This window comes from Streptomyces sp. NPDC007991, assembly GCF_042958445.1.
Taxonomy (GTDB): domain Bacteria; phylum Actinomycetota; class Actinomycetes; order Streptomycetales; family Streptomycetaceae; genus Streptomyces.
In genome coordinates, this window is record NZ_JBIBJD010000004.1 from 56907 (window position 1) to 113641 (window position 56735).

Below are 56735 nucleotides of genomic sequence, written 5' to 3' on the forward strand. Positions count from 1 at the left end.
GTGGCCGGCAACAACGGCTCGATGCGTCGCCTGGGCGCGGTCCTGTCGGGTCAGGAGGTCACCGGATGAGCCCGCTCGTCGCGACACCGACGGATCCCGCCGTGCTGCGCCAGGCCTTCGGTTGTTTCCCGTCCGGGGTGACAGCCCTGTGCGCGCTCGACTCCGGTACGCCGGTGGGCATGGCCGCGAGTACGTTCACCCCGGTCTCCCTCGCCCCCCCTCTGGTGTCGGTCTGTGTCCAGGACACCTCGTCGACCTGGCCGAAGTTGCGCAGGCAGAGCCGTCTGGGCCTGAGCGTGCTGGCCGAGGGACAGGACCTGGTCTGCCGCTCACTGGCCGGAAGAGGCGGGGACCGGTTCGCGGAGGTCGACTGGGAGGCCGGCGAGGGCGGCAGCGTGTACATCCGCCGTGCCAACCTCTGGTTGGACTGCTCGCTCCACGCGGAGTTCCCCGGAGGGGACCACACCATCGTCGTGCTGGAGATCCACGGCCTGAAGGCCGAACCCGACCGTGCGCCACTGGTCTTCCACGGCAGCCGCTTCCGGCGCCTGGCCGCTTGACGACCGGTTGACCGGCCCGCGGAAGCTCCCTGGCCTGCTCCGTGCACGCAGGCCGGCACACCCAGATGCCGCAACACTGGAACAGGATGCTCGTCGTCCCGTCGGGCGGAAGGGGTGAGGCGGTGGCCTGTGCGGCCGCTGGCGGAGGCGGGGCGGGGTGCAGGCCGAACAGCGAACCGGCGGCCTTCGCGAGCGCCGCGGCGCATCCCCGTGAACGGAGTACCTGCCGGGGTCCCTCGGCCCCGGCGACGGGCAGGCCGAGGGCTTCGTGGAGCTGATCGCCGACGCTGGCGTGCCACAGTGCCGGCTCACCGGGCCGGCCGGCGTGAAGGCCGGCGAGAGCGACGAGCAGGGCCGCCGCTCCCGTCGCCCAGTCGTCGAACCCACCCGCCCCTGGTGGAGAGCTGGTCCGGGTCGGGTGGGGCCTTGTCGCACAGGCCGGCCGACGGCGCACCACGTCAGCCGGCTGTGCGGCGGGCTGCCACTTCCTGTGTGAGCTGGGGCGCCACCGCGAACAGGTCTCCCACCACGGCGTAGTCGGCGAGGCCGAGAATCGGGGCCTCCGGGTCCTTGTTGACGGCGACGATCGTCTTGGAGGTCTGCATCCCGGCGAGGTGCTGGATGGCGCCGGAGATACCCAGGGCGACGTACAGCTGCGGGGAGACGGACTTGCCGGTCTGCCCGACCTGGAACTGGTGGGGGTAGTACCCGGCGTCGACCGCGGCGCGTGAGGCGCCCACCGCACCGCCCAGGGCGTCGGCCAGTTCCTCCACCACCTTGAAGCCGTCCGCTCCGCCGACACCTCGGCCGCCGGAGACGACGACGCTCGCCTCGGTGAGCTCCGGCCGGTCGCCCGTGGGTGCGGCGCGCCTGGCAGTGACACGGGCGGACGCGGCGGGGTCGGCCGCCGGCAGGGCGAGCGTCCGCCGCACGGCCTGCCCGCCCGGACGCTCTTCCGGTTCAAAGGCCCCCGGGCGTACGGTGATCACCGGTACGCCCCGAGTGACCTGCGAGCGCACGGTGTACGACCCGCCGAAGACGACCTGGGTGGCCACCCCGGAGGAGTCCAGGTCGACCGCGTCGATCAGCAGCCCGGCGTCCAGCCGCGCGGCGAGACGCCCGGCCACCTCGTTGCCGTCCGCCGTCGCGGCGATCAGAACGGCGGCGGGAGAGGCTTCCCGGACCGCGAGCTGAAGGGCATCGACAGCGGGCGTGGCCAGGAACTCGGCCGCGTCGGTGGATTCCGCCGCGTGGACGGTTGTGGCGCCGTACCGGGCCAGGGACTGCGCGAGGCGGGCCGCTGTGCCGGGGGTTCCCACGACGACCGCGGCCGGGTCTCCCAGCCTCCCTGCGGCGGACAGGAGTTCGTACGTGGACTTGTGGACGCGTTCCCCGTCGTGGTCGACGAGGACGAGGACATCGGGCATGGGGTGCCTGCTTCTTGTTGCGGAGCGATTCGATTCAGAGGAGCTTGTTGGCAATCAGGTGTTCGATGAGCTGCCGGCCGGCCGAGCCGTCGTCCGTGACACGGATCCCTGCGGCCCGGGCCGGACGCGGAACGGCCTCGACCACACGGGTGCGGGTCACTCGGAACCCGGCGTCGTCCGCGCCGGGAAACAGGTCGTCGAGATCGACCGTCTCCACCGGTTTCTTCTTGGCGGCCATGATCCCCTTGAACGAGGGGTAGCGCGGTTCGTTGATCTTCTCGGTGACGCTGACCAGCGCGGGCAGCGATGCCTCCAGCGTCGCCTCGCCGCTCTCGGTCGCGCGCTGCACGCGCACCCGCCCCTGTTCCACGTCCAACTCCCGCGCATGCGTCAGCTGCGGCAGACCGAGCAGTTCGGCGACGATGGCGGGGACCGCGCTCGCCCGTCCGTCGGTGGTCGCGTCGCCCGCCAGGACCAGATCGACGTCCTCCACCGTTCGCACGGCGGCCGCCAGCACCTTGGCGGTGGTCACCACGTCGGCGCCGCGGAGCCGGTCGTCGCAGATGTGGATCGCGCGGTCGGCACCCATCGCCAGAACCTTGCGGATGGCGTCGAGTGCGGAGTCGGGACCCATGGACACGACGGTGACCTCGGCGCCCGAGGACTCCTTCAGCCGCAGGGCCTCTTCCGCGGCGCGTTCATTGATTTCGTCGAGCACCAGGTCGGCACCCTCGCGGTCAAGGGTGTGATCGTCGGCGGACAGGGTGCGTTCGGCTCCGGTGTCCGGGACCTGCTTGACGAGTACGACGATGTTCACGGTCGTCTTCCTTCGGCCGGGGCGGTCAGCGGAACGCCGGGTATCCGGTGATCGCCTGACCGACGACCAGCGTGTGCATCTCGTTGGTGCCTTCGTAGGTCATCACCGACTCCAGGTTGTTGGCGTGGCGCAGCGGTGAGTACTCCAGGGAGATGCCGTTGGCCCCCAGCACGGTGCGGCATTCGCGCGCGATGGCGATCGCTTCCCGCACGTTGTTGAGCTTGCCGGCGCTGATCTGCTCGGGCCTGATGCGGTGCTGGTCCTTGAGCCGGCCCAGGTGGACGGCGAGCAGCGCGGCGTTGCCCACGGAGACGCTCATGTCGGCGAGCTTCTTCTGGGTGAGCTGGAAGGCGCTGATCGGCTTGTCGAACTGCACGCGGGAGTCGGCGTACTCGATGGCCGCCTGGAGCGAGTCACGGGCGGCGCCGACCGCGCCGAACAGGATGCCGAAGCGGGCTTCGTTCAGGCAGGACAGCGGTCCGCGCAGGCCCTCCGCCAGGGGCAGCCGCGCCGATTCCGGCAGCCGCACGTTGTCGAAGTACAACTCGGAGGTGATCGAGGCGCGCAGCGACATCTTCTGCTTGATGTCCTGCGTGGTGAAGCCGGGAGTGCCACGCGGCACGAGGAAGCCACGGACGCCGTCCTCGGTCTGCGCCCAGACGGTGGCCACGTCGGCGATGCCGCCGTTGGTGATCCACATCTTGGAGCCGTTGAGGATCCAGTCGCCGCCGTCGCGGACGGCGCGCGTACGCATCCCGGCGGGATTGCTGCCGAAGTCGGGCTCGGTCAGGCCGAAGCAGCCGATCGCCTCACCGGCGGCGAGCCGGGGCAGCCACTGAAGCTTCTGCTCCTGCGAACCCCACTTCCAGATGGAGAACATCGACAGCGAGCCCTGCACGGAGACGAAGCTGCGGAAACCGGAGTCCGCCGCCTCAAGTTCCAGGCAGGCCAGGCCGTAGGAGACGGCGTTGGTGCCGGCGCAGCCGTAGCCCTCCAGATGCATGCCGAGTACGCCCAGCTTGCCGAGCTCAGGGGCGAGTTCGCGGGCGAAGTGCGCGTTCTCGAACCACTCGCCGAGGTGCGGGCGCACCCGGTCGGCGAGGAACTTGGCGACGGTGGCCTGGATCTCGCGTTCCTCGTCGGTGAGGGTGGAGGAGAAGTCGAGCAGGTCGAGCGGGTCCTTCAGCGGCTTGCGGCTCATCGTGGGCTCCTGGCGGTGACGGTGGCGGGTGAGGTCGGGGGTGCTGGTGTCGAGCCGGGGGTCGGTCATGTGACCGGTCCCTCCGGTTCGGTGGCGGAGTCGGAAGGACGGTCGAGGATGTCCGCGGTGTGCTGACCGAGGCGTGGCGGCGGCAGGCGGTACTGCGCGGGTGTGCCGCTCAGCGCGATGGGGCTCGCGATCTGACGGGAGGGCCTGCCCTCCGCCCCGTCGGCGGATGCGGCGGGGATGTCGACGATGCCGGGAAGGCCGAGCTTCGCCGCGAAGGCGAAGGCCTCGTCGAGGGTGTTGACCGGCCCGGCGGGCACGCCCGCGGCCAGCAGGACGGCTGCCCATTGGTCGGCGCCGGCGGCGGCCAGCCGTTCGGTCAGCAGGTCCTTGAGTTCGGCGCGGTGGGCGACGCGGTCGGCGTTGGTGCGGAAGCGGTCGTCCAGCGCGAGACCGGGATCCCCGACGACCTCTGCGAGCGCCGCGAACTGCCGGTCGTTGCCCACCGCGATCGCGAGCGGACGATCGGCGGCCGGGAAGGTCTCGTACGGGGCGATGCTGGGGTGCGCGTTGCCCAGGCGGCCCGGCACCACGCCGGCGACGGCGAACGCCGACGCCTGGTTGACCATGGCCGACAGCAGCGAGCCGAGCAGGTTCACCTCGACCAGCTGGCCCTGCCCGGTGGCGTCCCGGTGCCTGAGGGCCGCCAGGACGCCCAGCGAGGCGTGCAGGCCGGTGATCACGTCGACGAGTGCCACGCCGGCCTTCACCGGCTCCCCGGCCGCGTCTCCGGTCACGCTCATCAGACCGCCGACTGCCTGCACGAGCAGGTCGTATCCGGGGATCGCCGCGCCCGCACCGCTGCCGAAGCCACTGATCGAGCAGTAGACCAACCCCGGGTGCCGGGCGCGCAGTTCGCGAGGACCGAGCCCCAGCCGCTCCATCGTGCCGGGACGGAAGTTCTCCACCAGCACGTCGGACTCGGCGACCAGGGCACGGGCCTGTTCCAGACCGGCCTCGGTCGTGAGGTCCAGGGTGACGGACTTCTTGTTCCGGTTCACGCTCAGGAAGTACGTGGAGGTGCCGTCGTGGTCCGCTGGCGGGTGCCAGGCCCTGGTCTCGTCCCCGGCACCCGGCCTCTCCACCTTCACCACCTCGGCGCCGAGATCGGCGAGGAGCATCGTGGCGTAGGGCCCTGCGAGAACCCGGGAGAAGTCGGCGATGCGCAGCCCCTCCAGCGCACCGCGCCCCGCACCTTCGCGGCCGGTGCCGGCCCGTTCGTCCGGCGCGTCGTACTGGGTGCCCACGCACCCTCCTCTCTCGTCGTACCGGCCTGCGAACACCGCTCCGTCCGAGCCGGCAGCCGTCACCACCAGCGCTCCGAGGACGTCGCCGGGTGGGTGAGCTCGACGACGGGCAGGCCCTGACCGACAGGGGCGGCCGTCCGTACGACCCTCACCCTGGCGCCGATCCCGACCACGACGGGCTCCGTCCCCGTGACCTGGCAGAGCAGGTTGAAGCCTTCGTCCATCGCGACGAACCACGTGTGATGCGGAGTGTGGCCGGTTCGGCGGACGACGGCTCCGGCGCCGGCGCTGCGCTCGCGTCGGAAGGCCGTGGATCCGCAGGCCCGGCAGAACGACCGGCGGTAGGCGGGGGTGCCGCACCACAGGCACCGCTGGAAGAACAGCTCGCTGGTGGCGGCAGCCGCTTCGTGCTCCCCGCGCTCGGTGGTTTCACGGGTGTCCGTGTGGAGCATCACGGCCTCCTGCGCTCAGTTCGATGACCGGAAAGGGGGGACCGGGAAAGTGGTGTCGGGCATCCGGTCCGGCTCCCTCACCCTCGCCCCACCGTGGAGTGGCGGTCAACGACGAGCTGACGCATCTTTGTGCGCGGAAAACGTTTCATTCACGGAGGTCAGAGAGGGTTTCCCGCGCTGCGGAGCTCGGTGAGACCCGCCGCGACGGGGCTCTCCCAGGCTTCGGTCGGCGTGTTCTCGTCACGGGTTCCGAGGCAGATCCGCTTCCTGCGAGTCCGCAGTCACTGGCAATCAGGCCGGATTTGTTCGTGCCGCATCACGGCCGCTCGATGTCCCCCGCCCGCAAGGGGTTTGCCCATCTTTGCCGATCCCGTGTCCCACGGTGAGGACGCGCGCCATGATGGGCCCATGGGGGCAAGCGGCAGCCGGGGACGACGTCCAGCGCGGAGTTCAGGTGACTGCAGGCTGCCCTTGGGTTCCGGGCGGATGTCGGGCGAGGTGCCCGGGGCGTCGGGACCGTCGGCGTGAAGTGGCGTCTGTGGCCGCCTGCATCCTGGCGGACAACGGAGGCTCCACTGAGTCTGCTGGGACAGGATCCCCTCGCGGGCGATCCCATGGCGGCCCTGGTCTCGGCGTCCGGCGAGCGGGCCGCCTCGGCGGGCGGCGGGGTGGGAGCCGCGGCCACCGGGGACGGCGCCACCGCGGTGAACAGCCGGACGGACCTGGCACTGACCGTGCCCTCGGAGGCTTTCGTGTCACCCGCCGACATCCCTGCGGGGCCCGGTCTGCGGAAAGTACCCGACGAGCCGAGGAACTTCGTCGGACGGCGTGACGAGCTCCACGCGATCAGCAAGGGTTTCGACGACGGGGCGATGATGCAGGTGCTGTACGGGCTGGGCGGAACCGGGAAGACCACACTGGCCGCCCAGTGGACTGTGCATCATGCCGACCAGTACCACCCGGTTTGGTGGGTCGACGGCCGTTCGGCCAAGTCCATCGCTGCCGGGCTGGCCAGATTCGGCGGTCGTCTGCAGGACGTGGTGGCCAACATTGTGACACCGGAGGCGCTCAGCGAACGGGCACAGCAGTGGCTGATGTCGCACAGCGGCTGGCTGCTGGTGCTGGACAACGTGAACGACCCGGACGACGTGCGCTTCCTGAAAACGATCGCCAGGGACCACGGGCGTGTCCTGATCACTTCCCGGCTCGCCGCAGCCGTATGGCACGACATCGCCACCGCCGTACCGGTACCGCTGCTGTCCGAAGAAGCGGCCGTGGAACTGTTCACCAGAATCTGCACCAGGCACGAAGGACGTGTCGTCGCCGAGGCACGGCGGCTCTGTGCGGAGCTCGGGTTCCTCGCCCTGGCCGTACAGCAGGCGGCCGCCTACTGCCTGCTGGAGGAAGGCATGACACCTCATCACTATCTGGCCAAGCTCGCGGAGTTTCCGGACGTCATGCACCAGGCCCCCTACGAGGGGTCGCAGCTGGAGCGGACCATGGCCGGGGTCTGGGAGCCCAGTCTCGACCGTCTTGCCGACACCCCGCTCGCCGGCGACGTCCTGCGCACGCTCGCCTGGTTCCCTCCGGCCGAACTCGGGCTTGCGACGACGAACGTGCCGCGCCCCGTGCTCCGTCCTCTTGCTCCGCCTCCTGCCCTGCACAAGGCGCTCCTCAGGCTGGCCGCACACAGCCTCATCGGACTCGATCAGGAGAACGTGCGGGTCCACCGTCTTGTCCAGGCCGTCGCCCGCACTCCCAGCGAGAGCAGCGCGCACCGCATACCGCAGCAGATCGAGGCGGCGCGGGCGCGTGCCGAGGTCGTGTTCGGCACGCGTTGCCGGAACGACTTCCGCAGGGGGACATCGTGATGGCGGGTGCCGAGAGGCGAGGGTGCGCGATGATGACCGGGACGGCGGCGGCGCGGATGAGTGTAAGGGGAGGACCATGCGGGCGCAGGGCCGGGGAGATGACGCGCCGGGCAGCACGCCGTCTGACGAGTAGGGTCACCCCGTGAAGTGGCCACGCCGCCGGGACCGGGCGGGCGCCCCGGCAGCCGACGGCTCGGACGGGACGCCCGCCGGCGACGTCGCCGCGGATCTGGCCATGGCGTTCTCCCATGTCGCGGCCGACAGCTCTCCCGAAGCCCTGCGTGCGGTGAGCCCGTCGGTCGTACTGCCGCCCGAGGCGTTCGCGCCCCTGGAAGACGTGGAGGCGGTTCCCGGACTGACCAACCTCCCCAGCCTGCCGGGGGTCTTCGTCGGGCGGGAGCGGGAGCTGCGGCTCCTGGTCGGTGCGTTGGCCACCGAAGGCCCGGCGCCCTTGCTCGTGGTGCACGGTCTGGGCGGCGTGGGCAAGTCGACGCTCGCCGCGCGTGTCGCCGCGCTCAGCGTGACGCGGGGTGATGTGGTGTGGTGGATCCACGCCGACACGCGCCAGGCGATCGACGCCGGTCTGGCCGACTTCGCCCGGGCCCTGCAGCCGGCTCTCGCCGTGCTGCCCGCGGACACACTGCGCGCCCGCGCGCTGCAATGGCTGGTGTCGCACAGCGGCTGGCTGCTGGTTCTCGACGATGTGACCGAGCCCGATGACGTGCGAGCGCTCTTCGCGCGCCTTGGGACGCGAGGCCGGATGCTGGTGACGACCCGGCGGGCAACGGGCTGGCACGGCACGGCGGCCGTCGATCTGCGGCTCGCTGAACTGGATCAGGCGTCCGCCGTCGAGTTGTTCCTGCGGATCTCCGCCACCGGAGACGACAGCGCCTTCGCATCCGCCGGCGTGAACACCTTGTGCGATGAACTCGGCAGGCTGCCGCTGGCGATCGCCCAGGCTGCCGCCTACTGTCGCGAGGCGTATGTCGGTGCCGCCGACTATCTCCAGATGCTGCACGAATACCCCGCGGACATGTTGCGGTCCTTCGGCGAAGGGTGGGATTCCGAGCGAACCGTCGGACGGGTGTGGCAAATCACGCTCGACCGGCTGGCGCACTTCTCACCGGCCGTTGACGTGCTTCGGGTCCTGGCCTGGTACGCCCCGACGGGCATCCCCCGCGCCCTCACGGACGAGCTGGGGCGCCGACCGGACATCACCCGCGCCCTGACCGGGCTCGCCGCCCACAGTCTGATCATTCTCGAGGACGGCCTCATCCGCATCCATCCCCTGGTCCAGGCGACCGCCCGCACTCCGGACGCGTCCGACCCGCACCGGAACCCGGCCGACATCCGTCGGGCGCACGAGCGTGCGGTCGACCTTCTACTGGCGTCACTCCCGGATGACAAGTCGACGGGCCGGGAGTCGCTGGCCTGGTGGCGCACCCTGGTTCCGCACATCGACCACCTCGACACCCACACCCCCCAGGACCTCGCCACCCTGGCCACGGCCGCCCTGCGGGCCCGCACCGGGGAATTCCACCACGCACAGGGCAACGTACGGCGAGCGGTCGCGCTGCTCGAGCACTCGGTCGAGGACCTGCGCGCGACAGTGGGCAACGATGCCCCGGACACCCTGGCCGTGATGAACAACCTGGCGGGCGCCTACGCCTCGGCAGGCGATCTGAGCACAGCGGTTCGCCTGTACGCGGACGTCCATCGCCGCCAGACGAACATCCTGGGCGATGACCACCCCAGCACGCTCGTCACGGCAGCGAACCTCGCGCTGGCCCATCAATCGCTGGGCGACCTGCACGCCGCGCTGGAGGCGTACCAGGAGATCCTCCGCAAACAGCGCCGGGTGCTCGGAGACGACCATCCGCGCACCCTCGTCACCCGGCACAACCTTGCGGCCGCGTATGCCGCGGTCGGCGACCTGCAGCAGGCCTTCTCGACGTACGAGCAACTGCTCGCCGCCCAGAGGCGCATCCTGGGCCCGCACCACATCCAGACGCTGCACACGGAGAACAATCTCGCCTCCGTCCTCGCCACGGCAGGAGACCTGACGGGTGCCCGGGACCGCTACACCAGGCTCCTCGTCGAGCAGGCCCGGATGCTGGGTGAGGAGCATCCCGACACACTCGCCACCCGCGGCAACCTGGCGTACCTGCACCTGATGACCGGGGACCTGAACGAGGCACGAGAGTCCTACGGGCGGGTGCTCGACGGTCAGACCAGAGTTCTCGGTGACGACGACCCCAGGACTCTGGCGACCCTCCACAACATCGGTGTCGCTCACCTGACGACGGATCCGGCGACAGCAATCACGCTGTTGGAACGGGCGTTGACCGCCCGCAAGCGGGTGCTCGGCCCGGACCATCCGGACACCCTGACCTCACTCAACTCACTGGCGCTGGGCTGCCTGTCCCTGGACGACGCCGAAAGGGCCCTGCCGCTACTGCAAGAGGTGGTCGACACGAGAGTCCGCATCCTGGGCGAGCAGCACACCGAGACCCTCGTCGCGCAGCACGCCCTCGCCGAGGCACTCCGTCGCACCGGGCAGCCCGACCGTGCGGCGGTGGTGTTGGCCCAGTCCCTCCAGGTCGCGGTCCACGTTCTCGGCGGCGAACACTCCGTGACGCGCTCCCTGCGCGCCGCACTGTCCCACGTACGAGGAGAGGGGTGACGGGTATGCTCACCCTGCGGCCTGGCCCGACGAGGAGGTCCGATGGAACCCGAGGTGAGGCTGCTCGCGAGGACGGCCGCCACAGCGCTGGCATCTGCCGCGGGCGAGGCGGACTGGTCCGCGGTGCGCGATGCGTTCGTCGGATGTCTCGACGGGAACCGGGAGGACAGCGCCGAACTGGCGAGGTGGCTGGAAACCCTGGCGGACACGGTCGAGCCTGTCCCTGCTGAGTCACGCGAGGAGATGCGCGGTGAGTTGCTGACCAAGTGGGGCGCGCGGCTACGGCTGCTGCTGGAGGACGATCCCGAAGCCGTCGCCCGGGTAAGGCAGTTCGTCGACCTTATCTCCCACCGGACGCACGTGAACAGCGTCGCAGCGGGCCAGGTGGTGGTCCAGCAGTCGGCGTCCGTCTACAACGTGCTCGGTCGTGACCTTCACGTCTACGGCGAACGCGACGTGCACCGTAACGGCTGATCATCGCGAACCGCCCGCGCGTTCCCCGGCAGCTCGGCTCGCGCGGCATGGGAAGCGTCGTCGGACTGATGGTGGGATCGACGGCAGTGCATCTGGCAGCGCATGGACAGTGCCCCGTCCTCGTCGTCCGCGAGCACGGTCAGAGCAGGGCCGATCGTGGTGGGCGTCGACGGCTCCCGGCCGGTGCCGGAGCGGTTGATTTCGCTTTCACCGAGGCGGAGGCGTATCCGGGCGTGAGCGTGACACACGAGGTTGTCACTGCGGCCACGCAGCGACCACAGCCCCCTGTGCCTGAGCACCCCGCATCAAGTCCGGCATTCGGGTGACCGTGGCCTTCTCCGCGCACAGCTCGCCGGGCATGGGAAAGGGATACCTCGGCGCCCTTGATCGTCCCGGACTCTGACGCGGGCCTACGCTCAAGGCCCGTTCTGCCCACTGTCAGGCGCCCGGACCCGACGGCGTCGTACGCTCCGTCAGACCGGAAGGCAGAGGCAGTGAGACGCGGCAGCCCTCAAGCCGGTGCCGCGCACACGCCGGTGGATCCGGCCGAGCACGCAGGTCTGCCGCAGACCCAGATCCCGCCCTACCGACAGCCCCTTTCGTCACCTCCGTTCCCAGCGTTCGGGCTGGACGGTATGGGCGCCGGTGTACAGCGGGGACGGATATCGGTGCAGGCTGCTGACCAGGAACCTGCGGACCGTCAGCGCCCTGATCGCCGGTGTGACCGCGGGCTCGAAGGGGCGGGCACGGGTCGCCGGTCGGGCGCCTGTCCATGGGTGAGTGGGGCTGCCGCATGGACAGGCGTGACCGTGGGCGTCAAGCCGCTTCGAGGAAGGGGTAGTCGGTGTAGCCCTCGGCGTCCAGCCCGTAGAACAGTTCGGGCCGCGGCTCGTTCTCCGGGTGGCCACCCCGCCAGCGCTCGACCAGGTCGGGGTTGGCGATGAGGGCCCGGCCTACGGCCACCGCGTCGGCGTGGCCGGCCTCGATCTGCTGCAGCGCCCGCTCGCGGGTGGTCTGCCCGCCGCCGAGGGGGCCGTTGTTGACGATCAGCTTGCCGTCGAAGCGCCGCCGCAGCTCCTGTACAAGGTCGCCGCCCGGCTCGGTGTGCAGGACGGAGAGGTAGGCCAGGCCCAGCGGGCGCAGCTGGTCGAGCAGGGTGCCGTAGGTGGCCAGGACGTCGTTCCGGTCGGTCTCGAAGACGTCCCCGAAGTCGACCTCCGGCGAGATCCGCAGCCCGACGCGCTCGGCACCGACGGCCTGGGCGACCGCCGTGACGACCTCGACGACGAAGCGGGCGCGGTTGTGCGGCGAGCCGCCGTATCCATCGGTGCGCTGGTTGGCCGCCGGGGAGAGGAACTGGTGGAGCAGGTAGCCGTTGGCGCCGTGGATTTCCACGCCGTCCGCTCCCGCCCCGATGGCCCGGCGGGCCGCGGTGACGAAGTCCTCCTGGGCTGCCCGGATCTCTGCGGGGGTCATCGCTTCCGGCACCGGGTAGGGCTGCTCACCCTTCTCGGTGAACGTTTCGCCGGTCCTGGCGATCGCGCTGGGGGCGAGGACGCGGCGGCCGCCGTTGATGTCGGCGTGGGTTTGGCGGCCGGCGTGCATGAGCTGCAGGACGATGCGGCCGCCCTCGGCGTGCACCGCCTCGAACACCCGCTGCCAGCCGGCCGCCTGCTCGTCGGTGGCGATGCCCGGCTCACCGACATACCCCTGCGACGCGTGGTCGGGATAGGTGCCCTCGGCAATGATCAGCCCGACGCTCGCCCGCTGCCGGTAGTACTCGACCATCAGATCCCCGGGGATGCCGGTGGAACCGGCCCTGACCCGGGTCATCGGTGCCATGACGATGCGGTTGGCGAGCTCGATCTTCCCGAGGGAGGTGGGGGAGAAAAGCGAAGGAACGGGCGAAACTTCTGAAATGTTGACAGTCATGGGTTTCTTTCTCTCTGCAATACGGAGGAAAACGGGATGAAGGTCTGCGACGCAGAGGGTCCACGCTGTCCCGGCGCATCCCGTCGGCATCGACGCCGGCCGATCGCCCATCGGACAGCCTGCTTCACGAAAGCGCGAGGCTAGCTGAGCGGTACGTCCGCGACCCCCTTGAGGTGGCTGAACGTCTCGAGGGAATACCGGCCGTGGTAGCGGCCCATGCCGCTTTCGCCGACGCCGCCGAACGGCAGGCCGGGCATGAGCAGTTGCATCACCGGCTGGCCCCAGGCGACGCCGCCGGAGGACGTCTCGTTCAGCAGGCGCGACTTGGTGGTCTCGGAGGTGGTGAAGGCGTAGAGGGCGAGGGGCTTGTCGCGTTCGTTGATGAAGGCGATGGCGGCATCGAGGTCTGCGACTTCGACGACGGCGAGGATCGGACCGAAGATCTCCTCCTGCATGATGGGCGATGCGGGGTCGACATCGGTGAGCACGGTCGGTGCGATGAACAGGTCGGCACGGTCGTGCCGGCCTCCCACCGCCGCCCGGCCGGAGTCCAGCAGAGCGGTGAGCCGGTCGAAGTGCCGCTCGTTGATGATCCGGCCGAAGTCGGGTGAGGTCTGCGGGCTGGTGCCGAACTGGGCTTCGACCGCCGCACGCAGGGCGGGAACCAGTGCGGCGGCGGTGGCAGGATCGGCCAGAACGTAGTCGGGGGCTATGCACTGCTGCCCCGCGTTGCCGAACTTGGCGCCGACCAGCCGCTTGGCGGTCTCGTCCACGTCGGCGTCGGGCGCCACGAAGACCGGTGACTTGCCTCCGAGTTCGAGCGTGACCGGGGTGAGGTGCTTGGCTGCTGCTGCCATGACGATCCGGCCGACCGCGCCATTGCCGGTGTAGAAGATGTGGTCGAAACGCTGTTCCAGGAGGGCCGTCGTCTCCTCGGCGCCCCCCTCGACGACGGTGAGCACGTCGGCGTCGAAGTACTCTCGCAGGAGGCGTGAAGCCACTGCCGATGTGTGCACCGAGATCTCGCTCGGCTTGGCCACCACGGTGTTTCCCGCGGCCAGTGCGCCGATGATGGGGTCGATGAGAAGGTGCAGCGGGAAATTCCACGGAGCGATCACCAGCACGACCCCGAGCGGGTCGTACGTGGTGTAGGCCGTTGTCGTGGGGCCGAAGTGGGCAGGAACCTCCACCGGGCGAGGCTGAAGCCAGTTTTCGAGGTTCGCCAGCGTCTCGTCGATGTCGGCGACGGTGAAGTCGATCTCCTGCGTCTTCGCCTCGGTGGCGTTCTTCCTCAGATCCGCCCAGAGCGCTTCGAGCAGCTCCTGCTCGTTCTCGACCAGCAGGGCCCGCAGCCGCCGCAGCTGGTCGATGCGCCAGTCCAGTGGGCGGGTGACGCCGGTGTTGAACGTCGCACGAAGGCGGCCGACCACCTCCGCGGCCGTTTCGCTCTGACGCGTCCTCGACTCGGTCCCCTGTGTTGCGGTCATGGGTGTACTCCGTTCCTGATGCAAGCCACGCCCCGGCTGCCTTCCAGCCGGGCACAGTCGCCAGCGTGCTGGACGATCCGGTATTCACCCAGGTCACGGCTTTGTGTACATCCGCTGTGCCTACCACTGGCTGGGGCAGGCTCGTGTGCGTCCGACCGTGGATACTCGGAGGCATGGACGAATACCCCGAACCGGTGCACGAGCCCGCCGGCGGCGCTCTGGACCCGCGTGCCGAGCTCAGTGAGTTCTTGCGCACCCGGCGGGCCCGGCTGAAGCCGGAGGACGTGGGCCTGCCGGACTTCGGGCGGCACCGGCGGGTGCCGGGGCTGCGCCGCGAGGAGCTGGCGCAGCTGGCCGGGGTGTCGGTGGGGTACTACACGCGCCTGGAGCAGGGCAACGGGCGGCACATGTCGGCGGAGGTCCTCGACGCCATCGCCCGCGCGCTCAGGCTGAGCGACGCCGAGCACGCCCACCTCACGCACCTGGCGAAGCCGAAACAGCAGAAGAAGAAGCCGGCCGGCCGCACTCAGCGGGTGCGGGGCTCCCTGCGGACGCTGCTGGACACCATGGAAGGCGGCCCGGCGACCCTCGTGGGGCGGCGGGGGGACATCCTCGCCTGGAACCGGATGGCCGCGGCGGTCTTCGGCGACTGGGCCGAGCTGCCCGAGCACGAGCGGAACTGGGCGCGGCTGGTGTTCCTCAGGCCCGAGTACCGCGACTTGTTCGTGGACTGGGAGCACAAAGCGAACGACGTCGTCTCTCAGCTGCGCATGGACGCCGGCTCCCACCCCAACGACCCCCGGCTGTCCGCGCTGGTGGGCGAACTCTCCGTGAAGAGCGAGGAGTTCAGGCGGCTTTGGGCCGCCCACGACGTCAAGGACAAGTGCCACGGCATCCAGCGCCTGCACCATCCGCTCGTCGGCGAACTCGACCTGCGCCTCGAGTCGTTCCACCTGGCCGACGACCACGAACAGACACTGGCGACGTACCACGCCGAACCCGGTTCCCCGTCCGCGGAGGCACTACGACTGCTGGCCAGCTGGGGAACCGACTCGACAAGGGCGGGAGCCGGGATGCCACCGGCACGCAGGGCTTGATGAACAGTTGATTATCGGTAGTCCGCTGTGCGCCACGCTCAGCGTCCTTTCGCACGCCAGACGCCTCCGGGGCGGTGTCGGATTCAGGACGGCGCAGGCGTGCTGCGGGTAGCCAACCCGTGGCCGAACAGCAGGCCGGCTTCGTCCGCAAGCTCTCGGCTGGCGCGGCGGAAGTGCCGTCGCCGCCAGGGCATCCCCGGCGACCGGAGCATCCCGGGCCGTGACGGCTGTCTCAACCAATCCAGTCCACCCCGGTCAGCGGCATCTACGGCGACTACCTCGCTGAGAAGAGACACGAACTCATGCGTCTGCCGCCCCTAGGGCCTCGGATTTCGTGTCGGAATCTCACGGCTGGTGCCGGATGGAAGTTCGGATCCGACGTGGAGCTGAGACGAGGCGGCCACGCCGGGAACAACCGGTCCGGCCGGCACGGTTGCATCGACCGAAGGACCGGCGCCGCTCGGGCGGGGAACACGGCACACGGTCGTCGGCCCCACCAGGATCCGGGCCTCAGAGTCGCGGTACGCCCGCCGCGCACTCGGACCAGGACGTATTTCTGCAGGAGGACTGTTTCATGGCTGACCGGCCCTTGACGCTCATGGCAGTACACGCCCACCCCGACGACGAGGCCACCGGAACCGGAGGGGTCCTCGCGCGGTACGCAGCGGAAGGCATCCGCACGGTTCTCGTGACGTGTACCGACGGCGGTTGTGGTGACGGACCGGGAGGTGTCAAGCCGGGTGATCCCGGGCACGACCCGGCGGCGGTCGCTCTGATGCGCCGTCAGGAACTCAAGGCGAGCTGTGATGTCTTGAAGGTCAGCGATCTGGAGATGCTGGACTACGCCGACTCCGGGATGACGGGCTGGCCGAGTAACGACGCCCCCGGATCCTTCTGGCAGACCCCCGTGCAGGAAGGCGCGGCCCGGCTCGCGGAACTCATGCGGCACTACCGACCTGATGTGGTCGTCACCTACGACGAGAACGGCTTCTACGGCCACCCCGACCACATCCAGGCCCACCGCATCACGATGGCGGCGCTGGAGATGACCGCGCTGACACCGAAGGTGTACTGGACCACGGCGCCCCGCTCGATGATGCAGCGGTTCGGCGAGATCATGCGCGAGTTTCATCCGGACATGCCGGAGCCGGATCCTGCCGAGGCTGCCGCGATGGCCGAGATCGGTCTCGCTGACGAGGAGATCACCACGTGGGTGGACACCACCGCGTTCAGCGGTCAGAAGTTCGACGCGCTGGCCGCGCACGCCAGTCAGGGCGAGAACATCTTCTTCCTCAAGATGGGCAAGGAGAGGTTCGGCGAGTTGATGGGCATGGAGACCTTCGTACGCGTCCAGGACGCCACCGGCGCGGCCCTACCCGAGAACGATCTCTTCGCCGGACTGCGCTGATCCGCCCGCCCGACCGGTCGGGGCAGCGCATCGAGCGGGTCACACACCGGGAGGCTTGTCCACGCGAGTTGTCGGGAACTCCCGGGAAAACCAGGGAAGTGGAGGGAGGTATCCGCAATCCCCGGCACCCAGGTCAACAGTGGTGCAGGTCACGCCCAGGGTGCCACCGGCACGAACGAACTGTCCTGGCGGAACAGGTCCGTGCCGTCGGTGCGTTCCACTCGGAGCTGGTAGGCGTAGTGGCGCAGGTAGTGCCCGGGGTAGTTGTACGACTCGAAGCGGACGGCGCCCGATGCCGTGCCCGTCCGGAGGATGAACGTGGCGTCCTTGGCGAACGTGCTCGTGCCGTCGTTCGGGTCGAAGCGGGCGCGGAAGTCCCAGTGGCGCAGGTAGTTGCCGGCCGTGTCGCGGAAGGAGCAGCCGGTCGGGTCGGCCAGGCCGGCGACGACCGTGAAGGTGGCGGCCTGCTTCTCGGCGGTGGTGCTGGTGCCGCTGACCACGGGCAGGTTGAGGAGCGCGGACTGCTGCTGCCAGTAGCGGGTCGGGTAGTTGGCCGACCGGAAGGAGCGGGTGGTGTTCCGGGCGAGGCTCGGGCCGCCGGAGACCGTCTCCTTGATGACCGTGAAGTGCCGGGCCGTGCCGGAAATGCCGGGCAGCGCGGCCGGGGCCGTCCAGGTGGCGAAGGTGTCGTAGCTGTCGGAGTAGTAGTAGGTGCCGTCGCCGTAGCCGTCGAAGAAGATGCGCCAGCCGCCGTTGTCGAGCCGCACCAGCGCCGGGCCCTCGCGGTAGCTGCCCCAGCCGGCCCAGTCGCCCGTCCTGCGGATCGTGTACGGGCCGGTCAGGTTCGAGGCCGTGGCGTACTCGATGTACTTCGTCGTCTCGTTCTTCGGGAAGGCGTGGTAGGTCGAGCCGGTCTTCACGATGAACGTGTCGATGTGGTTGGCGCCGATGCCCGCGAGCGCCACCGGTGAACTCCAGGCCGTCAGGGCGGAGTTCGTGGCCCGCAGCAGATACGGCGTGAAGATCCACTCGTCGTTCGTGGTGGAGCAGGACACGATGACGCTGACGCTGCCGTCAGTGTCGACGAACCACTCGGGCGCCCAGGCTCGGGAGAGGTTCGCGAGAGGGACGGTGTAGTCGTACAGGAACGTCCAGTTGACGCGGTCCAAGCTGCGGGCGAAGCCGATGGTCCTGCTCGTGTCCTGCCAGGTGTGCGTGGTGTAGGTGACGTAGTAGTAGCCGTCGGTGTGTCTGATCACGCTCGCGTCGCGGATCCGGTTCGCGGGTGGCGTGTACGCGGACGAGCGCAGCAGCCGGAAGTCGGTGGCGTCGTCCGACTGGTAGACGTTGACCGTGCCGTCGTTGCTGTTGAGGAACGGCACGATCGTGTAGCGCGTGGCCGAGCCGTTCGGGGGCGCTGCGGCCAGGGCGCTGCCGAGCAGTCCGGGCGCTTCGCCCAGCAGCACCGCCGAGGCGGGCAGGGCGGCCAGGGCGCGCAGCAGCGTACGGCGGGACGGGGCGACGGGGCGTGAGGTCACGGGCGGCTCTCCCTGAGACACAGGGATCGATATACCGAACAGGGTTCGGTGAATCGATCAGACGTGAGGGCTCAGAAGGTAAGGGCGAGGCAGAGAGGCGTCAATGGTTTGAACAGGAGCGGATGAGCCCAGTGGTGTAGATGTGGCCGTGGGTGGATTTCCACTCCTGTCGTCGGCGTTTCGCCACCGGCCATCGGACGTTACCGTTCGGTAGAGAGGTCGCTTCCGGAGGTGTCCGTATGACGTTCGACCGTGCCGCAGGCCTGGCGGAGACCGCCCGTGCGCTGGCCGCCGGGGACGTGACGTCCCGGGCGCTGGTCGAGCGGACGCTGGCGCGGATCGAGGCGACGCAGGGCAGCGTCAACGCCTTCCGGATCATCCGGGCCGAGGCGGCGCTCGCCGAGGCCGAGGCCGCCGACCGGGAGCTCGCCGCGGGTGTGCGCAGGCCGCTGCTCGGCGTTCCCGTCGCCGTGAAGGACGACATGGACGTGGCCGGTGAGCCGACCGCCTTCGGCTGCTGCGGGGAGTTCCCGCCGGTCGCCGAGGACGGCGAGGCGGTGCGACGGCTTCGCTCGGCCGGGGCCGTGATCGTCGGCAAGACCAACACCTGCGAGTTCGGGCAGTGGCCCTTCACTGAGGGGCCGGCCTTCGGCGCGACGCGCAATCCGTGGAGCACGGCCCATACGCCGGGAGGTTCCTCGGGCGGCTCGGCCGCCGCGGTCGCCGCCGGACTGGTGCCCGCCGCGCTCGGCTCGGACGGGGCCGGCTCGGTGCGGATCCCGGCCGCGTGGACCCATCTGGTCGGCATCAAGCCGCAGCGCGGCCGTATCTCCACCTGGCCGCGCGGGGAGTCCTTCCAGGGCATCACCGTCAACGGCACGCTGGCCCGTACTGTCGCCGACGCGGCCCTGCTGCTGGACGCGGCGAGCGGCAACCACCCGCTGGACCCGCACCGGCCCCCGGACGTCGACGCGTCAGCCGCCATCGGCCGCGACCCCGGGCGGCTGCGCATCGCGCTCGCCCTCAAACCGCCGTTCACGGCCGTTCCCGCCCGGCTCCAGCCCCAGGTGCGGACCCGCGTCGTCGAACTCGCCGAGCTGTTGGCGGCGTTGGGGCACACGGTCGAGGAAGCGGACCCGCCGTACGGGCAGATCGGGCTGACCTTCGTGCCGCGCGCGACGGCCGGGATCGCCGAGCGGGTGTCCGAGGCGCCCTTCCCGGCGCTGCTGGACCGGCGCACCCTGGGAGCGGCCCGGCTGGGCCGGCTGCTCGGCGGGGCACCGCTGCGGGTGGCCCGGCGGGCGGAGACCGTCCTGCACCGCCGTATCGGCGGGTTCTTCGCCTCGTACGACGTCGTCCTCGCGCCCACCACCGCCGCTCCCCCGCCCCGCATCGGCGCCCTGCTGGAACTCAGCGGTTTCGCCACCGACCGGGCGATGATCGCCGCCTGTCCGTACGCCTGGCCGTGGAACGTGCTGGGCTGGCCTGGCGTCAACGTGCCCGCCGGTTTCACGGCGGACGGGCTGCCCGTCGGGGCCCAGTTGCTCGGCCCGGCGAACAGCGAACCGCTTCTGGTGCGGGTGGCGGCGCAGTTGGAGGCGGAGCTGCGCTGGCACGAGAAGTGGCCGGCGCCGCCGGTCGCGGAACCTTCCGCTGCCGCCTGAGCGGCCGCGCGCGGTTCCATGTGGCGGACCGGTCGGTGTCCGGGCCCACGGGAGGCCTAGGGTGCCCGCGTGACCGCGTTTACCGATGAGAACGTCCCGGGCCGCTCCGGCCCCTCCGCCACGACTCAGGCCGATCCGCGCGAGGTGGGCCGGGTGCGCACCGAGTACTCGCCCGCGCACGACGGCGATCCCGACCCCGGCGAGATCGTCTGGACGTGGGTGCCCTTCGAGGAGAACGACGGGCGCGGCAAGGACCGCCCGGTGCTCGTGGTCGCCCGCGAGCCGGCGGGGACGTTCCTCGCCGTGCAGTTGTCCAGCAAGCGGCACGACGGGGACCGGGAATGGGTCCCGATCGGCAGCGGACCGTGGGACCGGTCGGGCCGCGAGTCGTGGGTCGATGTGGACCGGGTCCTGCGGCTGCACGAGGACGGCATGCGCCGGGAGGCATGCGCCCTGGACCGGATGCGGTTCAACCTCGTCCGTCACCGGCTGCGGGAGCGCTACGGCTGGAGCTGAAGGCCTGCTCGAAGGCGCCCCGCACCGCGGCGTCCGGCGTCCGGTCCAGCACCCCGAACACCACGCGCCCGAAAGCCCCCGCGAAGCGCCCGCCGGGTTGAGTCACCCGGATGGAGGGCACCCGCACCGTACTTGTGCGTGCCCTCAGGCGCGACCCGCGGCCCTCGCCGATCGACACCTGGCGCGCGCTCACGGCGCCACCCCCGTGTGCGCCGTGAGCGCGTGCGCCGTGACCGCGTGCCGTGCGGCCGGTCTTGTCGTGCTCACGCTGGCATCGTGGGTGAAACCGGACGCGCGGTGCAACACGTTTTCGCCATCGCGGGCCAACGGAATTTTCGCCAACGGAGAACATCACGGAAAGCGCCGGGAAACGCCCGGCCGGCCCGGATGACCGCGCCGGAACGCCCCGGTAGGCCCCCTTGTGCCGAACGAGATGAGGGTCTTGGGTGGGACGGGTGATCCCGGTCCGGGCGCCGAAGTGCCCGAACCGGTGGCATGGTGGAATCTCAGGAGGATCCCGACATGTCCGATGCGCCCACTGCCCCGGCGGGTGGCTGTACCGAGCCGCACCCCGCCCTGTCCGAAGCCGAGGTCGAGGCCCTGGTCCGCGGCATCTGCTTCAAGACCGGCCCGCCGCGCCGCCTCGGCGTCGAGGTGGAATGGCTCGTCCACGAGCTGCGCGCACCGCAGCTCCCCGTCACACCCGAACGACTCGACGCGGCCTACGCCGCACTGCGGCCCTTGCCCCTGAGGTCGGCGCTCACCGTGGAGCCCGGCGGCCAGCTGGAGCTGAGCTCGCTCCCCGCCGACTCGCTGACGGAGGTCATCACCACCGTCTCCGCCGACCTCGACGCCGTCCGCGCGGTCCTGCGCGAGAGTGGCCTCACGCTGGTCGGCCTCGGCCACGATCCCTGGCACGAACCGCGTCGGTTCCTGCGCGAACCGCGCTACGACGCCATGGAGGCCTGCCTCGACCGCACCGGCCCCTCCGGCCGCGCCATGATGTGCGCCTCGGCCTCCGTGCAGGTGTGCGTGGACGCCGGCCATGAGGAGCCGGGGCCCCTCGGCCATGTGCGGCGCTGGTGGCTGGCCCATCACCTGGGCGCGGTCCTGGTGGCCGTGTTCGCCAACTCCCCGCTCGCCGGTCACCGGCCGACCGGCTGGCTGTCCACCCGGCAGCTGACGTGGACCCGGATCGGCGCCGGCCGGGCGGGCGGCCCGCCCCTGGACGCGGCCCCGCGCCGCGCCTGGGCCCGGCACGTGCTGGACTCTCCCGTGATGTGCGTACGGCGCGACGGCGGGCCCTGGGACGTCCCGGAGGGGCTCACCTTCCGCGAGTGGATCCGCACGGGCGTCCCCCGGCCGCCCACGCGGGAGGACCTCGACTACCACGTCACGACGCTGTTCCCGCCGGTGAGGCCGCGCGGCCACCTCGAACTGCGCATGATCGACGCGCAGCCCGGTGACGACGGCTGGATCGTACCGCTGACCGTGACGGCGGCGCTGTTCGACGACCCGGAGGCCGCCGAGACCGCCTACCGGGCCGTGAAGCCGTTGGCCGAGCGCACACTCGGCCTGCCCGCGCCGCACAACCCGCTGTGGGTCGACGCGGCCCGCAGCGGGCTCGCCGACGCCGAACTGCGCGAGGTGGCCGTCACGTGCTTCACGGCCGCGCTGGACGCTCTGCCCCGGCTCGGCGCCGGGCCCGAGGTCGTCGAGGCCGTCACGGCCTATCTGGACCGCTATGTCGTCCTGGGCCGCTGCCCCGCCGACGACCTGCTCGACCGACAGCGCGGCACGGACGGTCGCGCCCACGGGAAGGACCCGCGCTCATGACCGACACCAGCCCCGCTGTCGACACCGGCACCACCGACCCGGAGGTCCTGCGCGAGCGCGCGGTCGCCTCGCTGGTCGTCGCCCGCGACCGCACCACCCTGCTGACGAGCTGCGTCGAGGATCCCGACCTGACCGCGCAGCACTCGCCGCTGATGTCGCCGCTCGTGTGGGACCTGGCGCACATCGGCAACCAGGAGGAGCAGTGGCTGCTGCGGGCCGTCGCCGGGCACGAGGCGATACGGCCCGAGATCGACGGCCTCTACGACGCGTTCGAGCATCCGCGGGCCGAGCGGCCGAAGCTGCCGCTGCTGCCGCCGGCCGAGGCACGCGCGTACGCGGCCGAGGTGCGCGGCCGTGCCCTGGACGTGCTGGAGCGGGCCGCGTTCCACGGGACGCGGCTGACGGAGGCGGGGTTCGCCTTCGGGATGATCGCGCAGCACGAACAGCAGCACGACGAGACCATGCTGATCACCCATCAGCTGCGCCGGGGTCCGCAGGCGCTGACCGCGCCCGACCCGGAGCCGGTGCCGCTGTTCACCGGCCCGTCCGAAGTCCTCGTCCCGGGCGGCCCGTTCACGATGGGCACCTCCGACGAGCCGTGGGCCCTGGACAACGAACGGCCCGCGCACCGGCGCGAGGTGGCGCCCTTCCGGATCGACACCACGCCGGTGACGAACGGCGCGTACCAGGCGTTCATCGAGGACGGCGGCTACGACGACCCGCGCTGGTGGACGGCGGACGGCTGGGCCCACGTCCGCCGGAACTCCCTGACGGCCCCGCTGTTCTGGCGGCGGGACGGCGGGCAGTGGCTGCGGCGGCGCTTCGGCGTCACCGAGGTCGTCCCGCCGGACGAGCCGGTGCTGCACGTGTGCTGGTACGAAGCCGACGCCTACGCGCGCTGGGCGGGACGCCGGCTGCCCACGGAGGCCGAGTGGGAGAAGGCGGCCCGCTACGACCCGGCCGGCGACCGCTCCATGCGCTACCCGTGGGGCGACGCCGACCCGGGGCCCGAGCACGCCAACCTCGGCCAGCGGCATTTGCGTCCGGCGCCCGCCGGGAGCTACCCGGCCGGCGAGTCGCCGCTCGGCGTACGGCAGTTGATCGGCGACGTGTGGGAGTGGACGGCGAGCGACTTCCTGCCGTATCCGGGGTTCCGGGCATTCCCGTACAAGGAGTACTCGGAGGTCTTCTTCGGGTCCGACTACAAGGTGCTGCGCGGCGGTTCGTTCGCCGTGGACGCGGTGGCCTGCCGGGGTACGTTCCGCAACTGGGACCACCCGATCCGGCGGCAGATCTTCTCCGGGTTCCGCACGGCCCGCTCGGAGGACGTCTGATGTGCCGTCATGTGGCGTACGTGGGACCGGCCCAGTCGCTCGGCGGACTTCTCGTGGAGCCCCCGCACGGCCTGTACCGCCAGTCGTGGGCGCCCCGGCGGCAGCGGTACGGGACGGTCAACGCCGACGGTTTCGGCGTGGGCTGGTACGCCGAGGGCGATCCGGTGCCGGCGCGCTACCGCCGGGCCGGGCCCATCTGGGCGGACCTGTCGTTCGCCGATCTCGCCCGGGTCGTACGGTCCACCGCGCTGCTCGCCGCGGTGCGGGACGCGACGCTGTCGGGCGCGGACGCGGAGGCCGCGGCGGCGCCGTTCGGGGCGGGGACCTGGCTGTTCAGCCACAACGGGGCGGTCAAGGGCTGGCCCGGCTCGCTCGCGGCGGTGTCGCGCACCCTGCCGCCACAGGACCTGCTGGCGCTGGAGGCCCGCAACGACTCGGCGCTCGTGTGGGCCCTGGTCCTGGCCCGGCTCAGGAGCGGTGACGAGCAGGGCCAGGCGCTGGCCGACACGGTCCTGGAGGTCGCCGCCGCCGCGCCCGGTTCCCGGCTCAACCTCCTGCTCACCGACGGCGCCACCATCACCGCGACCGCCTGGGGCGACACCCTCTGGTATCTCACCCGGCCCGGCGGCGGCACCGTCGTGGCCTCGGAGCCCTACGACGACGATCCGCACTGGCAGGAGGTGCCCGACCGCACGCTGCTCGCGGCGAGCCACACGGACGTGCTTCTCACGCCGCTGAAGGAGCCGGCCGACACCTTCGTGCCCGCCTCACCCAAGGAGCCCCGTACGTGAGCCCGTTCCATCTCACCCGCACGCTGCCCGAGGATGCCACGGACGCCGCGCTGCGCGCCGACGTCCACCGGGGTCTGACCGGTCGTCCCAAGACGCTGCCGCCGAAGTGGTTCTACGACGCGCACGGCAGCGACCTGTTCGAGAAGATCACCGAACTGCCCGAGTACTACCCGACGCGCGCCGAAAGGGAGATCCTGCTCGCGCGCTCCGGCGACATCGCCGCGGCGACCGGGGCCCGCACGCTGGTCGAGCTCGGCTCCGGGTCCTCGGAGAAGACGCGGCATCTGCTCGACGCCCTGACGGATCTGCACACCTACGTCCCCGTCGACGTCAGCGAGAGCGCCCTCACCCAGGCCGGGCAGGCGCTCGTCGCCGAGCGGCCGGGGCTCGACGTGCACGCGCTGATCGCCGACTTCACCGCGGAACTGACGCTGCCACGGACGCCGGGGCCCCGGCTGGTGGCGTTCCTCGGCGGCACGGTCGGCAATCTGCTGCCCGCCGAGCGTGCCGCGTTCCTGGCGTCCGTGCGGACCCTGCTCGCCCCGGGCGACGCCCTGCTGCTGGGTACCGACCTGGTCAAGGACCAGGAGGTGCTGGTCCGGGCGTACGACGACGCGGCCGGGGTGACGGCCGCGTTCAACAAGAACGTGCTCACCGTGATCAACCGGGAGCTCGGCGCCGACTTCGAGCCGGCCGCGTTCGACCATGTGGCGCTGTGGGACGCCGAGCACGAGTGGATCGAGATGCGGCTGCGCTCCCGTACGGCGCAGACCGTGAAGGTGCCGGCGCTCGACCTCGCCGTCGACTTCGCGGTGGGCGAGGAACTGCGCACCGAGGTGTCGGCGAAGTTCCGGCGGGAGGGTGTGCGGGGCGAACTGTTCGCGGCGGGGCTGGACCTGACCCACTGGTGGACGGACGACGAGGGCCGGTTCGCGCTGTCGCTGAGCGTGGTGCGCTGACCTCTGTGGCATCCCGGTGCCCCTGGACGGTGGCGGGCGGGAGACGACGTCTCGCGCTTCGCCGCCGCTTGGGGCGCGGTGGAGTCATGTGTGACACCCGTCACTGAAAAGGAGCAGCGGCATGTCGAACCACACCTACCGGGTCACGGAGATCGTCGGCACCTCTCCCGACGGCGTCGACGAGGCCGTCCGCAACGGCATCGACCGGGCCTCGCAGACGCTGCGCAACCTGGACTGGTTCGAGGTGACGCAGGTGCGCGGGCAACTGGAGAACGGGCAGATCGCGCACTGGCAGGTGGGGCTGAAGGTGGGCTTCCGGCTGGAGGAGTCCGAGTAGCCCGCCGCGCTGCGAAGGGCCTGTTTCCCGGAGTGCGCTCAGGTGCGCCCTTCCCGCTCCTGCGCGGCCTTCAGCTCGGCGGACCTGGCCGCCCAGTCGGCCCGTACGACGGTGAAGCCCGCGCGCCGGGCGTCCTCGCAGACCAGTTCGTCGTCGTCCACGAGGACGCGGATCTCGCGTGTGCGGGCGAGCCGGCGCAGGATCTCCAGCTTGGTGAACCGGGCGGGCCGGCGGTCGGCGTCGCGGCGCATGTACAGCCGCCCCTCGGGCAGCCCCTGCGCGGCGAGCCAGTCGAGCGTGTCGCGCCGGCAGCGCTCGGGCCGTCCGGTGAGGTAGACGATCTCGCACTCGCGCGCGCTCTCCTTGACCAGGGCGGTGCCCTCCCGGAGCGGCGGATCCTCGGGCGCCGCCGAGAAGAACCCGTCCCAGTCCCGCGGCCTGCGCTCCAGGAACCGCTGCCGGTGCGCGGTGTCGGCGAGGGTGTTGTCCAGGTCGAACACGGCCAGCGGTGCCGCACGGCGATCATCACTCACGCCCCCACCCTAGGCCGTCCGGCGGTCCCCTCGCCCGCCTCGGGCAGGCCGACCGTGTGTGCGCCGGCGCGCGGCAACGAGTCCCCCGCCCCGGCCTCCGGCATGGGTCTCCGGTTTCGGTCTCCGGGCAGGAGCCCCCGGCCCGGGCCTCCAGTTGGCGGGGCCGAGCCGCGCCGAAGACCCGTCCGGCGCCCCCGTCGCCCGCCACGAGCAGGCCGACCACCTGCCCACCAGGACGCCGCAACGGATCCCCCACCCAGGCCTCCGCCATGCGCATCCAGCCCCAGCCTCCAGGCACCAGTCCCCAACCCGGACACTCCTCCAGCCAGAGCCACCAACCCCCGCCCAAGACCCATCCGGCAACCCCCATCACCCACCCCAGGCAAGCCGACCACCTGCCCACCAGGACGCCGCAACGGATCCCCCACCCAGGCCTCCGCCATGCGCACCCAGCCCCAGCCTCCAGGCATCAGTCCCCAACCCGGACACTCCTCCAGCCAAAGCCACCAACCCCCGCCCAAGACCCATCCGGCAACCCCCATCACCCACCCCAGGCAAGCCGACCACCTGCCCACCAGGACGCCGCAACGGATCCCCGCCCAGGCCTCCGCCATGCGCATCCAGCCCCGGTCTCCAGGCATCAGTCACCGACCCGGGCCTCCAGTTGGCGGGGCCGCCGAGCCGCGCCGAAGACCCGTCCGGCGACCCCCTTCACCCGCCACGAGCAGGCCGACCATGTGCCCACCGGGGTGCGGCAACGGGTCCCCCGCGCAGGCCTCCGGCTGGCGTCTCCAGCACGGCCCCGGGCAGGGGTCTCCGGTAGGCGGGCCGCCGAGCCGCGTCGCGGGCCGGGCGTGGCCCACCCCCTGCCGGGGCGCCCTCCCGCGTCCACCCCGGACCGGGAAACCGGGCTGTGCCCACGGCCGACCGGCCCCCGGGCGGCGGGCCGCCTGCCCGGCTCCCGGTCCGGCAGAACGGAGGCCGCGCCCGGAGCCGTCCCCCGCTCAACGTCCGGGACTCTGTCCGCGAGGGCGATGCCGTGCCCATGCCCGCCCCCGACATGGTGCGCGGCGGCCTGCCTACCCGCCCTCCGCGGCTCCGTCTCCCACCCCGGCAACCTTCGCCCCTCGGGCGGCCACTGCTCTGCGACATCCACGCAGGTACAGGCAGGAGGCCGTATGCGTAACGCAGCGATCTGGTCCGTGGCGATGACGGGGGCCGCGGTGGCCATGGCGCTGGGAGGGCCGGCGGGGTCGGCAGCCGCGGCGGGGAAGACCCTGGTCGTGGCACCCGGCGGGGACGACTCCGGCCCCGGCACGCTCGACCGGCCGTTGAGGAGCATTCAGCGGGCCGTGGACCTGGCGAGGCCCGGCGACACCATCAGCGTGCGCGGCGGGACGTACGCCCTCACCGACAACATCACCATCGTCACGTCGGGGACCTCCTCCCAGCCCGTCACCCTCGCGCCCCACCAGGGCGAGCGCGTGGTCGTCGACGGGGAGAAGCTGCCCGCCGGCCACACCCCGGTCGGCGGCAGTATCCCGCGTGCCGAGCGCGGGGCGATCCACATGGAGGCCTCGCACTGGCGGATCTCGGGCCTGGAGATCGTCAACGGCCCGTACGGCGTGTACTGCGACGGCTGCAACAGCAATGTCTTCGCCCGCCTGAGCACGCACGACAACTACGAGTCCGGCTTCCAGCTCCAGGGCGCCTCCAGCGACAACCAGATCCTGAACCTGGACAGTTACGGCAACCGCGACCCCCGTAAGAACGGCGAGAGCGCCGACGGCCTGGCCGTCAAGGAGGGCAGCGGTTCGGGCAACGTGGTGCGCGGCGCCAGGCTGTGGAACAACGTCGACGACGGCTTCGACGCCTGGAAGTTCACCTCCCCGGTCACGATCGAGAACACCGTGGCGTACGGCAACGGCTTCAACCGCTGGAACTTCCCCGACTTCGCGGGTGACGGGAACGGCTTCAAACTCGGCGGCGGCAGCCCGGCCCCGGCGGTGTCCCACACCGTCCGGGGCAGCGTCGCGTTCAAGAACGCCAAGCACGGCTTCACCGACAACGGCAACCCGGGCTCCCTCTTACTGAGCCGCAACTCCACCTACGCCAACGCCGGTACGGGCTTCGACGCCGACGTCCCGGGCGGAACCGCCAGGCTCTCCGGCAACCTCTCCGTCGCGGACCAGCGCCCGGCGGCCGTCGGGTCCGGCACGGTCACCAGCGGCAACTCCTGGAACATCGGCGGCACTTGGGACACCGCCTCGGTCCTGAGCACCGACCCGGCTCCGCTCACCGGCCCCCGCGCGGCGGACGGCTCGCTGCCGAAGGCACCGGCGTTCCTCGTCCCCCGGTCCGGCACCGCCGTCGGCGCCCGCTTCTGACCAGGCCGGCCGGGGAGTAGTCCGTACCATTCACCGGCCGGGCTTTTCCGATCAAGCCGTCGCGGTATCGCCAACCTTCGACCGTGGCGTGAACGAGCCATGCGCAGCGGTCAATTGTCCCTCACAGTTGATGGCTCAAGCGTCGCACTGACATACTCCGCATTCAGCCTCGCCACCACCCGTGGACGGGGCTGGCCGGGGATCTCCACACAGAACCCCAAGGCAGTCCGCGTGGAGCCGAACAGCGAGCTTTTCGGTTTCACGAGACCCCCACAGAGCCCGCACCCCCGCAGTGCGCCCGGCGTCCCTCCACCCTGCTCGAAAGCCGGACGAGACCACTGACTCGAAGGGGTCGAGTGCGGGGCACGAAGCAGCGAAGAAGGTGCGCCTGTGCCCGAATTTCCACCGCGACGGGATGACACTCCCACATTCCCGCTTCCGCACATCGAACACACTCCGCCGTCCCGGATATCCGAACATCCCGAATTCCACTCCCTGCGTCGCGCGCAGCGCCGGTTCGGCACGCGGGCGACGATCCTGTCCGTCGGCGGATTCCTGCTGTATGTGCTGTTGTCGAGTTTTGTGCCCGCGGTGATGAACCAGCCGCTGTTCGGCCACCTCACGATCGGACTCACCCTCGGTCTCGGCCAGTTCGTCATCATGGGCGTGACCGCGTGGTGCTACGTCCGGCACATGCGCACCCGCGTAGATCCGCTCGCCCGCGGCCTGAGGTCGCGGCAGCACGAGAACGACAACCGCCGTGCCCGCTCGGCGGCGGTGCCGCCCCAGGGGGCCGGGCAGCCCCTCCAGCACGGCACGAGGGGGTTCCGCTCGTGGTGACGCTCGCCGCCATCGACGACAGCAGCCTCCAGCTGACGTTCGTCCTGTTCCTGACCGTGGTCGTGATCACCCTGTTCACGGCTCTGCTGACGGCGCCTCAGCGCGACGAGATCAGCGAGTTCTACCTCGGCAACCGCGTCATGTCGCCGCTGCGCAACGGCCTCGCCATGTGCGGCGACTACCTGTCCGCCGCCACTCTGCTGGGCAGCACCGGACTGGTCGCCCTGACCGGGTACGACGGGCTGATGTACCTCGGCGGCACGACCGTCGCCTGGATGATGGTGCTGCTGCTCATCGCCGAACCGCTGCACCGCACGGGCAGGTTCACCCTGGGCGACACGGTGGCGCTGCGCCTGCCCCGGCAGCAGCGGCCGGTGCGGGTCGCGCTGGCCGTCTGCATCCTGGCGATCGCGACCCTCTACCTGGTGGCCCAACTCGTGGGCAGCGTCACCCTGTTGACCCAGTTCACCGGCGTTCCGAGCGGCACCACCCGCACCCTGTGCGTGGTCGTGATCGGCACCTTCGTGATCCTCTACGCCTCCCTCGGCGGCATGCCCGGCGCGACGGTCATCCAGATCATCAAGGCCGTGATGCTGATCGTGGGCGTGCTGTTCACCGCGGGCTGGGTGCTCTACCGCTTCGACTGGAACCCCAGCGCCCTGCTCGAAAGGGCGGCCGACCGCAGCGGAGCGGGCCTGACCTTCCTCGAACCCGGGCTGCGCTACGGCGGTACCGTCAGCAACAAGCTGGACTTCCTCAGCCTCGAACTGGCCATCGTCCTCGGCCTCGCCGCCCTTCCGCACGTGCTGATGCGGCTGCTCGCCCCGCGCAGCAGCGGCGTGCTGCGCTCCTCCGTGCTGTGGGCCGTCGGTCTCGTCGGCGCGGTCTGCTTCGGGGCCGGCATCCTCGGCCTCGGCGCCACCGCGCTCATCGGCCGGGACGCCATCGAGAGCACGGACCGCACCGGCAACGCCTCCGTCCTGCTGCTCGCGCACGAGCTGGGCGGCAGCGTCCTCACCGCGCTGCTGACCTGCCTGGCGTATCTGACGCTGCTCGCCGTGGCGGTGGGCCTCACCCTGGCCGCGGCCTCGTCGCTCGCGCACGACCTGTACAGCGAGGTGATCCGCAAGGGCCGGGCGAGCGAGACGGAGGAGCTGACCGTCGCCCGGCTGTCCGGGGCCGTCATCGGCATCCTCGGCATCCTGCTCGCCCTCGTGGCCTGGGGGGCGAACACCGCGACGCTCGCGTTCCTCGCCTTCGCCATCGCGGCGTCCGCGATCCTGCCGACGATCATCTACACCCTCTTCTGGCGCCGCTTCACGGCGAAGGGAGCACTGCTCAGCCTCTACGGCGGCCTGCTCTGCTCCGTCCTGCTCGCGGTGTTCTCCCCCGTGGTCTCCTCCGCCCCGGCCTCGTTCTACCCCGACGTCGACTTCGCCTGGTTCCCGCTCCAGAACCCGGGCATCGTCTCCATCCCCGTGGGCTTCCTGCTCGGCTGGCTCGGCACGGTGCTGGACAAGGGCCCGGCCGAGGACAGCACCACCCACGAGGAGTTCGAGGTACGGATGCTGGTGGGCGCCGACGACTGACGCACCGGACCGGGGCACCGGGCATGGGCACGAGGCACCGAGGCGCGAATTATTAATGGGATCCATTTTCATGTAGCGTCCTCGGTGCCTGCCCACCGAGGAGGAGACCCATGGCTGTCCCGAAGCGGAAGATGTCCCGCAGCAACACCCGTCACCGCCGCGCCCAGTGGAAGGCCGCCACGCCGACCCTGGTCCCGGTCACCGTCGACGGCGTCCGTCACCTGGTACCGCAGAACCTGGTGAAGGCCTACGAGCGCGGCCTGCTGCGCCCCGAGGGCTGACACCGTGTCGTACGCACGACTGCCCGTCACCGTGCTCTCCGGATTCCTCGGGGCGGGCAAGACCACCCTGCTCAACCACGTCCTGGCCAATCGCCAGGGGCTGCGCGTCGCCGTCATCGTCAACGACATGAGCGAGGTCAACATCGACGCGGCCCTGGTGCGCGGCGGCGAGGCCGCCCTGTCGCGGACCGAGGAACGCCTGGTCGAGATGACCAACGGCTGCATCTGCTGCACACTCCGCGACGACCTGCTGGACGAGGTGGACCGGCTCGCCCGCGAGGGGCGGTTCGACCACCTCCTCATCGAGAGCTCCGGCATCTCGGAGCCGATGCCCGTCGCGGCCACCTTCGCCTTCGCCCGTGACGACGGCGCGACCCTCGACGACGTGGCCCTGCTCGACACCATGGTCACGGTCGTCGACGCGGCCCATTTCCTCGCCGAGCTGGAGAGCGGCGACGACCTCGCCGAGCGGGGTCTCGCCCCGTACGAGGACGACGAGCGCACGGTCAGCGATCTTCTCGTCGACCAGGTCGAGTTCGCCGACGTCCTCATCCTCAACAAGCTCGACCTGGTCGACGACGACGCGGCGGCCCGGCTGCGGGCGGCCCTGACCCGGCTGAACCCGCTCGCCCGGCTGGTCCCGGCGACACACGGCCGGGTGGACCTCCGCCAGGTGCTCGGCACTCGCCTGTTCGACCTGGAGCGCGCCCAGCAGGCGCCCGGCTGGGTCCGGGAACTCAACGGCGACCACGTCCCCGAGACCGAGGAGTACGGCATCTCCTCCACCGTCTTCCGCTCCGAACTCCCCTTTCACCCCGGGCGGTTGTGGACGTTCGTCACGGCGGAACTGGACACCGGCACCTACGGGCGGGTCCTGCGCTCCAAGGGCTTCTTCACCCTGTCGAGCCGCCCGCACGTGACGGGCCTGTGGTCACAGGCCGGCTCCGTCGCCCGCTTCGAACCGTCCGCGGCCCGGGACGCAGACACCCCTTTCGCGCAGGAGCTGGTGTTCATCGGGACGGGTCTGGACGCGCAGGCCCTGCACGCCGCCCTGACCGGCTGCCTCGCGGCGCCCGGCGAAGCCCCTTCGGCCGACGACCCGTTCCCCGCCTGGGACACGTACGGCATCGACGAGGCGTGCGACCACGAGCACGCCCCTACGGCGTGACCACGGGATCCGGGTGAGCGGCGAGCCAGTGCTGTAGTTCGGCGTGGCGGAACTGGTAGGCGGGACCGGAGTAGCGCATGAGGCCCGCCGAGCAGGCCCAGTCCAGGAAACGGCCCAGCCGGAAGGGCAGCCGCCGGCGCGCACACAGCAGGAAGACCAGGTAGCGCCGCGCGGCGCTGAGGCCCGACGCCTGGCCCGAGGCGACCGCGGTGGCCGCCCCGACGACGAGGCCGGTGCTCGGCTGAAGCAGCAGGGCCACCGTGCCGCCGACGGCCAGCCCGCCGAACAGCCCGGTGGAGACGGCGTAGACGAGCCCGTAGACGGTGTCGTCGCGCAGCGCGACCGGAGGGCTGACGGCCGTCGTGGGCGCCGCCCCGCGCAGCCCGGCCGCCACGCTGAACCGGAAACCGGCGCCGAGCCCGGCCACCCAGCTGACGACCGTCCCGGTGGCCAGACCGGCCGTGGCGTGCCCGGCCGCCGCGATCGCCGCGCCGACCGCGAGCCCGGCGGCGACGCCGACGAACGTGGCGAGGACGGGGTTGACGACGAGGCGCAGCACGAACGGTCCGCGCAGGCCGGGCAGGTGCCGCTGCTGCCAGTCCAGCCTGCTGGGGCTGAGGGCGAGCGCGGCGGCCAGACCACACGCCACGGCCAGCGCCAGCACACTCGCGGCGGTCGCTCCCGGCTGAGGGGTCAGCCAGGCGGCGGGCAGGACCGCGCTGATCGTGCAGAACGTCAGCAGCGCGTCCGCCGCCCTCACCCGGCGCGGCCCCGCCAGCGGCCACAGGCCGTGCACGCTGATGTCGGTGGTCGGATAGGCCGTGGCGCCGGTCCCCGTCAGATGGCCCGTGAGGTGGTGCAGCCAGCGGTGGACCTGGGCCGGGCGGTAGTGGGGCGGGGCGGCGGCGGGTTCCAAGGCGGCCGGGATGTAACGGGCCAGCAGGTGCCGGTCGAGTGCGTCGGTGTCCTGCAACGCGAGCAGCTCGGCCGGGTCGCCGTGGTAGCGGTAGACGGTGGCGGTCAGACCGAGCCGCCAGGGGGTGGACAGGGCCTGCGCGTGCACGCCGGAGGGGTGGGCGGCGAGGTGGTCCAGCAGGGGCTGCCAGCGGGCGGGATCGTGGCAGCGGTCGCGCAGGTAGGTCAGCGCCGACTCGGACGCGACGGGCGAGATGACGACCAGCGCCGAGTCGATCAGGGGTTCACACGCCAGGAGCGCGTCGTAGTGCGCGATACGGCTGGTGAGGACCAGTGAGCCCGCTTCCAGGCCCTCCTGGTGGGCGTTCAGGTGCCGTACGGCGGCCCGGGCGCGGGGAGCGTCCGGGTCCGGCGAGCCGTCGCCGCGCGGGGGATCCATTTCGTCCAGGCCGTCCAGGACGGGCAGCACCATGCGGTGGGCGACCAGCTGCTCCGCCATGTCCCGGGGCCAGTCCAGGGTCTGTGTGAGGTGGTTCACCAGCATCTCGGACAGGGTGTGGGCGGTGTCCCACTGCGCCATGGGGATGCGCACGGGCACCGGGTCGCCGTCGGCTCGGCCCGCGGCCAGGGCCAGGACGAGCTCCAGGGCCAGGACCGTCTTGCCGGAGCCGGGCGCGCCGGCGATGACGAGCCGCCGGGGCCGCGTGGCCCTGAAGAACCCCGCGATGTCCGGGTCCGGTCCGGGGCTGCCGGAGTCGTGGAAGGTACGTCCCGCCGCCGGGGCCTCGGCCGCGCGTCCCGGCATCGCGCGCAGGGTGTAGCGCAGGTCGATGCGCCGGGTGTCCCGGCCGAGCAACTGGCGCCGCAGGTCACGCTCGTTGTCCTGCACCTGGACGGCCAGCATCGCCGCCCACTGGCGCACCAGCTCGGTGTCCGTACCCTGTACCGGGCGCCGCAGCGCCGCCACGGCGGCCAGCAGCCCGGCGACCGCGACGGGCAGCCCCAGCAGCCCGGCGGTGTCGGCCGGCCCGAGCCCGCCGCGCGCCAGCTGGAACACCGCGTACCCCGCGCTGGCCAGCAGCAACACCCCACCGATCACGGCCCCCGCCCGGCGCCGCTCCCGTTCCCGCCGTCCCCCGATCCCCGCCATGCTGTGCTCCCTACCCGCCTCCGGCACCGAACTCCCCGGCGGCAGGCCGGGAATCCCTGCGCTTCGCGGGTGTTGTACCTGAGGTGAGCTCAGTGATCGCGTCGACCCGTTTCTCCGTCCTCGACCGCTCCCGCACCCGCGAGGGGCACACGCATCCCGAGGCGCTGCGTGACACCGTGCGGCTGGCCGGGGAGCTGGAGGGGCTCGGGTACCACCGGCTGTGGGTGTCGGAGCATCACGGCGTTCCCGGGGTCGCCGGTTCCGCGCCGACCGTGCTGGCGGCGGCGGTCGCGGGCGCGACGCGGACGATCCGGGTCGGCACCGGCGGGGTGATGCTGCCCAACCACCGGCCGCTGGTCGTGGCCGAGCAGTTCGGGGTGCTGGAGTCGTTGTTCCCGGGGCGGATCGACATGGGGCTGGGACGGTCCGTCGGTTTCACGGACGGGGTGCGCAGGGCCCTGGGCCGTGACAAGGAGGACGCGGAGGACTTCGAGGCGCAGCTGCGGGAGCTGCTCGGCTGGTTCGGGGGCACCTCCCCGGCCGGGGTGCACGCCCGTCCCGCCGAGGGACTGGCCGTGCCGCCGTTCGTCCTGGCCATGGGCGAGGGCGCCGGCATCGCGGCCCGCCTCGGCCTGCCCCTGGTGATCGGCGACCTCCGCGACCGGGACAGGATGCGGCGCGGCATCGACCGCTACCGCGACAGTTTCCGCCCCTCGGCGTGGGCGAGCGAGCCGTACGTCGTCATCTCCGGCACGATCGCCGTGGCCGCCACACCCGAGCAGGCCCGGCGGCTGCTGATCCCCGAGGCCTGGTCCATGGCGTACTCCCGCACGCAGGGCACCTTCCCGCCCCTGCCGCCCGCGGAGCGCGTCGAGGCGCTCACCATGACGGGCAAGGAGCGGGGCTTGTACGAGTCCGGGCTGACCGGCCACATCGCCGGCACCGAGGAGCAGGTGGCGCACGAGCTGGAGACGGTGCTGAAGGAGACGGCAGCGCAGGAGGTCCTGGTCACCACCAGCACCTACGACCGCGAGGCGCTGCTGGACTCCTACCGGCGGCTGGCCGCGATCACCTCCGGTTAGAGTCGTTGCCCATGCACGACCCTCACGGCCCCCACGACCCGTACGTCCGTGTCCGCGGCGCCCGCGAGCACAACCTCAAGGGCGTCGACGTCGACATCCCCCGGGACGTGCTGGCCGTGTTCACCGGCGTGTCCGGCTCGGGCAAGTCGTCGCTGGCGTTCGGCACGATCTACGCGGAGGCGCAGCGGCGGTACTTCGAGTCGGTCGCGCCGTACGCGCGCCGGCTGATCCACCAGGTCGGCGCACCGAAGGTCGGGGAGATCACCGGTCTGCCGCCGGCCGTCTCGCTCCAGCAGCGCCGCGCGGCTCCGACCTCCCGCTCCTCGGTCGGCACCGTCACCAACCTCTCGAACTCGCTGCGCATGCTGTTCTCCCGGGCCGGCACCTACCCGTCCGGCGCCGGGCGCCTCGACTCCGACGCCTTCTCGCCCAACACGGCGGCCGGGGCCTGCCCGGAGTGCCACGGGCTCGGCCGGGTGCACCGTACGAGCGAGGAGCTGCTGGTCCCCGACCCGTCGCTGTCGATCCGCGAGGGCGCGATCGCCGCGTGGCCGGGCGCCTGGCAGGGCAAGAACCTGCGGGACGTCCTCGACGCGCTCGGGTACGACGTGGACCGGCCGTGGCGGGAGCTGCCCGCCGACGCGCGTGAGTGGATCCTGTTCACGGACGAGCAGCCGGTGGTCACCGTGCACCCGGTGCGGGACGCGGACCGCATCCAGCGGCCGTACCAGGGCACGTACATGAGCGCCCGGCGGTACGTGATGAAGACGTTCTCGGACTCCAGGAGTCCGGCTCTGCGGGCGAAGGCCGAGCGCTTCCTGACCAGCGCGCCCTGCCCGGCCTGCGGTGGCAGCCGGCTGCGGCCCGAGGCCCTGGCGGTGACGTTCGGCGGCCGGACCATCGCCGAGCTGGCGGCGCTGCCGCTGGCGGAGCTGGCCGCCGCGCTCGACGCGACGTCCCGGACCGCCCGGGTGCTCACCGACGACCTCACCTCGCGCATCGCGCCGGTCGTCGAACTCGGCCTCGGCTACCTGAGCCTGGACCGGCCCGCCCCCACTCTCTCCGCGGGCGAGCTGCAACGCCTGCGCCTGGCCACCCAGCTGCGCTCCGGCCTGTTCGGTGTCGTCTACGTCCTCGACGAGCCGTCGGCCGGGCTGCACCCGGCGGACACCGAGGCGCTGCTCGTCGTGCTGGAGCGGCTGAAGGCGGCCGGGAACTCGGTGTTCGTGGTCGAGCACCACCTCGATGTGGTGCGCGGCGCCGACTGGCTGGTGGACGTGGGTCCGCACGCGGGCGAGCACGGCGGGCGGGTGCTGCACAGCGGCCCGGTCGCCGCGCTGGCGGACGTCGGGGAGTCGGCGACGGCCCGCTACCTGTTCGACCGCTCCCCCGTTCCGCCGCGTGAGGTGCGCGCGCCGAGCGGGTGGCTGAAGACCGGTCCGGTCAGCCGGCACAACCTGCGCGGTGTGTCCGCCGAGTTCCCGCTCGGCGTGTTCACCGCGGTGACCGGGGTGTCCGGCTCCGGCAAGTCCACGCTCATCGGGGAGATCACGCGGGACACGGCCGGGGTGGGCCGGCTGGTCTCGGTCGACCAGAAGCCGATCGGACGCACCCCGCGCTCCAACCTCGCGACGTACACCGGCCTCTTCGACGTCGTGCGCAAGGTGTTCGCGGCCACCGACGGGGCGCTGGAACGCGGCTTCGGCGTCGGCCGGTTCTCCTTCAACGTGGCGGGCGGACGCTGCGAGACCTGCCAGGGCGAGGGGTTCGTCAGCGTGGAGCTGCTGTTCCTGCCGAGCACGTACGCGCCCTGCCCGGACTGCGGCGGAGCCCGGTACAACCCGCAGACGCTGGAGGTGACGTACCGGGGGCGGAACATCGCGCAGGTGCTGGATCTGACGGTGGAGAGCGCGGCGGAGTTCTTCTCCGACACCCCGGCCGTCGCCCGCAGCCTCGCCACCCTGCTCGACGTGGGCCTCGGCTACCTCCGCCTCGGCCAGCCCGCGACCGAGCTGTCCGGCGGCGAGGCCCAGCGCATCAAACTGGCGAGCGAACTCCAGCGCGGCCGGCGCGCCCACACGCTCTACCTCCTCGACGAGCCCACGACGGGCCTCCACCCGGCCGACGTGGACGTCCTGATGCGCCAGCTCCACGGCCTCGTCGACGCCGGGCACACCGTGATCGTCGTCGAGCACGACATGTCCGTCGTCGCGGGCGCGGACTGGGTCGTCGACCTCGGCCCGGGCGGCGGCGACGCGGGCGGCCGGATCGTGGCGGCAGGCCCGCCGGCGGACGTGGCACGCTCGGCGCGGAGCAGGACAGCGCCGTATCTCGCCCGCGCACTGGCCCAGGGCGGCTGAGGCCGGTCGGGGAACGACCGGTCCCGCCGCTGCCGCCGGACGGGAAGGGGGCGCCTGCGGCACAAGGGTCGTACCCCCACGAACCGGTCGACGGCGATGCCGTCGTGGGGCGGGCGGGTGGCGCGAGCGCGTGGCGCGGACGGCAGCGCCCTCGGTGCCGCGCGGCCCGCCGCGCACGGCGGGCCCCGTGCGGCGGCCGAAGGGGGGCGGCCGCTGCTCGCCGCCCTCGCCCGTGCCGCCGCCGTGGCCGGTCGCTGCGAGCGCCGGCTGACTGGCTCACCGAGCCCGCGGCGGGCCGGACACGGCACCGCCGCCGGACCGCTACGCGCCCTACGCCACCAGCACCGTGTGCGTCCACGCCGGCGCCGCCGTCTCCTGGGACTGTGCGGAGCGGGCGAGAGACCGGCGGTCAGGGTGGCTGCCTGGCAAAATGGCGGGCCGCACCTCGACCTCCGCGACCAGGCCGCGCGCCGACGCCACCCGCCACAGGGAGGCGAGCAGCGTGTCGTCGCCGACGAACGCGGGGGCCGTCGTGGGCGCTCCGTCGGCGTGCCGGTAGCCGAGCCGGACCGGCTGGACCGGCACCCCTGCGTCCAGGGCGGCCTGGAAGACGGCCCGGCGGAAGGTGCCCTGGGCCCGGCCGCACCAGGTGCTGCCCTCGGGGAAGGCCGCGACGGCGGCGCCCTCGCGCAGGGCCCGGGCGATACGGGCGACGGCGTCCGGGAGGGCCCGCAGCCGGTCCCGGTCGATGAACAGGGTGCCGCCGCGGGCGGCGAGCGGCCCGGCGACCGGCCACCGCCGTACCTCGGTCTTGGCCAGCATGCGGGCGGGGCGTACGGCGGCGAGCAGCGGGATGTCCAGCCACGAGATGTGGTTGGCGACGAGCAGCAGTCCGCCGGCGGGGACGGCGGCGCCGGTGACGCGGACCCGGACACCGGCGGCCCGCACGATCCACCGGCACCACCGACGGATCAGGGACGCCGGTATCCGGGCGCCGAGCGGTGACAGCGCGATCCCCGCGAGCAGCAGCAGGACGATCCCGGTGAGCCGGAGCACGGCACGCGGCACGGCACGCGCCGGCACCCCCGCCGGTGCCTCCACACAAGCCCGGGGCGTGCAGGGCGCGGTGGGCAGCCAGGCACTCATCACGCGGGCACGAGGGACAGGAAGTGCCGCAGATAGCGCGGGTTGACCCGGCTCATCGGCAGCAGCACGTACAGGTCGGCGACGCCGAAGTCCGGGTCGTGGGCGGGTTCGCCGCACACCCAGGCGCCGAGGCGCAGGTAGCCGCGCAGCAGGGCGGGCAGTTCGACGCGGGTGGCGGGCGCGGGGCCCGGGACCCACGGCAGCAGCGGCCGGACGCGGTACTCCGGCGGCGACAGGTGCCTGGCGCTCACCCGGTCCCAGGTGGCGGAGGCGAGGGCGCCGCCGTCGGCGAGCGGGACGGAGCAGCAGCCGGCGAGCCACTCGTGGCCCCGGTCGGTCATGTAGCGGGCGATCCCGGCCCAGATGAGGCTGATGACCGCGCCGTCGCGGTGGTCGGGGTGCACGCAGGAGCGGCCGACCTCGACGAGCTCGGGGCGGATGCCGGCGAGGGAGCCCAGGTCGAACTCGCTCTCCGAGTACAGCCGCCCGGCGACCGCCGCGCGCTCCGGCGGCAGCAGCCGGTAGGTGCCGACGACCTGGCCGGTCGTCTCCTCGCGTACGAGCAGGTGGTCGCAGTACGCGTCGAACGGGTCGACGTCCAGCCCCGGTTGGGCGCCGGCGAGCAGGGCGCCCAGTTCCCCGGCGAAGACGTCGTGCCGCAGCCGCTGTGCGGCACGCACGTCCTCCTCGTTCCGGGCGAGGGCGACGGTGTAGCGGGTGGGGGCCGTGGGCTGCGCGGGACGGTCGACGGTCAGTACGCCGGTCATGGCTCTCTCCTGGTCACGGGCCGGGGCGGCGAGCGGTGCCGCCACCCCCTGTTGTGCCCATGCCGACTGACCACCGCGTGACCACTGCCAGGAGCGCGGATGCCGAAACGCTGAATGCCAGAGGTGCGACGCCCACCCGCACCCGGCGTACTACCGCTTGCCCACCCGCCGAGTAGCCCGCAACCACTCCTTGTTCATGCTGGTGATGGACATCAGCGGAATCCCCTTGGGACAAGCCGTGGCGCACTCCCCGGCGAGCGTGCACCCCCCGAACCCCTCCTCGTCCATCTGCGCCACCATGTCCAGCACCCGCGTCTCCCGCTCGGGCGCCCCCTGCGGCAGCACATTCAAGTGGTTGACCTTGGCGGACGTGAACAGCATCGCCGCCCCGTTGGGACAGGCCGCGACACACGCCCCGCACCCGATGCACTCGGCGTGCTCGAAGGCGAAGTCGGCATCCGGCTTGGGCACCGGCGTGGCGTGCGCTTCGGGAGCCGCACCCGTGGGCGCGGTGATGTATCCACCCGCCTGGATGATCCGGTCGAACGCCGAACGGTCAACGACCAGGTCCTTGATCACCGGGAACGCCGACGCCCGCCACGGCTCGATGTCGATCGTGTCGCCGTCCTGGAACGACCTCATGTGCAGCTGGCACGTGGTCGTCCGCTCGGGCCCGTGCGCATCGCCGTTGATGACGAGGGAGCACGCGCCGCAGATGCCCTCGCGGCAGTCGTGGTCGAAGGCGACCGGGTCCTCGCCCTTGAGGATGAGCTCCTCGTTGAGGGTGTCGAGCATCTCCAGGAAGGACATGTCCGGGGAGATCCCGTCCACCTCGTACGTGGACATGGCGCCTTCGGCGTCGGCGTTCCGCTGCCGCCAGACGCGCAGGGTGAGCTTCATGCGTAGCTCCGCTGGGTGGGGTGGACGTACTCGAAGACCAGGTCTTCCTTGTGCAGGGTCGGAGCCTCGCCGGTGCCGGTGAACTCCCAGGCGGCCGCGTACGCGAACTCGTCGTCCTTGCGGGCCGCTTCGCCGTCGGGCGTCTGGGACTCCTCGCGGAAGTGGCCGCCGCAGGACTCTGCGCGGTGCAGCGCGTCGAGGCACATCAGCTCGGCCAGCTCCAGGTAGTCGACGACGCGGTTGGCCTTCTCCAGCGACTGGTTGAACTCCTCGCCGGTGCCGGGCACCTTGATGCGCCGCCAGAACTCCTCGCGGATCTGCGGGATGCGCTCCAGTGCCTTGCGCAGCCCCGAGTCGGTGCGCGCCATGCCGCAGAACTCCCACATGAGTTCGCCGATCTCGCGGTGGAAGGAGTCGGGCGTGCGGTCGCCGTCGACGGACAGCAGCAGGTGGAGCCGGTCCTCGGTCTCGGCCAGCACCTCCTGGACGACGGGGTGGCCGGCGTCGACCTGCTCCTTGTGGGGGTTGCGGGCGAGGTAGTCGTTGATGGTCGCCGGGAGCACGAAGTAGCCGTCGGCCAGGCCCTGCATCAGCGCTGAGGCGCCGAGCCGGTTGGCCCCGTGGTCGGAGAAGTTGGCCTCGCCGATCGCGAACAGGCCGGGGATGGTGGTCTGGAGGTCGTAGTCGACCCACAGGCCGCCCATCGTGTAGTGCACGGCGGGGTAGATCCGCATGGGTACCTCGTACGGATCCTCGTCGGTGATCCGCTGGTACATGTCGAAGAGGTTGCCGTACTTGGCCTCGACGGCGCCCCGGCCCATGCGTTTGATGGCGTCGGCGAAGTCCAGGTACACGCCCTGTCCGCCGGGGCCGACGCCCCTGCCCTCGTCGCAGACGTTCTTGGCGGCGCGGGAGGCGATGTCGCGCGGCACCAGGTTGCCGAAGGACGGGTAGACGCGCTCCAGGTAGTAGTCGCGCTCGTCCTCGGGGATCTCGCCCGGCGGGCGGTTGTCGCCCCTTGCCTTCGGCACCCAGATGCGGCCGTCGTTGCGCAGCGACTCGCTCATCAGCGTCAGCTTGGACTGGTGGTCGCCGGTGCGTGGGATGCAGGTGGGGTGGATCTGGGTGAAGCAGGGGTTGGCGAACCAGGCGCCGCGCCGGTGCGCCCGCCAGATCGCGGTCGCGTTGGAGTTCATGGCGTTCGTCGACAGGTAGAAGACGTTGCCGTAGCCGCCGCTGGCCAGCACCACCGCGTCCGCGAAGTACGTGTCGATCTTGCCGGTGACGAGGTCGCGGGCGACGATTCCGCGCGCCCGCCCGTCGACGACGATCAGGTCGAGCATCTCGGTGCGCGGGTGCATCTCGACGTTCCCCGCGGCGATCTGCCGGCTCAGGGCCTGGTAGGCGCCGAGCAGCAGTTGCTGTCCCGTCTGGCCGCGGGCGTAGAAGGTCCGCGAGACCTGGACGCCGCCGAAGGAACGGGTGTCGAGCAGACCGCCGTACTCGCGGGCGAACGGCACGCCCTGGGCCACGCACTGGTCGATGATCTCGACGGAGATCTGCGCGAGGCGGTGGACGTTGGACTCGCGGGCCCGGAAGTCGCCGCCCTTGACGGTGTCGTAGAACAGCCGGTGGACGGAGTCGCCGTCGTTGCGGTAGTTCTTCGCGGCGTTGATGCCGCCCTGCGCGGCGATGGAGTGGGCGCGGCGCGGGGAGTCCTGGTAGCAGAACTGGACGACGTGGTAGCCCTGTTCGGCGAGGGTGGCCCCGGCGGAGCCGCCGGCGAGGCCGGTGCCGACGACGATGACGGTGTGCTTGCGCCGGTTGGCGGGGTTGACCAGCTTGGCCTCGAAGCGGCGCTTGTCCCAGCGCTCGTGGACGGGGCCCTTCGGGGCCTTGGTGTCGGCGACCGGTTCACCGGTCGTGTAGTCGGTGTAGGTCATGTCAGCTCACCACTCCGGTCATGACGCCCACGGGTACGGCGATGAACCCGGCCGTGAGCAGCAGCGCGAGAACGTTGGCGACGGTCTTCAGCGCACGGTCGCGGGTGCGGCTGCCGGCGCCGAGGGTCTGGGCGGCGCTCCAGAAGCCGTGCCGGATGTGCAGGCCGAGCGCGAGCATCGCGACGATGTAGATGACGTTGCCGTACCAGGTGGAGAAGGTGTCCACGACGTTCTGGTACGGGTGGCCCTCCTGGAAGCCGCCCGAGTGCACGGTGCCGGTGGTCAGGTCGAGGATGTGCCAGACGATGAACAGGCCGAGGATGATCCCGCCCCACCGCATGGTCCGCGTCGCGTAGCTCGCGCGCGGCTTCTTGTGGACGTACTTGCTGGGCCGTGCCCTGATGTCCCGGCGGCTGAGCTGGTACGCGGAGACGCCGTGCGCGACGACGGCGACGACCAGCACGACGCGGATCAGCCACAGCGTCCATTCGTAGTGCATGAACGGTTCGCCGACCGTGCGCAGCCAGTGCCCGTACGCGTTGAACTCGCCGGCCCCGAAGTAGATCTTCAGGTTTCCGATCATGTGGGCGACCAGGTACAGCAGCATGATCAGCCCGCTGACCGCCATCACGGTCTTCTTGCCGACGGTGGAGTCCCACACGGTGCGTGCGATGGACGGCCGTCGGTCCGTCCGCGTTGCCAGAGCCATGTCACAGCACGCTACGGACGCGGAGCCGATCGGTCCAAGACATGGTGCGGCTTGATTCCATAGGCAAGGGCTATCGTAGGAGTATGCAGTTCCACCAGCTCCAGTACTTCGTGGCCGTCGCCGAGACCCGGCACTTCACCCGGGCCGCCGATCTGGTGCATGTCGCGCAGCCGTCGCTGTCGCAGCAGATCAAGGCGCTGGAGCGGGAGCTGGGCGCGGACCTGTTCCTGCGGGCGCGCGGCAACATCACGCTCACGGACGCCGGTGAGGCCCTGCTCCCGCTGGCCCGGCGCATCCTGGCCGACGCGGACACGGCCCGGCACGAGGTGCTGGAGCTGGCGCAGCTGCGGCGCGGGCGGGTGCGGCTCGGTGCCACGCCCAGTCTGTGCACGGGCCTGCTGCCGGACGTGCTGCGCGCCTTCCACGACCGCTACCCGGGCATCCGGCTGCTGATCGAGGAGGGCGGTTCGCACGACCTGGTGCGGGAGCTGGCACGCGGCGCGCTGGACCTCGCCCTCGTGGTGCTGCCCCTGCCGACGCCGTCCCCGGCGCTGACGACGGTGGAGCTGCTGCGCGAGGACCTGGTCGTGGTCTCCTCCCCGGACGCGTCGAGCCCGGGCCGGGGCCGGCGCACCGTACGCGTCGCCGATCTGGAGGGCGAGCGTCTGGTGATGTTCCGGCACGGCTACGACCTGCGCGAACTGACCGTGGCGGCGTGCCGCGCGGAGGGGTTCGAGCCGGACTTCGCGGTGGAGGGCGGGGAGATGGACGCGGTGCTGGGTTTTGTACGCGCCGGGCTGGGGGTCGCCGTCGTGCCGCGGATGGTGGCGGCGAGGTCGGGCCGTGGTCTGCGGGTGACTCCGCTGGCCAGGCCCGGCCTCCACCGCACGATCGCGCTGGCGCACCGCAGCGATGTGGCTCCGCCTCGGGCCGCTCGGGAGTTGCAGCGGATGCTGCTTGAGCGGTGAGGTGGCGTTTCCTAGCCGCCGTTGTTCGTGAGCTCCGTTCAGGGTGCGGGTGGTGCGTGGCTGGTCACGCAGTTCCCCGCGCCCCTGAAGGGCCGCTCCAGCTCAGCCCGTTGCGTCCGCCAGTGCCAGCTCGTGCAACCTGTCCGGCGGGCCCGGGCGGGCGTAGTACCAGCCCTGGGCCGTGTCGCACCCCAGTATCCGCAGCTGTTCGGCCTGCGCACCCGTCTCGACGCCCTCGACCGTCACCGCGAGGTCCAGGCTGTGGGCCAGGGAGACGATCCCCTCGACGATCTTCAGGTCGACGGGGTCGGCCGGGAACTGCTGCATGCTCTGGGTGAAGGAGCGGTCCAGTTTCAGGATGCTGACCGGCAGGCGGCGCAGGTTGGCGAGGTTGGAGTAGCCGGTCCCGAAGTCGTCCAGGGCGATGTCGACGCCCATCTCCGCCAGCCGGCGCAACGGTTTCAGCAGGTCGTCGTCCGCTCCGATCAGCGCCGACTCCGTGACCTCAAGGCACAGGGCGTCCGGTTCGATGCCCGTGCGCTCCAGGATGTCGACGGTGTCCTGGACCAGACCGGGGTGGGTCAACTGGCAGGGCGAGAGGTTGACGTTGATCCGCAGCGGGCCCACGGCCTCGACGCCACCGTGCAGTTCCCGCCACTCGCGGGCCTGCCGTACCGACTGTTCCAGGACCCACCGGCCCAGCGGCACGATCAGCCCGGTGTGTTCGGCGAGCGGGATGAACCGGTCCGGGCCGAGCACCCCGTGCTGCGGATGCAGCCAGCGCACCAGGGCCTCCGCGCCGCGCACACTGCCGTCGCCGAGGTGGACCAGCGGCTGGTACTCGATGAAGAACTCGCCCCGCTCCAGCGCCGTCGGCAGCGCCGTGGTCAGCCCGTGCCGGGTGATGGCGCGGGCGTCCGCCTCCGGGTCGGCGAGTTCGAAGCGGTTGCCGCCCGCCGACTTGGCGCGGTACATGGTGATGTCGGCGCTGCGCAGCACCTCCGCCGGGCTGCGCTCCCCGGCCGGGCCCTCGACGATGCCGATGCTGCCGCGCACGGTCAGTTCCCGGCCGTCGACGCTGATCGGGGCGAGCAGCGCGTTCATGATGCGCGTGGCGAGCTCGTCGACCTCGCGCTGGGTGTCGGGGCCCGTGGTCAGGGCCACGAACTCGTCGCCGCCGAGCCGGGCGACCATCTCGCCGGGCGCGGTGGCGCAGGACTGGAGCCGGTCGGCGACCTCCACCAGCAGGCGGTCGCCGGCCGCGTGGCCGAGGCTGTCGTTGACGGTCTTGAAGCCGTCGAGGTCGAGGTAGCACAGACCGAACCGCTGGCCCTTCCCGGCGCCCAGTGCCTTCTCCAGGCGCTCGAAGAAGAAGGTACGGTTCGGCAGCCCGGTCAGCGCGTCGTGCGTGGCCTCGTAGCGCAGCCTCAGGTTGAGCAGCCGCCGCTCGGTGGTGTCCTCCATGAGCGCGAGCTGGTACTGCGGGCTGCCGTCGGCGTCCCGTAGCAGGGAGACCGTCAGATTCGTCCACAGGACCGTTCCGTCAGGGCGGTAGAACGCCTTCTCCACGTGGTAGTGCTCACGCTCGCCGCGCACGAGTTCGTCATAGAGCCGCCAGGTCTGCGGCGCGTCGTCGGGGTGGGTCCACTCCCTGACGTTGCGGGTGCGCATCGTCTGCTCGGAGACCCCGAACATGCGCAGCAGCGCGCCGTTGACCTGGAGGATGTTGCCGTCGAGGTCGGCCATGCCGATGCCTATGGCCGCGCCCTCGAAGACCGCGCGGAAGCGGGCCTCGGTCGCGTGCAGGGCCTGCGCCACCACGCCCTGCGCCCGCAGGGCGGCCTGGGCGATGGCCTCCTGCTCGGCCAGCGTCCGCTCGCGCAGGGCCTGCGCGAAGCCGGCGGCCATCGCGTGCTGGAGGCGTGCGGAGCGCGCCCGCAGGTCCTCCTAGTCGCCGTCGCCGCCGCAGTACAGGACCAGGTAGGCGTCCACGCAGTCCAGCGTGCGGCTGAGCGCCTCCGGGTCGGTGCAGTGCGCATCCACGAGGGCGGCGCCCACCGCCCTGCCCTCGTCGGCGTCGAAGGCCCGGGCCAGCAGCGCCCGGCTCAACCGCCGGGCCAGCGGCAGCAGTTCTTCCTCGAACTCGGGCCGGGTCGACGACGTCGAGGTCACCGGGAAGACGGCCCGGCTCCAGATCGTCGCGAACCGGCGCAGTCTGTCCTCCGGCCCGTCCGGTTCCGCGATCACGCCGTACGCCCCACGCCCGCGAAGCCGGAGAACGCGTACGGATCCTCGTCCTCCGGTGCGGTGTCGGGCCGCCAGCGCGGCATCGCCACCAGTCCGGGTTCCACCATGTCGTACCCCTTGAAGAACCGCGCGATCTCCTCGCGCGAGCGCATGATCAGCGGGTTGCGGATGTCCTCGTACACGTTCACCGCGCCACCGGCCCGCTCCGGCGGCAGGGGGACGCCCTCGTACGAGGCGTGGGTGAGCACGAGCAGGCTGCCGGGCGCGAGCGCCTCGCCCAGTTCGGCCACCGCCCCGTACGGGTCGTCCTCGTCTTCCACGAAGTGCAGTATGGCAACGAGGAGCAGCGCCACTGGCTGATTCAGGTCGATCAGCCGCTCCACCTCGGGGCTGTGCAGGATCTCCTGGGGCTTGCGGAGGTCCGCGGCGACGACGGCCGCGTCGTCCTCGCCCTCCAGGACCGCCTGGCTGTGCGCCACGGCCACCGGGTCGTGGTCGACGTACACCACGCGCGCGCCGGGGCGGGCGGCCCGGGCCACCTCGTGCACATTGCCGAAGGTGGGGATGCCGGAGCCGATGTCCAGGAACTGGCTGATGCCCTGCTCGGCCGCGTACCGCACGGCGCGGCGCAGGAACGCCCGGTTCGCCTGCATGATCTTGGGGAGTCCCGGCATGAACTCCATGGCCTTGCGGGCCGCTTGCCGGTCGACCTCGAAGTTGTGCGATCCGCCCAGGTAGTAGTCGTACATCCGGGAGACGCTGGGCACCGAGATGTCGATGCTCCGTGGGGCCCAGGCGGGACGCTCCATCTATCTCTCCAAGGCGTAGGCGATCCGGTGTTCGAGCAGAGGCTACTGATCGCCCGGCAATGGAGCGACCCGAAACGGAAATTGACCATCCGTTCCCGGTCACTGCCTGCGGCACGTGCCGAATTGATACCCGCGCGCCTGACCTTCGAACATGCGGCGAACATCCGACGGCTGCAGGTGAAGCACGGCAAAAGGTCCGCCCCTCCGTGGGTACGGAGGGGCGGACCGGGTCGGCTCCGTCGGGTGGACGAGATGATCAACCCTGGGAGGTCTCTCTACTTCTCCGGCGCGCCGACCAGCTTGCCGTCGGGCCGCACGGCGTACCAGGTGCCGCCGACGCCCTGGCCGTTGGTGTCGCCGGGAGCCTTGTCACCGGCGAAGGTGTAGATCGGTGAGCAGTTGATCGTCTGCTGCTTGCCCTTGCCGTCGGTCCGGTCGAAGACCATGTAGCCCTTCTCCTGGATGCCCTTGGTGTCGGCGTAGTCGACGGGCTCCACGAGCGGCCACTTCTCCAGGCACGCGCCGGAGCAGTTGGAGACGGGCTTGGGCCAGGCCTGGTCCTTCTTGAACCGGTAGACGGTCATGCCGTTCTTGTCGACGACGATCTCGCCGAGCTTGGGGTCGTTGCGGGTGGACAGCCCGGGCTGCGCCTCGGCCCCCGCGCCGCCGGCCCCGCCGCCCTGTGCCTTCTTGCCGTCGGGGGCCAGCGCGTACCATTTGCCGCCCACGCCCTGGCCCTTGACGTCACCGGCGTTGACGTCCTTGGCGTAGCGGTAGGCGGGCCAGCCGGCGACGGTGAGCTGCTTGGTGCCGTCGGCGCGGGTGACCGAGCCGAGCAGCGCCTTGTCGATGCCCTCGCCGGCCTCGGCGTCGTCCGCGGGCACCGGCGGCCAGGTCTTGGCGCAGTCGCCGTCGCAGTTCGACTTGGGCGGCTGGTCGGTGTCCTGGTCGAACCGGTACAGGGTGAGGCCCAGGCTGTCGGTCACCACCTTGCCGACCTCCTCGGCGGTGGCGACAGAGAGCTTGCCCGCGGGGGTGGAGGGGCTGGAAGGACTCGGCGAGGCCTGCTGGCCGCCCGCGGTGCCGCCCACCGAGTTCCCGGTGCCGATGCTTCCGTAGTCCCCGGGCGCTGCCGAGGCACCCACGTTCTGGCTGGCCGCCGGAGGGCTGTCCTGACCACACGCCGTCGTCAGCGCCAGGACCGCCGCGGCGCTCGCCACGAGTGAGGCGCTCCGCCAGGAGGTCTTCATCGTCAACTCCCCATAATCGCAAGGGTGTTGCAGCGCCCTGCTGCGCCGCCGCACGGTCATGAGTACGCATGGCGGGCGTGATTGTGTTCAACGACCGGCCAATTTTCTTTCCGGAACCTGTGACGGGGCCGCCCGCCCCCGCACACGGGTACGGGTACGGGTGCCGGTACGGACACGGGCCGGAGGCTCCGCGGGCGGCCGCCCGGCAAACCCACACCACCCGGAAATCCCTCTTTCGGGGCAACCCCCTTGCGCACCGGCACGTCCCGGCGGCAGAAGGCTCATGATCTTCGTCGTGCATGGACCCCTATCGACTCAAACCGCCCTCGCCGCAAGGGCCTTGGCGGTGGCGACGCTGACCTGGGCGCTCGTCGGCGCACCGTCCCCAGTCGCGGTGGCCGGCGCCTGCGCGTACGCCTCGACGGGGCCGGACGGCACGGAGGCGGTGGCAATCGCCGGAAGCAGGACCTGGCCGAAGCCGCCGTGCCCGCCCCCCACACCGACCCCCACGCCCACGCCCACACCGACCCCGACCCCGACGCCCCCGCCGCCACCGAAGCCACCACCGCCGGCGCCGACTCCGAAGCCCCCGCCGCCACCGAAGCCGACTCCGAAGCCGCCGCCCCCTGAGCCCCCGCCCCCGAAACCGGCCCCCACGGCCAGACCGGAGCCACTGCCTCCGCCTCCGCCGCCCCCGCCACACCCGGCGCCGCCGCCCCGGCCGGTACCTCCCCCACCCCCCGCCCCGGCGGCAAAGCCGTCGGCGAAGCCCACCCCGCGTCCGTCCGCTGCGCCCGTGCACTACCCGCGGTACCGCGCGGCCCCGCGGCCCCGGCCGGTGCGTCACACCATGTCGCCGCTCACCTTCGTCCTGCTCGTCACGGTGCCCGCGGTGGTCGCCGTCGCCGCGCTGCGCGCGCGCTGATCCCTGAAGCTCTGGAGGCATCTCTTGCCGGAATGGCTTGTTCTCACCCTCGCGATGCTGGCCGCCGGTGTCGTGGTGGTCGCCGTCACCCTCGTACGCCACCGCACGGCGTCCGACGACGAGGACCCCAGCGAGACCCCGGACGTCATCGAGTACATGACGATGTGGATCGGCGTGGTGTACGCCATCGTCCTGGGCCTGGCGATCGCCGGTGTGTGGGAGGGGCGCAGCGCCGCCCAGGACCACGTCCAGGCGGAGGCCACCGCGCTGCACGAGATCTCGGAGCGGGTCCGGGTCTACCCGGACGACGTGCGCGACCGCATCCGGGAGGACATCCACATGTACGTGAGCCATGTCGTCACCACCGAGTGGGACGCCATGGCCGACCAGGACCAGGTCACCGAGCGCGGCGGTGAACTCTTCGAGCGCGTTCGCCAGGACGTCACCGACTACGAACCCGAGACGGACTTCGAGGCGCAGGCCTACCAGCCGCTCGTCGACCAGGTGACCGCGGCCAGCCAGGCGCGGATCGCCCGGGCGGAGTCGACCGGGGAGACCATGCCGGGCGTGGTGTGGTTCGGGCTGATCGCCGGAGCCGTCGTCACCATCGGGATGATCTTCGTCCTCCAGATCCGCAGAACGACGCGGGAACTGATCCTCGCCGGGCTGTTCTCGGCACTGATCGCCTTCCTACTGTTCCTGATCTGGGACTTCGACTCGCCCTACAGCAGGGGCGTGACCGCTTCGGCGGACCCGTTCCTGAACCTCTTCCCGGGGGCAGGCGACTGACGGCACACGCACCACGGAACCGGGCCGGGGGACGAGCGGCACACCGCCGCCGTCCCCCGTTCGAGTCAACGGGGTTCCCCCTGGCGGCCCACCGGTGTGCCCCATTCGCGCGACTGCGATCGCGCCGCCGAGCGCACGTTCTTAGCGTTTCGGGCATCGAGGTGCATTTCTGACGTGAGCGGAACAGGTCCGCGGTTGCTCCTCGGGGACCCGGAGGATTCACATGCGCGCGATATGCGTCGCCTCGGTCTCGGCCGTACTGCTGGGCGCCGGCGCCCTCACCTCCTGCATGCCGGCCGGCGCGGCCATCCAGACCGATTTCGGCTTCAGCGTCGAGCCCTCCACCGTCGCGGCAGGCGGCGAGGTCACGCTGCGGGTGGAGCGCAACGAAGCGTGCCAGGGGGAGGCGGCGGTCTCCTCGCCGGTCTTCGACCTCGTCGTCATCCCACCGGAGGAGTCCTGGGCGACGGCCACCATCGACCGGGACGCCAAGCCCGGCGCCATGTACGACGTGGACTTCGTCTGTGACCAGTCGAGCGGCACCGCGCGCCTGACCATCGCCGGCGGCCCTCCGACGCACCACCCGGGGCATCACCCGTCGCACCACCACCGCCACCCGTCGAAGGGCGTGCACGCCGGAGAGGGCGGCGCCCTCGGCGGTTTCGACCTCAAGGAGTTCGGCCTCGGCGCCGCGCTGATCGCCGGCGCGCTGGGCACGGCGTACCACTTCGCCCGGCGCCGCACCGACGAGGGCGCCGGCAGCTGACCGGCCCCCACACCGCACGGTACGCAGCGCGCAGGTCTTCGCCCCGGATCCGTCGAGGGATCCGGGGCGAAGACCGTTCACGTGCGAGACGGCTCGTCGAAGGGGTTCGTGGAGCAGGGGCCCAAGGAGCGTGGAGCGGGGCGTCAGACGCGCCGCTCGGCGCGGCGGCGCATCCAGAACACCCCGCTGCCGACGACCGCGGCGGCCACGAGCCCGCCGCCGATGGCCATGTCGGTCGGGGTCGCACCGGTGGTGCTGCTGCCGCCGATACCGCCGCGGACACCGCCGATGACGGTGAAGGCGTGGGGCTTGGTCAGGGTCCTGCCGTTGCAGGTGACGGTGATGTCGTACGGCCCCGCGCTGGCGTCGTTCCGGATGGTGGCGGTGCCCCTCGCCGTCTCCTTGGAGCCGGAGGCGGGCGAGAGCCTCGCCGGCATCGTGAACGCGTTGGAGGTGGCCGTGCCACCGTTGCGGCAGCCGTCGACCGTGATGGTCAGCTGGCCGCCGCGGGCGATCACGCTGGGCAGGGCGACGATGTTGCTGGGTGTGTCCCACGCGACGGCCGCGGGGGCCGAGAGGCCGAGGGCGGCGACCGCGGCGCCGGCGACCGCCAGGGCACGAGTGTTACGCATGTGAACCTCCGCGGAAGACGCCCCGGGACCCGTCCCCGGTCGATCGGCGAGAAAGCGCCTCCCAGAAAGACAGTCAGTTGCCTTGCCCGCACCCGCATGTCGGGAATGGTCCGTCCTGGTGAGAGAAGGCACCGCGGGACAACCACGCAATCGGATATCGCCGCAGGTCACGGACCGTCAGAAATTTCCTCGCGGTGGCAACTCGGATGGCGCACCTCAGAGCGTCGACGTCTCCCCGGACGGCCCGTGACCACCCCGGACAGCCCCGCACCACCCGTTCGCTCCCGCCCCGTCGCCGGTTTCGCGCGCGGCACTTAGCGTTCTGGTATGCGCGAACGACACGGCGACGGCCGCGTCGAGAGGGGATGGCCCATGTCTGCGTCCGAGCTGGCCGAGGCGGAAGAGGAGGCGCGGCCGAAGAAGCGCGCCCCGTGGGGCGTGATAGCGCTGGTTCTGCTGACCGGCCTCGCGCTCATCCGGAATGGTTCGGGGGAATTCGACGAGGGCCCGCCGCAGCCGGCGACCGCGGCCGCGGCGGACAGCCGCGTGCCGGCGGCCACCTTCGCGGGGGCCGTCAAGCCCCTCCCCTACGCCCTCCCGGACCGGGTCCGGATCCCGGCGATCCAGGTCGACGCGCCGGTCATTCCGGTGGGCCTGGACGCGGACGGCTGGGTCGGCGCGCCGCCGCCGGAGGACCCGAACCTGGCCGGCTGGTTCACCGGTGCCGTCACCCCCGGCGAGAAGGGCACCGCGGTCGTCGTCGGCCATGTCGACAACCAGCAGGGCCCCGCCGTGTTCTACGGGCTCGGGGCCCTGGAGAAGGGCAACCGCGTCGAGGTCGCCCGGCAGGACGGGAAGACCGCCGTGTTCGAGATCTACGGCATCGAGGTGTTCGCGAAGGACAACTTCCCCGGTGACCGTGTCTACGCCTCCAAGGGGGCGGCGGAACTGCGGGTCATCACCTGCGGCGGCGGTTTCTCCCAGCAGAACGGCTACGAGGGCAACGTCGTCGCCTTCGCCCGCCTGGCCGAGGTGCGCTGAGCGCTCCCCGGCCGGGTGGGCGACGGCCCGACGGCAGGTCTCAGGCGTAGTCCCGCCGGGGCACGGTCACGTGGTAACCGGAGTCGAGCAGTTCCGGCAGATAGCGCCGCAAGGCGTGCACGCTCTGCGAGCGGTCGCCCCCGGCGTCGTGCGAGAGGACCACGACGCCGGGGGCGGCGCCGCGCTCGACCCGGTCGACGATGGACCGGGTGCCGGGGGTGGTCCAGTCGAGGGTGTCGACCGTCCAGGCGAGGGGTTCCATGCCGAGTTCGGCGCCCAGTTGGAAGGCGGCGCGGTTCCAGGCGCCGTAAGGGGCGCGGAACCACTCGGGGCGCTCGCCGTAGGCCTCCTCGATGACGTCGCAGGTGCGTTCCATCTGGGAGCGGATCTGCCGGCGGGTGAGGCGGGTGAGCAGCGGGTGGGACCAGGTGTGGTTCCCCACGACATGGCCCTCGTCGGCCATCCGGGCCAGCAGCACCTTGTTGTCCACGGCCATCTCCCCGCACACGAAGAACATGGCGCGCACGTCGTACTCGGCCAGCGTGTCGAGGATGGCCGGGGTGTAGCGGGGGTCGGGGCCGTCGTCGAAGGTCAGCACCATGGTCCGGCCGCGTCCGGAGACGCGCAGCAGCGGTTCGCGGCGTACCAGGGTCCGGCGGGGCGCTGCCTGCGGCGGGCCGTATCCGGTCAGGGGCTGCAGACGGTACGCGGAGGCGCTGCGGGGGCGCCGGGGCTGGGACCCCGCCGCCGGGACGGACCCGGCGGGGCCGTCCCCGGTGACCGCCGCGAGCACACCGGCCGTGGCGGCCGCTCCCACGGCGCCGGTGCCCGCGATCAACAGCCGGCGACGGGTGAGCAACTGATCCTTCTTCATGACTCATCAGTCGCCCGGCGGGAGGCCGACGCACCTGAGCAACACCGGTGCGGCGGCACGTTTTCACTCGAACGGCCCACGCAGAAGGGTCAGTGGCGGCGCACCAGGGGAAACGGCAGGGTCTCCCGGATCGTCAGTCCCGTGAGGAACATGACCAGCCGGTCGACGCCGATGCCGAGGCCGCCGGTGGGCGGCATGGCGTACTCCAGTGCGTCGAGGAAGTCCTCGTCGAGTTCCATCGCCTCCGGGTCTCCCCCGGCGGCGAGCAGGGACTGGGCGGTGAGGCGGCGGCGCTGCTCGACGGGGTCGGTCAGCTCCGAGTAGGCGGTGCCCAGTTCGGTGCCGAAGGCGACGAGGTCCCAGCGTTCGGCGAGGCGCGGGTCGGTGCGGTGCTGCCGGGTGAGCGGGGAGACGTCGGTCGGGAAGTCCTTGTAGAAGGTGGGCGGCCCGGTGCGCTCCTCCACCAGCCGTTCGTACATCTCCAGGACGATGTCGCCGTGGCCGTCGTCGGCGGTGTACGGCACCCCCGCGCCCTCGCACAGCCGCCTGAGGGTCTCGGCGTCGGTGCCCGGGTGGATCTCCTCGCCGAGGGCCTCGCTGACGGCGCCGTAGACGGTCTTGACCGGCCACTGCCCGGAGATGTCGTACTCCGTGCCGTCCTTGTGGGCGACGGGCCGGCCGAAGGCGGCGGTGGCGGCGCCCTGGACGAGTTCGCGGACGAGCTCCAGCATCACGTCGTAGTCGGCGTAGGCCTGGTAGGCCTCCAGCATCGTGAACTCGGGGTTGTGCTTGTAGGAGACGCCCTCGTTGCGGAAGGTGCGGCCGAGTTCGAAGACCTTCTCCAGGCCGCCGACGCACAGCCGTTTCAGGTACAGCTCGGGGGCGATGCGCAGGTGGAGGTCGAGGTCGTAGGCGTTGATGTGGGTGGTGAAGGGGCGGGCGTTGGCGCCGCCGTGGATCTGCTGGAGCATCGGGGTCTCGACCTCCAGGTAGCCGCGTTCCAGCAGGCCCTGGCGCAGTGCCTGGACGGCGGTGGAGCGGGCGCGGATCACCTCGCGGGCGCCGGGGCTCGCGACCAGGTCGAGGTAGCGGCGGCGGACCTTGGTCTCGGGGTCGGCGAGGCCCCGGCGTTTGTCGGGCAGGGGGCGCAGGCACTTGCCGGTGAGCTGCCAGGAGGTGACGAAGACGGTGGGCTCGCCCTGGTCGCTGACGCCGGCCCGGCCGGTGGCGGTGATGTGGTCGCCGATGTCGGTGTCGGCGGTGAAGCGGTCCAGGGCGGGGCCGGAGCGGTCGCGGGTGAGGGCGAGCTGGTGGTCGCCGGACCAGTCGCGCAGGACGGTGAAGACGATGCCGCCGAAGTCGCGGACCAGCATGATCCGCCCGGCGACGGTGACGTCCTCGCCCTGTTCGATGCCGGCGAGGGTGTGGGTGCGGGGCGGGAGGCCCACCGGGTAGGGGTCGGTGCCTGCGGCGCGCAGCCGGTCGAGCTTGCGGTGCCGGACGCGGACCTGGTCGGGCAGGCCGGAGAGAGGGCCGGCGGGCTCGGTCCCGTCCCCTCCGGCGAGGCCGAGCGCCGCCAGTGACGGCAGCCCGCGCGTGGTGGCGGGCCGCTGTCCGCCCTTCGGGTGCCCTCTTCCCCAGAGCTTGTGCAGGGAAGGTACGGACACGAAGCCCTCGGCGATGCCGGAGGCGAGGCCGACCCGGGCGAGCGAGGCGGCGTCCGCGTAGCACAGGAAGCGCGGGTACCACTGGGGGCGGTACTTGGCGTTGGACCGGTACAGGGCCTCCAGTTGCCACCACTTGGAGAAGAACAGCAGCAGGCGGCGCCAGAGGCGGAGCACCGGTCCGGCGCCGATGCGCGCGCCCTCCTCGAACACGGAACGGAAGACGGCGAAGTTCAGCGAGATCCTGCGCACGCCCAGTTTCGGCGCGGTGTGGCACAGTTCGGCGACCATGAACTCCATGACGCCGTTGGGTGCGGTGCGGTCACGGCGCATCAGGTCCAGGGAGACGCCGTCCTTGCCCCAGGGCACGAAGGACTGCAGGGCGAGCAGGCGGCCGTCCTCGTCGATTGCCTCCACGAGGAGGCAGTCGCCGTCGGCCGGGTCGCCGAGCCGGTCCAGAGCCATGGAGAAGCCGCGCTCGGTCTCGGTGTCGCGCCAGGCGTCGGCCCGCTCCGCGATCTGCCGCATCTCCTCCTCGCCGAGGGTGGAGTGGCGGCGGACGCGGCAGGTGACGCCGAGGCGGCGGACCCGGTTGACGGCCTGGCGGGTGACGCGCATGTCGCGGCCGTCGAGAGCGAAGTCGAGGACGTGCAGGATCGCCTCGTCGCCGAGCTGGAGCGCGCCGAGCCCGGCCCGGACGAAGGCCCTGGCGCCCTCCTCGGAGGCGCCCATCACGGCGGGCACCCAGGCGTACCGGCGGGCCACCTCCTGCCAGGCGGCGATCGCGTGCGGCCAGGCCTCCCGGTCGCCCACCGGGTCGCCGCTGGCCAGGCACACGCCGGCCTCGACTCGGTAGGTGACGGCGGCCTTGCCGCTGGGCGAGAAGACGACGGCCTTGTCGCGGCGGGTGGCGAAGTAGCCGAGGGAGTCCTGGTCGCCGTAGCGGCCGAGGAGGGCGCGGATGCGGGCCTCCTCGTCGTCGTGCAGGGCGGCTTCCAGGCGCTGGGAGCGGAACAGGGTGGTGGCGGCGTTCAGCAGGGCGAGCGCGCCGAACAGGCCGAGCAGGAAGTACAGGGCGTGCGGCGGGCGGCCGTCGAAGCTGCCCGCGGGCACCAGGCCGCCCAGGACCCGGTTGGCGGCCCAGGCGAGGCGCTCGCCGCGGGGCAGGGTGCCCGGGAACGCCTCGACGAGGCCCCAGCCGGCCAGGATCGCCGCGGCCAGCCCGGCCGCCAGGACGGCGAGCGCGCGGCGTACGGCGGCCCGGCGGGAGGCGGCGTAGAACTCGCCGCGGGCGACGATCAGC

48 protein-coding genes and 2 pseudogenes (2 of these 50 cut by a window edge) are annotated in these 56735 nt (G+C 71.7%); 28 read left to right on the forward strand and 22 right to left on the reverse strand.

The features are described 5' to 3' along the window. Together ACFZDA_RS11950 and ACFZDA_RS11955 are read left to right on the forward strand one after the other, a co-directional pair. On the forward strand, nucleotides 1–69 hold the 3' end of the coding sequence (locus ACFZDA_RS11950; RefSeq protein ID WP_391078729.1) for an acyl-CoA dehydrogenase family protein. 1113 nt of this gene lie to the left of the window's left edge; 69 of the gene's 1182 nt are visible here — the last part of the coding sequence; its start codon lies off the left edge, out of view; the stop codon is at nucleotides 67–69. After that, a complete protein-coding gene (locus ACFZDA_RS11955; protein ID WP_391078732.1) occupies nucleotides 66–560 on the forward strand; it encodes a flavin reductase in 495 nt (164 codons plus the stop codon). Before ACFZDA_RS11950 ends, ACFZDA_RS11955 begins: the two co-directional genes overlap by 4 nt. Nucleotides 561–1018: 458 nt before the next feature. Here ACFZDA_RS11955 and ACFZDA_RS11960 read toward each other — a convergent pair whose 3' ends face one another. The 5 genes from ACFZDA_RS11960 to ACFZDA_RS11980 all read right to left on the reverse strand — a co-directional run bounded on the left by ACFZDA_RS11960 (nucleotide 1019) and on the right by ACFZDA_RS11980 (nucleotide 5770). Further along, on the reverse strand, nucleotides 1019–1987 hold the full coding sequence (locus ACFZDA_RS11960; RefSeq protein WP_391078735.1) for an FAD-binding protein: 969 nt from the start codon (nucleotides 1985–1987) through the stop codon (nucleotides 1019–1021). Nucleotides 1988–2021: 34 nt separating this feature from the next. Continuing rightward, nucleotides 2022–2804: an electron transfer flavoprotein subunit beta/FixA family protein gene (locus ACFZDA_RS11965; protein ID WP_391078738.1), complete on the reverse strand. Its 783-nt coding sequence runs from the start codon at nucleotides 2802–2804 to the stop codon at nucleotides 2022–2024. A gap of 25 nt (nucleotides 2805–2829) precedes the next feature. Next, nucleotides 2830–4005 (reverse strand): acyl-CoA dehydrogenase family protein, encoded by a 1176-nt coding sequence (locus ACFZDA_RS11970; RefSeq protein WP_391080092.1) that lies wholly within the window; start codon nucleotides 4003–4005, stop codon nucleotides 2830–2832. Between the two features lie 65 nt (nucleotides 4006–4070). Next, entirely contained in the window at nucleotides 4071–5318 is a 1248-nt protein-coding gene (locus tag ACFZDA_RS11975; RefSeq protein WP_391078741.1) for a CoA transferase, read from the reverse strand. 59 nt (nucleotides 5319–5377) lie between these two features. Next, entirely contained in the window at nucleotides 5378–5770 is a 393-nt protein-coding gene (locus tag ACFZDA_RS11980; protein WP_391078743.1) for a zinc ribbon domain-containing protein, read from the reverse strand. Nucleotides 5771–6384: 614 nt separating this feature from the next. On the opposite strand from ACFZDA_RS11980, the gene ACFZDA_RS11985 reads away from it, so the two are divergent. The 4 genes from ACFZDA_RS11985 to ACFZDA_RS12000 all read left to right on the forward strand — a co-directional run bounded on the left by ACFZDA_RS11985 (nucleotide 6385) and on the right by ACFZDA_RS12000 (nucleotide 11124). Next, on the forward strand, nucleotides 6385–7641 hold the full coding sequence (locus ACFZDA_RS11985) for an NB-ARC domain-containing protein (protein ID WP_391078745.1): 1257 nt from the start codon (nucleotides 6385–6387) through the stop codon (nucleotides 7639–7641). A 142-nt stretch (nucleotides 7642–7783) separates the two neighbouring features. Next, entirely contained in the window at nucleotides 7784–10324 is a 2541-nt protein-coding gene (locus ACFZDA_RS11990; protein WP_391078748.1) for a tetratricopeptide repeat protein, read from the forward strand. 42 nt (nucleotides 10325–10366) lie between these two features. Beyond that, nucleotides 10367–10798 carry a hypothetical protein gene (locus ACFZDA_RS11995; protein ID WP_391078751.1) on the forward strand — a complete coding sequence of 144 codons (432 nt, stop codon included), beginning with the start codon at nucleotides 10367–10369 and terminating at the stop codon, nucleotides 10796–10798. 2 nt (nucleotides 10799–10800) lie between these two features. Then, nucleotides 10801–11124: a universal stress protein gene (locus ACFZDA_RS12000; protein WP_391080095.1), complete on the forward strand. Its 324-nt coding sequence runs from the start codon at nucleotides 10801–10803 to the stop codon at nucleotides 11122–11124. A gap of 490 nt (nucleotides 11125–11614) precedes the next feature. Here ACFZDA_RS12000 and ACFZDA_RS12005 read toward each other — a convergent pair whose 3' ends face one another. After that, complete coding sequence (locus ACFZDA_RS12005) at nucleotides 11615–12730, reverse strand: alkene reductase (RefSeq protein ID WP_391078754.1); 1116 nt, start codon at nucleotides 12728–12730, stop codon at nucleotides 11615–11617. 140 nt (nucleotides 12731–12870) lie between these two features. Continuing rightward, a complete protein-coding gene (locus ACFZDA_RS12010; RefSeq protein WP_391078757.1) occupies nucleotides 12871–14217 on the reverse strand; it encodes an aldehyde dehydrogenase family protein in 1347 nt (448 codons plus the stop codon). Nucleotides 14218–14390: 173 nt separating this feature from the next. Here ACFZDA_RS12010 and ACFZDA_RS12015 point away from each other — a divergent pair, with 173 nt between their 5' ends. Next, entirely contained in the window at nucleotides 14391–15314 is a 924-nt protein-coding gene (locus ACFZDA_RS12015) for a helix-turn-helix domain-containing protein (RefSeq protein WP_391078760.1), read from the forward strand. Between the two features lie 574 nt (nucleotides 15315–15888). Beyond that, complete coding sequence (locus tag ACFZDA_RS12020) at nucleotides 15889–16722, forward strand: PIG-L family deacetylase (RefSeq protein ID WP_391078763.1); 834 nt, start codon at nucleotides 15889–15891, stop codon at nucleotides 16720–16722. Between the two features lie 149 nt (nucleotides 16723–16871). Here ACFZDA_RS12020 and ACFZDA_RS12025 read toward each other — a convergent pair whose 3' ends face one another. Continuing rightward, the gene (locus tag ACFZDA_RS12025; protein ID WP_391078766.1) at nucleotides 16872–18260 is read right to left on the reverse strand and encodes an AbfB domain-containing protein; all 1389 of its coding nucleotides are present in this window, start codon (nucleotides 18258–18260) and stop codon (nucleotides 16872–16874) included. 239 nt (nucleotides 18261–18499) lie between these two features. Here ACFZDA_RS12025 and ACFZDA_RS12030 point away from each other — a divergent pair, with 239 nt between their 5' ends. Beyond that, on the forward strand, nucleotides 18500–19924 hold the full coding sequence (locus ACFZDA_RS12030; protein ID WP_391078769.1) for an amidase: 1425 nt from the start codon (nucleotides 18500–18502) through the stop codon (nucleotides 19922–19924). 69 nt (nucleotides 19925–19993) lie between these two features. After that, nucleotides 19994–20440, forward strand: a complete 447-nt coding sequence (locus ACFZDA_RS12035) for a type II toxin-antitoxin system PemK/MazF family toxin (protein ID WP_086558372.1) — start codon at nucleotides 19994–19996, stop codon at nucleotides 20438–20440. Here the strand turns inward: ACFZDA_RS12035 and ACFZDA_RS12040 are convergent. Further along, nucleotides 20394–20537: pseudogene (locus tag ACFZDA_RS12040) on the reverse strand (TIGR02452 family protein); the annotation flags it as partial. The gene ACFZDA_RS12035 and the pseudogene ACFZDA_RS12040 overlap by 47 nt on opposite strands. A gap of 425 nt (nucleotides 20538–20962) precedes the next feature. Between ACFZDA_RS12040 and egtA the strand changes: the two are divergent. The 5 genes from egtA to ACFZDA_RS12065 all read left to right on the forward strand — a co-directional run bounded on the left by egtA (nucleotide 20963) and on the right by ACFZDA_RS12065 (nucleotide 25697). After that, on the forward strand, nucleotides 20963–22276 hold the full coding sequence (gene egtA / locus ACFZDA_RS12045) for an ergothioneine biosynthesis glutamate--cysteine ligase EgtA (protein WP_391078772.1): 1314 nt from the start codon (nucleotides 20963–20965) through the stop codon (nucleotides 22274–22276). Then, nucleotides 22273–23610 carry an ergothioneine biosynthesis protein EgtB gene (gene egtB / locus ACFZDA_RS12050; protein ID WP_391078775.1) on the forward strand — a complete coding sequence of 446 codons (1338 nt, stop codon included), beginning with the start codon at nucleotides 22273–22275 and terminating at the stop codon, nucleotides 23608–23610. Before egtA ends, egtB begins: the two co-directional genes overlap by 4 nt. Further along, nucleotides 23610–24401, forward strand: coding sequence for an ergothioneine biosynthesis protein EgtC (gene egtC / locus ACFZDA_RS12055; protein WP_391078778.1), 792 nt, complete (start codon nucleotides 23610–23612; stop codon nucleotides 24399–24401). The genes egtB and egtC overlap by 1 nt, the downstream gene beginning before the upstream one ends. After that, a complete protein-coding gene (gene egtD, locus ACFZDA_RS12060; protein ID WP_391078780.1) occupies nucleotides 24398–25360 on the forward strand; it encodes an L-histidine N(alpha)-methyltransferase in 963 nt (320 codons plus the stop codon). Before egtC ends, egtD begins: the two co-directional genes overlap by 4 nt. A gap of 121 nt (nucleotides 25361–25481) precedes the next feature. After that, nucleotides 25482–25697 carry a dodecin gene (locus tag ACFZDA_RS12065; RefSeq protein WP_391078783.1) on the forward strand — a complete coding sequence of 72 codons (216 nt, stop codon included), beginning with the start codon at nucleotides 25482–25484 and terminating at the stop codon, nucleotides 25695–25697. A gap of 38 nt (nucleotides 25698–25735) precedes the next feature. Here ACFZDA_RS12065 and ACFZDA_RS12070 read toward each other — a convergent pair whose 3' ends face one another. Next, entirely contained in the window at nucleotides 25736–26230 is a 495-nt protein-coding gene (locus ACFZDA_RS12070) for a hypothetical protein (protein ID WP_391078786.1), read from the reverse strand. Between the two features lie 1178 nt (nucleotides 26231–27408). Between ACFZDA_RS12070 and ACFZDA_RS12075 the strand changes: the two genes are divergently transcribed. The 5 genes from ACFZDA_RS12075 (at nucleotide 27409) to ACFZDA_RS12095 (ending at nucleotide 32495) form a co-directional block, all read left to right on the forward strand. Continuing rightward, on the forward strand, nucleotides 27409–28617 hold the full coding sequence (locus tag ACFZDA_RS12075; protein WP_391078789.1) for a right-handed parallel beta-helix repeat-containing protein: 1209 nt from the start codon (nucleotides 27409–27411) through the stop codon (nucleotides 28615–28617). Between the two features lie 390 nt (nucleotides 28618–29007). Beyond that, nucleotides 29008–29457 (forward strand): DUF485 domain-containing protein, encoded by a 450-nt coding sequence (locus ACFZDA_RS12080; protein WP_391078792.1) that lies wholly within the window; start codon nucleotides 29008–29010, stop codon nucleotides 29455–29457. Beyond that, the gene (locus ACFZDA_RS12085; protein ID WP_391078794.1) at nucleotides 29451–31046 is read left to right on the forward strand and encodes a cation acetate symporter; all 1596 of its coding nucleotides are present in this window, start codon (nucleotides 29451–29453) and stop codon (nucleotides 31044–31046) included. Before ACFZDA_RS12080 ends, ACFZDA_RS12085 begins: the two co-directional genes overlap by 7 nt. Before the next feature lie 110 nt (nucleotides 31047–31156). Then, complete coding sequence (gene rpmF, locus ACFZDA_RS12090) at nucleotides 31157–31327, forward strand: 50S ribosomal protein L32 (RefSeq protein WP_010043581.1); 171 nt, start codon at nucleotides 31157–31159, stop codon at nucleotides 31325–31327. 4 nt (nucleotides 31328–31331) lie between these two features. Then, nucleotides 31332–32495: a GTP-binding protein gene (locus ACFZDA_RS12095; RefSeq protein ID WP_391078799.1), complete on the forward strand. Its 1164-nt coding sequence runs from the start codon at nucleotides 31332–31334 to the stop codon at nucleotides 32493–32495. Here the strand turns inward: ACFZDA_RS12095 and ACFZDA_RS12100 are convergent. Continuing rightward, a complete protein-coding gene (locus tag ACFZDA_RS12100; RefSeq protein WP_391078802.1) occupies nucleotides 32485–34560 on the reverse strand; it encodes an NACHT domain-containing protein in 2076 nt (691 codons plus the stop codon). The genes ACFZDA_RS12095 and ACFZDA_RS12100 overlap by 11 nt on opposite strands. Nucleotides 34561–34643: 83 nt before the next feature. Here ACFZDA_RS12100 and ACFZDA_RS12105 point away from each other — a divergent pair, with 83 nt between their 5' ends. Both ACFZDA_RS12105 and ACFZDA_RS12110 read left to right on the forward strand, forming a co-directional pair. Continuing rightward, the gene (locus tag ACFZDA_RS12105) at nucleotides 34644–35642 is read left to right on the forward strand and encodes an MsnO8 family LLM class oxidoreductase (protein WP_391078805.1); all 999 of its coding nucleotides are present in this window, start codon (nucleotides 34644–34646) and stop codon (nucleotides 35640–35642) included. Between the two features lie 11 nt (nucleotides 35643–35653). Further along, complete coding sequence (locus tag ACFZDA_RS12110; RefSeq protein WP_391078808.1) at nucleotides 35654–38002, forward strand: ATP-binding cassette domain-containing protein; 2349 nt, start codon at nucleotides 35654–35656, stop codon at nucleotides 38000–38002. A 330-nt stretch (nucleotides 38003–38332) separates the two neighbouring features. Here the strand turns inward: ACFZDA_RS12110 and ACFZDA_RS12115 are convergent, their stop codons facing one another. From ACFZDA_RS12115 to ACFZDA_RS12135, 5 genes are all read right to left on the reverse strand, one after another. Beyond that, nucleotides 38333–39148, reverse strand: a complete 816-nt coding sequence (locus tag ACFZDA_RS12115; RefSeq protein WP_391080098.1) for a 1-acyl-sn-glycerol-3-phosphate acyltransferase — start codon at nucleotides 39146–39148, stop codon at nucleotides 38333–38335. Further along, nucleotides 39148–39915, reverse strand: coding sequence for a GNAT family N-acyltransferase (locus tag ACFZDA_RS12120; protein WP_391078810.1), 768 nt, complete (start codon nucleotides 39913–39915; stop codon nucleotides 39148–39150). The genes ACFZDA_RS12115 and ACFZDA_RS12120 overlap by 1 nt, the downstream gene beginning before the upstream one ends. Before the next feature lie 150 nt (nucleotides 39916–40065). Beyond that, nucleotides 40066–40815: a succinate dehydrogenase/fumarate reductase iron-sulfur subunit gene (locus tag ACFZDA_RS12125; protein ID WP_391078813.1), complete on the reverse strand. Its 750-nt coding sequence runs from the start codon at nucleotides 40813–40815 to the stop codon at nucleotides 40066–40068. Next, on the reverse strand, nucleotides 40812–42758 hold the full coding sequence (locus tag ACFZDA_RS12130) for a fumarate reductase/succinate dehydrogenase flavoprotein subunit (protein ID WP_391078816.1): 1947 nt from the start codon (nucleotides 42756–42758) through the stop codon (nucleotides 40812–40814). Before ACFZDA_RS12130 ends, ACFZDA_RS12125 begins: the two co-directional genes overlap by 4 nt. Nucleotide 42759: 1 nt before the next feature. After that, the gene (locus tag ACFZDA_RS12135; protein ID WP_391080101.1) at nucleotides 42760–43431 is read right to left on the reverse strand and encodes a succinate dehydrogenase; all 672 of its coding nucleotides are present in this window, start codon (nucleotides 43429–43431) and stop codon (nucleotides 42760–42762) included. 119 nt (nucleotides 43432–43550) lie between these two features. Here ACFZDA_RS12135 and ACFZDA_RS12140 point away from each other — a divergent pair, with 119 nt between their 5' ends. Next, complete coding sequence (locus tag ACFZDA_RS12140; protein WP_391078818.1) at nucleotides 43551–44435, forward strand: LysR substrate-binding domain-containing protein; 885 nt, start codon at nucleotides 43551–43553, stop codon at nucleotides 44433–44435. Between the two features lie 102 nt (nucleotides 44436–44537). Here ACFZDA_RS12140 and ACFZDA_RS12145 read toward each other — a convergent pair. From ACFZDA_RS12145 to ACFZDA_RS12155, 3 genes and pseudogenes are all read right to left on the reverse strand, one after another. Continuing rightward, nucleotides 44538–46682 (reverse strand): annotated as a pseudogene (locus tag ACFZDA_RS12145) (putative bifunctional diguanylate cyclase/phosphodiesterase). Further along, nucleotides 46679–47491, reverse strand: coding sequence for an SAM-dependent methyltransferase (locus tag ACFZDA_RS12150; protein ID WP_391078821.1), 813 nt, complete (start codon nucleotides 47489–47491; stop codon nucleotides 46679–46681). The pseudogene ACFZDA_RS12145 and the gene ACFZDA_RS12150 overlap by 4 nt, the downstream one beginning before the upstream one ends. A 275-nt stretch (nucleotides 47492–47766) precedes the next feature. After that, a complete protein-coding gene (locus ACFZDA_RS12155) occupies nucleotides 47767–48741 on the reverse strand; it encodes an SCO0930 family lipoprotein (RefSeq protein ID WP_391078823.1) in 975 nt (324 codons plus the stop codon). Nucleotides 48742–49224: 483 nt separating this feature from the next. Between ACFZDA_RS12155 and ACFZDA_RS12160 the strand changes: the two genes are divergently transcribed. The 4 genes from ACFZDA_RS12160 (at nucleotide 49225) to ACFZDA_RS12175 (ending at nucleotide 51221) form a co-directional block, all read left to right on the forward strand. After that, nucleotides 49225–49371: a hypothetical protein gene (locus ACFZDA_RS12160; protein ID WP_391078826.1), complete on the forward strand. Its 147-nt coding sequence runs from the start codon at nucleotides 49225–49227 to the stop codon at nucleotides 49369–49371. 166 nt (nucleotides 49372–49537) lie between these two features. Beyond that, the gene (locus tag ACFZDA_RS12165; protein ID WP_306960869.1) at nucleotides 49538–49666 is read left to right on the forward strand and encodes a hypothetical protein; all 129 of its coding nucleotides are present in this window, start codon (nucleotides 49538–49540) and stop codon (nucleotides 49664–49666) included. A gap of 24 nt (nucleotides 49667–49690) precedes the next feature. Then, entirely contained in the window at nucleotides 49691–50455 is a 765-nt protein-coding gene (locus ACFZDA_RS12170; RefSeq protein ID WP_391078829.1) for a DUF4239 domain-containing protein, read from the forward strand. Nucleotides 50456–50678: 223 nt separating this feature from the next. Next, nucleotides 50679–51221 carry a hypothetical protein gene (locus ACFZDA_RS12175; RefSeq protein WP_391078831.1) on the forward strand — a complete coding sequence of 181 codons (543 nt, stop codon included), beginning with the start codon at nucleotides 50679–50681 and terminating at the stop codon, nucleotides 51219–51221. Between the two features lie 143 nt (nucleotides 51222–51364). Here ACFZDA_RS12175 and ACFZDA_RS12180 read toward each other — a convergent pair whose 3' ends face one another. Continuing rightward, the gene (locus ACFZDA_RS12180; RefSeq protein WP_391078834.1) at nucleotides 51365–51853 is read right to left on the reverse strand and encodes a hypothetical protein; all 489 of its coding nucleotides are present in this window, start codon (nucleotides 51851–51853) and stop codon (nucleotides 51365–51367) included. A 372-nt stretch (nucleotides 51854–52225) separates the two neighbouring features. Between ACFZDA_RS12180 and ACFZDA_RS12185 the strand changes: the two genes are divergently transcribed. Continuing rightward, nucleotides 52226–52894 (forward strand): class F sortase, encoded by a 669-nt coding sequence (locus ACFZDA_RS12185; RefSeq protein ID WP_391078837.1) that lies wholly within the window; start codon nucleotides 52226–52228, stop codon nucleotides 52892–52894. A 40-nt stretch (nucleotides 52895–52934) separates the two neighbouring features. On the opposite strand, the gene ACFZDA_RS12190 is transcribed toward ACFZDA_RS12185, so the two are convergent. After that, complete coding sequence (locus tag ACFZDA_RS12190) at nucleotides 52935–53768, reverse strand: polysaccharide deacetylase family protein (protein WP_391078840.1); 834 nt, start codon at nucleotides 53766–53768, stop codon at nucleotides 52935–52937. An 89-nt stretch (nucleotides 53769–53857) separates the two neighbouring features. Beyond that, a protein-coding gene (gene lysX, locus ACFZDA_RS12195) for a bifunctional lysylphosphatidylglycerol synthetase/lysine--tRNA ligase LysX (protein WP_391078843.1) crosses the window boundary here: on the reverse strand, nucleotides 53858–56735 show its 3' portion. It continues 410 nt past the right edge of the window; the window shows 2878 of its 3288 coding nt (coding positions 411–3288); its start codon lies off the right edge, out of view; the stop codon is at nucleotides 53858–53860.

Bases quoted from the DNA above. Each gene is read 5' to 3' on its own strand.
- ACFZDA_RS12120 (WP_391078810.1), bottom strand. From the start codon at position 39,915: ATGACCGGCGTACTGACCGTCGACCGTCCCGCGCAGCCCACGGCCCCC.
- ACFZDA_RS11985 (WP_391078745.1), top strand. From the start codon at position 6,385: ATGGCGGCCCTGGTCTCGGCGTCCGGCGAGCGGGCCGCCTCGGCGGGC.
- ACFZDA_RS11970 (WP_391080092.1), bottom strand. From the start codon at position 4,005: ATGAGCCGCAAGCCGCTGAAGGACCCGCTCGACCTGCTCGACTTCTCC.
- egtA (WP_391078772.1), top strand. From the start codon at position 20,963: ATGTCCGATGCGCCCACTGCCCCGGCGGGTGGCTGTACCGAGCCGCAC.
- ACFZDA_RS12015 (WP_391078760.1), top strand. From the start codon at position 14,391: ATGGACGAATACCCCGAACCGGTGCACGAGCCCGCCGGCGGCGCTCTG.
- ACFZDA_RS12140 (WP_391078818.1), top strand. From the start codon at position 43,551: ATGCAGTTCCACCAGCTCCAGTACTTCGTGGCCGTCGCCGAGACCCGG.
- ACFZDA_RS11960 (WP_391078735.1), bottom strand. From the start codon at position 1,987: ATGCCCGATGTCCTCGTCCTCGTCGACCACGACGGGGAACGCGTCCAC.
- ACFZDA_RS12110 (WP_391078808.1), top strand. From the start codon at position 35,654: ATGCACGACCCTCACGGCCCCCACGACCCGTACGTCCGTGTCCGCGGC.
- ACFZDA_RS11980 (WP_391078743.1), bottom strand. From the start codon at position 5,770: ATGCTCCACACGGACACCCGTGAAACCACCGAGCGCGGGGAGCACGAA.
- ACFZDA_RS11955 (WP_391078732.1), top strand. From the start codon at position 66: ATGAGCCCGCTCGTCGCGACACCGACGGATCCCGCCGTGCTGCGCCAG.
- ACFZDA_RS12150 (WP_391078821.1), bottom strand. From the start codon at position 47,491: ATGGAGCGTCCCGCCTGGGCCCCACGGAGCATCGACATCTCGGTGCCC.
- ACFZDA_RS12125 (WP_391078813.1), bottom strand. From the start codon at position 40,815: ATGAAGCTCACCCTGCGCGTCTGGCGGCAGCGGAACGCCGACGCCGAA.
- egtC (WP_391078778.1), top strand. From the start codon at position 23,610: ATGTGCCGTCATGTGGCGTACGTGGGACCGGCCCAGTCGCTCGGCGGA.
- ACFZDA_RS12010 (WP_391078757.1), bottom strand. From the start codon at position 14,217: ATGACCGCAACACAGGGGACCGAGTCGAGGACGCGTCAGAGCGAAACG.
- ACFZDA_RS12185 (WP_391078837.1), top strand. From the start codon at position 52,226: ATGTCTGCGTCCGAGCTGGCCGAGGCGGAAGAGGAGGCGCGGCCGAAG.
- rpmF (WP_010043581.1), top strand. From the start codon at position 31,157: ATGGCTGTCCCGAAGCGGAAGATGTCCCGCAGCAACACCCGTCACCGC.
- ACFZDA_RS11995 (WP_391078751.1), top strand. From the start codon at position 10,367: ATGGAACCCGAGGTGAGGCTGCTCGCGAGGACGGCCGCCACAGCGCTG.
- ACFZDA_RS12115 (WP_391080098.1), bottom strand. From the start codon at position 39,148: ATGAGTGCCTGGCTGCCCACCGCGCCCTGCACGCCCCGGGCTTGTGTG.
- ACFZDA_RS12005 (WP_391078754.1), bottom strand. From the start codon at position 12,730: ATGACTGTCAACATTTCAGAAGTTTCGCCCGTTCCTTCGCTTTTCTCC.
- ACFZDA_RS12020 (WP_391078763.1), top strand. From the start codon at position 15,889: ATGGCTGACCGGCCCTTGACGCTCATGGCAGTACACGCCCACCCCGAC.
- ACFZDA_RS12030 (WP_391078769.1), top strand. From the start codon at position 18,500: ATGACGTTCGACCGTGCCGCAGGCCTGGCGGAGACCGCCCGTGCGCTG.
- ACFZDA_RS12180 (WP_391078834.1), bottom strand. From the start codon at position 51,853: ATGCGTAACACTCGTGCCCTGGCGGTCGCCGGCGCCGCGGTCGCCGCC.
- ACFZDA_RS12155 (WP_391078823.1), bottom strand. From the start codon at position 48,741: ATGAAGACCTCCTGGCGGAGCGCCTCACTCGTGGCGAGCGCCGCGGCG.
- ACFZDA_RS12130 (WP_391078816.1), bottom strand. From the start codon at position 42,758: ATGACCTACACCGACTACACGACCGGTGAACCGGTCGCCGACACCAAG.
- ACFZDA_RS12065 (WP_391078783.1), top strand. From the start codon at position 25,482: ATGTCGAACCACACCTACCGGGTCACGGAGATCGTCGGCACCTCTCCC.
- ACFZDA_RS12100 (WP_391078802.1), bottom strand. From the start codon at position 34,560: ATGGCGGGGATCGGGGGACGGCGGGAACGGGAGCGGCGCCGGGCGGGG.
- ACFZDA_RS12190 (WP_391078840.1), bottom strand. From the start codon at position 53,768: ATGAAGAAGGATCAGTTGCTCACCCGTCGCCGGCTGTTGATCGCGGGC.
- ACFZDA_RS12175 (WP_391078831.1), top strand. From the start codon at position 50,679: ATGCGCGCGATATGCGTCGCCTCGGTCTCGGCCGTACTGCTGGGCGCC.
- ACFZDA_RS12075 (WP_391078789.1), top strand. From the start codon at position 27,409: ATGCGTAACGCAGCGATCTGGTCCGTGGCGATGACGGGGGCCGCGGTG.
- egtB (WP_391078775.1), top strand. From the start codon at position 22,273: ATGACCGACACCAGCCCCGCTGTCGACACCGGCACCACCGACCCGGAG.